This window comes from Chryseobacterium panacisoli (assembly GCF_008274625.1).
Classification (GTDB): domain Bacteria; phylum Bacteroidota; class Bacteroidia; order Flavobacteriales; family Weeksellaceae; genus Chryseobacterium; species Chryseobacterium panacisoli.
Map to the genome: position 1 here is coordinate 115,343 of NZ_VTRU01000002.1, position 57,671 is coordinate 173,013.

Genomic DNA, 57,671 nt, shown 5'->3' on the forward strand with positions numbered 1-57,671 from the left:
AGCATCACAAGCTCATCTTCAATTATGTACTCGATTATCTTAAGAATACCACATTCAATCAACTTGAAGAGGAAAAAAAGAATGTACCTCCAGCAAAGATGACCAAACAGATCTTGTCTATGGCATATCAACAGGAGTTTTTCAATAAGCATTGGACTAATATTTTCTTTGCTAAATACTATCAGGTAGGACTGCAGAAAATGGTTTTCGATCCGGTGACCAGAACCGATAACCCGGCAAAGGATAATTTTAGCAGTTGGGGCTACGGCTTCGCTACCACAGTGAAAATTACAAAAGGATTAGGAATAAAAGGATCCTTTGAACGTTCTTATCGTTTGGTAGAACCACAGGAAATTTTCGGAGACGGGGTTGCTGTAACCAGTAATATGAATCTGAAGCCTGAAACCAGTAATAATGTAAACGTGGGTTTATACTATGGTCACCATTGGGGGCAGCATGCTTTCCGTATAGAAGGGGCAGGGTATATTCGGGATACAAAGGATTTTATTTATACCGTTCCCAATTTATATAACAGTACTTTCAAATACGAAAACCTGTCTAATATCTTTACCCGCGGACTGGAGGGAGAGATCAGTTACCAATACAAAAGACTCCTGAACGTGTTAATGAATGTGAGCTACAACAAAGCTTATGACAATACAAAATTTGCCAATAACAGTGAAGATGTCGTTTCGGCTACGTACAAAAAAGATGTTCCCAACCAGCCTTGGTTATTTGGAAATGTAAATGTAAGCGTTGGTAAAGACGACTGGTTTCAGAAAGACAGCAGAATAGAGCTTTACTACGGGCTACAGATGACAGAATGGTTCTACAAAAACTGGAAATCCTATGGAAATCCTCGAAACATTCCGATCATTCCAAGACAAACCCTTCACAACATAGGGATAAGCTATTCCATGAAGAACGGGAGGTATAATCTGGCGTTCGATGTAAGCAACGTTGGGGATGCACTGGCATATGACAACTTCAAACTTCAGAAGCAGGGACGTGCTTTCTATATAAAATTCAGATACCTACTTAAGTAAAAAGATCATGACACAATATTTCAAAAACAGTATATTTTTAATACTTGCATGTTTAACCATTTTTAGCTGTGAACGCGAACCTGGTTCCGGCGAATCTGAAAGTGGTGAAAAAGAGTATAAATATTTTTTACTTTCCGCTCTTGGAAGCTGGCCCAATACTGTACATTACATGACAGCTACCAATGACCTGACAAAAGGCGAAATGGATATTACCAAAGAAGGAGATGAAATTAACTCCAAAGGAACTTACTCCTATATTGTAAAAAATGGCTTTATCTACAACTATAAAACCGATCAGGGCATCTTCAAAAAATTTAAATATACGCACGATAGGCTGACGACTGTAAAAGAAGTGCCTTATACTTATATCAGTGATATTACCAGTTATGTCTGGATAGATGATCATACTTTGGTTATTGTTGGAGATACAGGAGATGGTCAGCATATACGCTATACTGTTTTCAATGCCACAGACCTTAGTATTATCCGTCAGGGTGAGATTGAAGGATTTCAGCCTTTCCCAAATGCTTATAATTTCTATTCGCTGGGTGCTATGACGTATATGGATGGACAGATCTATTTGCAATACAGCTTCCGCAATGGTAAATGGCTCACTCCTGAATATTACAATTTTGCTGTAATAGATTATAACACCTTCAAAGTAAAAAATTCCATAACGGATAACCGAAGTTCTGGGGTAGCCAATGGTTCTCCTTATTTTAAAACTACTTTTACAAAAGATAAAGAAGCTTTTTATTATACATGTTTTCCACGGGCAGGAGCTGGAACAAGTGATATTTTCCTTTTCAGGGCTCTCAAAGGGGCAACTTCGCCTGATGCAGGATATCAGATCAATCTTACCAATCTTGTCGGGGGCAAGCCTTTGGAAACAGTTATCGATTATATTGGTAATAATAAAATGGTAGTTCTGTATCGTGATCCGGCATTAGGAGACAGCTACAATGGCCGATATGCTATTATAGATATCGAAACCAAGCAGTTGGTAAGGGTTCTGGATGAATTGCCGGGAGATGAACCTTACGAACAAGGGATGTTTGTTCAGAATAACAAATTATACATTGCTGTAAATACAAATAAAGGAGGGAATTTTGTCTGGATTTATGATCAGCAAACTGATAAAATAACTAAAGGAATGAAGCTTCCCAATAGTATTTCCGGATTTGCCCGTTTCGATAAATTATATGACTAATTATAGTACATAAATTTCATAGAAATAGGGCATATTTATTTGATAAAAAACCGGGTCTCAAAAATTTTTGAGACCCGGTTTTTTGTTAAACTATTGTCGATCCTTTGTTTAAAAAAAACTTGATAAGGCTGAACTACAATGTCCGGAAATATTAAAGCTTATAATTGAATGACAACGTTACCACCCGGCTGTCCAGATTGTATTTTTGTCGGATGGTAGAGCTGAAGTTATTTCCTGTTACCCGGTAATTATTGGTCTTTAATAAATCCGTTACTGCAAGTTTTACGGTTGCTTTATCCTTTAATAATGTTTTAGAAACCCCTAGTGTCAGGTCAAAATAAGCATCACGGATAAACAAACCAATATTAGATTTCGAAAAATACTGTCCATTAGCCTCTGCTTTCAATCCTTTTGCAATGCTGAAGCTATTTTGTGCATTTAACGTAAATGCCAGTTGTGAACTGTTGACCGAGTAATTCTGATAATTGCCCTTATATTCACTGTTGAATATATTCAGCATAGAAGTAAGTGACCACCATTTAAAAAGCTTTGTAGTGGCTGTAATATTGGCACCATATACATAAGATTTATTTAGATTATCCTGAGTTTTTACGAGGATTCCTGTATCTGGCTGATAGTTGTATACTTCTGTCATTACATCATTTGTAACACTAAAATAGGCTGATGCAATAATGTATTTTCCCCAGGTATACCCCAATTCTGTTGCGTGGGTAAATTCCGGATTCAGATTTGGGTTTCCTTGCCAGTAGTTGAAAGGATCATCATAAAAGCGGAACGGATTCAAATCGAAATGACTTGGTCTGTTGATTCTTTTACTGTATGAGGCATAAAATCCATGTTGATCATTCATCTGGTATTTGATTGATGCACTTGGAAAAAGGTTTGTATAATCTCTTTTTCGTTGTTCCTGGGAAGTTTTTTGATTGATATCTGTATGGGTTATTTCTGTTCTTAACCCCAGTTGGAATGTCCATTTCGTCAGATTAAGCTTGTAGTTGGCGTACAATGCATGTATCTGCTCCTTGTATGCATATTCATTACTTGCTTTATTATCATTGATCCATTCATTATCCTGCTCTATAAAATACTCAGAAGGATTGTTATTAGACTTTATAGTAGATTTTAATCCTGTTTCCAGATTATGCATTTCGCTAAAAGGCAGGGTAAAGTCTACCTTCGCATTGAAAACCTTCAGGCGGGAAGCAATGTTGCCTCTTCTGTTGTTGAATTTCTCTGGTCCCAGATTCACCAATGCATCTGAAATCTGATTCTGGCGGGAAGAAAAACGTGAAGTTTCGTATTCCAGATCCACATCTACCTTATAATCCTTGTCATTGAAGATATGCATACCTTTTAAATTATAGGTATAATCGTACCAGTTTTCCTTGCTTTTATTATCTGAAAGTACATGAGCAAACAGGTTATCTATCGGCTGGAATATTCTGTTTTCCCCTTTCGAAAAATCTTCATATCGTCCTATCTTAGCATCAAATAAAGCACCAATAGTTGTTTTGTCATTAAAAGCATAATCAGCACCAAACTTAAAATTATTAGAAGTTAAAGGCTCATTGGTCATTGAATTTTGATCTGTTCTCCGGGCTATTTGTTGAGGTTGCTTTTCATCGAAGAAAATCTGGCTAAAGTTTCGTCTTTCTTCTTCGCCACGAAAAGTATAGCTGTAGTCTCCATGTAGAGAGAGTTTATGATGAGTATAGTTCAGGCTCAATCCTGTATTTATTCTGTTTTTACGGCCTCTTCCTCCATTCAGATAATAGTTACCACTCAGTCCTTCAGATGAGCTTTTTTTCAGTACAATATTAATGATGCCGGCATTTCCTGCAGCATCATATTTTGAGGAGGGATTGGCAATTATTTCAATATTTTTTACCAGTGTTGAATTAGTAGAACGCAGCAGGTTGGCAAGTTCCTTTGCAGAGAGCGAGCTCAGCTTACCGTTAATCATTACACTTACTCCTTTTTTGCCCCGTAATGAGAGTTCACCTTCTTGCGAAACTACTACACCAGGAGTTTTGCCAAGCAATTCCAAAACAGAAGTACCATCAGATAACACACTATTCTCTACATTAAAAATCATTTTATCAGCTTTTTGCTGGAAAACGGCTTTATTCCCTTTTATTACAATGCCACTGATCTCTGAGATTTTATCTGTCTGTAAAGAATCGTTCAGGCTTTCAGTTTGTCCGTAGGCATTCAGACTCGCCATTAAAGGGAGCCATATATAGTGTTTCTTCATGATAATAGATTTAGGTTGTTGGTTTTTTTTTATTTTTTCTGCCCCACCAGATCATGAATCCGGTTATGGGCAATGAGGCACAGAATAAACTCATGATAAAGGCCAGAATTTTTCCGGGCATTCCAAAAAAAGCTCCCACGTGTAGATCATACGTAGCATCTGTAGCTCTTTCAGCCATAGGTTTGTCTTCGTGGGGATGGTTAAATAAAAGCTTCCCGGAATGCTCATCGAAAATCATCATTGAAGACTCAGCATAAGTGAATTCCTTATCCTTGATCCATATGCTTAGATTATCGTGTTTGTGATCTGCTTCAGCATGGTCTTCCAGATCAAGTCCAAAAGAATAAGCTTTTGGATAATGAGTTTTTACCTGTTCTATGATACGGTCTATGGTTGTTGCAGTCTCCACAGATTCCGGAGCGGTTGTTTTATATTGACTGTAATCTGGGGTAGCAGTGGAAAAGCCATTCAGTAAAGCATATACCCACACCTGGGTAATCCGAAACGAATACATAATACCGGTAATGGCTACAACAATCGCTAGAAAAGAGGCATAAAACCCAAGGATATTGTGTACGTCGTAATTTTTACGTCGCCAGCCTTTTACCTTCTCCCAACGGAACCATAGACGCTGTTGGCGCATTTTTTTATTCTTCGGCCACCATAGGATAATTCCGGTAATCAACATGATGACAAAGATGATGGTTGATATTCCCACGATAGTGCCGCCAATTTTATTACTTAACAGTAATGAGCGGTGCAGGGTCATACAGATAAAGAAAGGATTATTTTTTACATCATATATTGCGAGTACCTTTCCTGTGTATTGATTGACATAAACGTTTTTAAAAACAATAAAGGTATTAAAGTGATTCCAACCTTCTTCATTAACTTTAATCAATCCGAACTGATAAGAGCGGGCGGGATCTATAGGAATAGTTACTTCATCTGTTTTTACGATTTCATTTTTCAGCTGGGCATTCACAATATCTTTTAACTCGCGTATAGGAATTGGCTTCTTATGCTGAATATCTTTTTCTCCATGAAAGGTCGTTTCCTTGCGCAATGCAGCGGTAATATCTTCATTGAAAACAAAAAATGCACCTGATAAAGAAACTACCAATACAATGATACCTGAAAACAATCCGAGCCATAAATGAGCTTTCAGAATATATTTTTTGAAGGTTCCTTTAGATTTTTTGTTACCGGTCTGCTGCATTTATGTCTATTTAGTCTTGTTAAAAATAAATAAGTCACAAATATACCTTTATTTATATTAATTCTAAACAGTAATAAGGCTTTATTTCTCCTTTAAAACCTGATTTTTATTAGGATGTCAACTATTTGAAGTAAAGAATAGACTCCCAAAAAACTGATCATTCAGTCTATATTTTACTTAAAAGTGATGCTATCTGAAGCGCATGAAAACCTTAATAGCTTTGAAGCACCTCTCTCAATGCTCTTTTATTAATATGTTTTTAGATATGCTTATTTATATAGAAAATCATTAATGTAACTTGCAGATTTTCAAAATACTATATTCATTATTTTTACTTCAAAAACACACCATGCTGATCAAAATTTATGGAAGTGCCATTCATGGAGTGGCCGCACAGACCATTACTATTGAAGTAAATGTTGATACCGGGGGAGTAGGATACCATCTGGTGGGGCTTCCTGATAATGCGATTAAAGAAAGCAGCTATAGAATCTCTGCAGCACTTAAAAATGTAGGATATAAAATTCCCGGAAAGAAAATTACTATCAATATGGCTCCGGCAGATCTCAGAAAAGAAGGTTCCGCCTATGATTTGAGTATTGCGATTGGTATTTTAGCGGCTTCAGACCAGATTTTGGCGCAGCAAATTGAAAATTATATTATCATGGGTGAGCTTTCTCTCGACGGAAGTCTGCAACCCATCAAAGGCGTTTTGCCTATTGCTATTCAGGCAAGAGAAGAAGGCTTCCAAGGAATTATTCTCCCCAAACAAAATGCCAGAGAAGCAGCTATTGTCAGCGATCTTGAAGTATATGGAGTAGAGAATATCAGAGAAGTTATTGATTTCTTTAACGAAGGAAAACCGCTTGAAAAAATGATATTGGACACCAGAAAAGAGTTTCATGAGAGAATCAACGATTTTCCTTTTGATTTCTCCGAAGTTAAAGGTCAGGAAACCGCCAAAAGAGCGATGGAAGTGGCCGCAGCAGGCGGTCATAATATCATTTTGATCGGTCCGCCAGGAAGCGGAAAGACCATGCTTGCTAAAAGGGTTCCCAGTATTTTACCTCCATTGACCCTGAAAGAAGCTTTAGAAACAACAAAAATTCATTCCGTAGCCGGAAAAATAGGAACCGAAGCTTCATTGATGACCGTTCGTCCCTTCAGATCCCCTCATCATACGATTTCTGATGTTGCTCTGGTAGGAGGTGGAAGTTATCCGCAGCCCGGAGAGATTTCCCTGGCTCATAATGGAGTATTATTTCTGGATGAAATGCCCGAATTTAAGAGAACAGTGCTGGAAGTTATGAGACAGCCTTTGGAAGATCGTGAAGTAACTATTTCAAGAGCCCGATTTACGGTAAACTATCCGGCAAGTTTTATGTTGGTAGCCTCTATGAATCCCAGCCCAAGCGGCTTCTTTCCCGATGATCCTAATAATACCTCATCTGCTTATGAAATGCAGCGGTATATGAATAAACTTTCAGGACCGCTTTTAGACAGAATTGATATTCATATTGAAGTACAAAAAGTGGAGTTTGAACAGCTTTCCGAAAAAAGAAAAGGAGAAAAAAGCAAGGACATCAGAAATCGTGTACTGAAAGCCAGAGATATTCAGAATAAAAGATACCAAAGTCTTAATATCAGCAGTAATGCTCAGATAGGACCCAAAGAAATTGAAGCCTTTTGTGAGTTGGATGAAACTTCTTTCAGTCTCATCAAGCTAGCCATGGAAAAACTAAATCTTTCGGCAAGAGCATATGACAGAATTCTGAAAGTAGCCAGAACAATTGCTGACCTTGAAGAATCTGAAAATATTCTGTCTCACCATATTTCCGAAGCCATACAGTACAGAAGCCTGGACAGGGAATTTTGGAATGGTTGATTTTTACTATTTGATTGATTTTAAAAAGAATACAAATGGTATTTTCATAAGTTTAATTCAATTCTTTGGAATAAACATAGTAATTATGTAACACATAGGTTAATTTATTATGTTAAGTTTGATTATCAAATTATTAATAATATTACATTATGAAAATAAAATTTTCAAACACTGAATAGAAATTTGCATCTCATTTCTGAAGAATATATAATCTATTTTTCTTCTTTTCGGTTACAATAAATAAAGTTAAATGCTGTTGCAGTTCTGCTCTCTGAGTGGATCGTCAAAGGCTTTATGTTGTTCAGATTTTAAACCATTATGTAGACACATTAGTAAATAAGCTGTGGTTATACCCTGTACCTGGTTGTTTCCTTATTTCATAGAATCTGAAATCAACTAAAAACGGGGTCAAAAGCCAATAATTATAAATTTTTAAACCAAATCAAATTATTATTATGTCAAACACAATTCCCTCATTAGAACCCTTATCAATAGGTACGGCTGTATTACTGTCATCTGAAGACAGAGAAAAATTGTTAAACGGATTCAATAAAACCGGCTGGGACTATCATCATGAAGAAACATTAGGGTCTCTTTTCCGAAAACAGGTCCTTCTTCATCCCGATAAAACGGCTGTTGTTTACCAGGATCAGAAAATCACCTATAGTGATTTAGACAGAAGAAGTAACCAGATTGCCCATTTGTTACTGAACCGGGGAATCAAAGAAGGAAAATATGTTCCTGTCTGGCTAGACCGCTCTTTAGAATGGATTGTTGCTGTTCTTGGTGTGATCAAAACAGGAGCAGCATATGTTCCTATAGATCCGGCTTATCCTGCTAAAAGAGTAGAATTTATTCTTTCGGATACTGCTGCCGATATGATCATTACCAATCAAAATCTTGGAAACCTTTTATCCGAAGCTGAAAAGACAAAAATATTTGATCTGAGCAGCATGGAGAATCTTGATCATTTGCCTTCTGAGTATCCGGAAAGTACAATTCACCAGGACAGTTTAGCATATACGATTTATACTTCAGGCTCTACCGGAAAACCCAAAGGGGTAATGGTGAGCCATCAGGCTATTCAGCACCTGGTAACCTGGCATAATCATCATTTTCATGTGGATCACAGTTCAAAACTGACTCTCGTAGCAGGATTGGCATTTGATATATCCGTATGGGAAACCTGGTCGGCACTTACTTCCGGCGCGACTCTTTTTATTGCAGATAATGAAGATAGAACGGATGCCCATGCATTGGTGGATTACTATTGGAGAAATCAGATTACACACGGTTTTGTGCCTGCCGTTCTGGCTCCCCCGGTAGTTAATAGTACCCGGAATTATAATGATCTGAAATTGAAATATCTCTTTACCGGAGGTGAAAAACTAAAGCCTGTGCTTACTACTGAATTAAGCTACGAACTGATAGATTACTATGGGCCTACGGAATGTACCGTATTTGCAACATTTAAAAAAGTAAAAGATATCCATGGACAATATGTCTCTTCAATAGGGAAGCCCATTGCCAATGCAAAAGCCTATATTTTAGGTGAGAATATGGAATTGATGCCGATAGGAGCAGTAGGAGAATTATACATCGGAGGAAATATTTTAGCAGAAGGATATCTTAATAATAAAGAACTTACAGATTCTAAATTTATTGATAATCCATTCCGGGAAACAGAAAAACTGTATCGTACAGGAGATCTGGCCAAATGGAAACCGGACGGTGATATTGAATTTCTTGGGAGAATAGATAATCAGGTGAAAATTCGTGGATTCCGGGTTGAATTAGAAGAAATAGAACGTACGTTGGTTCAGCAGAAAGAGATCAAAGAAGCTGTGGTCATTAGCAGGGATACAGCAGGAAGTAGTAAATACCTGATTGCTTTTATTGTTTCAGAACCTGATGCTGAGAAAGATATTTCATCAGTGAGAAACGCATTGAAAGAAGAACTTCCGGGTTATATGATTCCCGCCCAGATTATTTTTATAGATAAAATTCCGTTGACAGCAAATGGTAAAACAGATACCCAGGTTTTAAAAGACTTGGCAGATAAAGAGGCAAAAGAACTTATTTCATTTGAACCGCCAACCAATGAGACAGAAAGGATTGTTGTTGATATCTGGTCTTCAGCACTGGAACGGCCTGTTATTAATATTACAGATAATTTCTTTGATATCGGTGGAAACTCTCTGTTAGTAGCAACAGTTGCCGTGGCGCTGCAAAGAATGCTGGACGTAAAAGTATATCTGCGGGATATTTATCAGTTTCCGGTATTGCAGGAGCTCTCGGAAGTTCTTATAGCCAGATCCAAAGCAGCAAGAGAAGCTGTTCCAATGGAAGATGTAGAACCTTATATTGAATTGCAGAAAGACGTTTATCTGGCTCCCGGAACTGTTTTTGCAGGTGGATTTGATCCTAAGCAGGTGGAAAATCCAACCACGATTTTTTTAACAGGAGTTACGGGATTTGTGGGAATTCACCTTCTTCAGGAGCTTCTGGATACGACCAATGCTGATATTTACTGTCTTGTAAGAGCTCAGGATCAATTTCATGCGATGGAAAAAATTGATAGATGTTTTAAACAATATCATATTCCTCAAAAAGAAGAACAGAAATCTAGAATTATTCCGGTAATCGGAGATCTGGCATTGCCGGCATTGGGACTGTCAGAAGAAATATTCACAAAAATAGCAAAACAAACCGATCTGATTTACCATTCCGGAAGTTCTGTAAACTTCATTGAACCTTATTCTTATATGAAAGCTCCGAATGTAGAAGGATTAAGGGAAATCATCAAATTGGCCGGAGCAGAAAGAACGAAATGTCTTGCTTTGTTATCCACCATTTCGGTATACAGCTGGGGGCATGTGTTTACAGGAAAAACAGTGATGCTGGAGTCTGATGATATTGAACAGAATTTAATGTCTGTAAGCAAAGACATTGGGTATGTAAGAAGCAAATGGGTAATGGAGGCTGTCGCAGATCTGGCTGCAAAAGAAGGCCTGCCATTGATTACTTATCGTCTTGGATATGCAATGTGTCACAGTGAAACAGGGGCAAGTGCCTCCTATCAATGGTGGTCAGGATTGGTGAAGAATTGTATAGAATTCAAATCTTATCCTGCATTGACTGAGCTTAGAGAAGGTCTTATCACAGTAGATTATATGACAAAATCTATGGCTTATATCACAAAAAATAAAGAGGCAATAGGTAAAAAATTCAACCTGATTGCCCGCCCGGAAACCAATCTTACCTTGGAAGGCTTCTTTGGGCTTATGAAAAAATATTATCCTTTCACTCTGAAAGATCTTCCTTATAAAGAATGGCGAAAACAATGGGAAGATGACAGTAAAAATAGGCTGTATCCACTGACAAGCCTTTTCAGGGACAATATGCATGAAGGGCTATCTACCGTAGAGCTTTATCAAAATACTTACATATGGGATTGTTCCAATGTGATTCAGTTTCTGGAAGGCTCGGATATCCAGGAACCGGTATTTGATAAAAAAGTACTGGATTCCTATTTAAAATATCTGGGAATCCCGGTTGAGTAGCATTTAATCATTGAAAAAAGGTCAGACTATAAATGTCTGACCTTTTCTTTATTTGAAGATTAGTTAACGGTTACTTTAATTACATTCTGAACAGCAGGAACAGGATACTGGATTCCAACTTTGGAAATGATCTTATTTTCACTTTGGGGTGTTCCGCCAAATAAGGCCTGATGATTTCCAGCTCCAGGATATTGATCAATGCCGGTTCCGGAATCATATAATGAGGTTTTTGAGCTAATATCTCCCTTAGTATTCGCATCAATACTTTGTTCATTGGCATAGAACCAGTCATTGGAGAAACCAAACATCGTTGCATAGGCAATTTTATCACCCGGTTCAGCATTGAAGCTTGTTGATACTTTGTTTCCCGGTGCTACAGGAGCATTTCCGGCAACATATACACCTTTTACATTAGGTAAAGATTTCAAACTATTTTGGAGCTTGGCTACATTTCCAAATTGGGCAATGTCTTTCAGTCCCATTCCGCTGTCAGTTTTGCCTAATTCATACATTGGATTTTTATCCCCACGGTAAACGACAATCAATGCTGGAGAAAGCCCAGTCATAATTCCTGTATTAGCATTTAGTTTAGTCGTCATTTTACTGATATTTCCCATTTGAGCAATATCAGTAATATCAGGATTTGATAAAGCATTAGGAGTGAAAAACGGAGCACTGTTCAGCAGTTGAGAACCATTGTAATTGGAAACCGCCCATACTCCGGGAGAAAAAGGCGTCTCATTGGCAGTTCCGCCAGATGTATTGGTAATGGTGAGGGTAAATTCTGAGGTTACATCATTGTAAGCCAGATTGAGCTTCATAAGCTGTGAAGCGTTTACATTAGGAACCTGCATAATGGGTTTACTTTCAGCCTGTCCTGTCGTATTATCTTTTGTTCCGTTGTCCCATAATAGTACGCTTGAAGAAACATCGCCGGTAATAGCATTTCCATTGGAGTCAAACAGCTTGATGCCCGGCTGCTGGGAAGCAAAAAACCAGTCTTTTGAAGCGCCGTACATTGTTGCAAACATCAGGGCCTGTGTTTTTCCTGCATTGAATGTAAAAGAAACAGATTGTCCGGGCATGATGGTGGGAGGAGTTACCGTTCCCTGAAAACTTCCGCTTTGTACAAAATCTTTAGGGGTTACTACATTTTCAAAGGTAATTGTTCTTTGAAAAGCCATGTCTGTCATCATGTCGTCATTTGAATCACTGCATGAAGAAAGGGTAAATGCTGCTAGAGTAGCCGCCACTAAAACTGATGTTCTGAAAATAAATTTGTTCATAAAAGTAAATTTTTTATAGTTATAAATAGTATCTGTAACTATAGTCGGCTACTTTTTGAGATCCTGACAAAAAATATTTTCTTAATTCAGTTTTTTTTAATGTATAGCTTTTTAGAGTGAACAATAAGATCAGTTATATTCCCTTTTTCCCATCCAGAATCATCTGAATCATTTTGATCTTTCTGTTTTCTCTTGTTTCGGGCTTTTTGGCTTCTTCAATCCAACGGATGTATTCCTTTTTGTGAGTGTAGCTCATTTTGTCAAATAAAATCTTTGCTCCAGGGTTTTCATTAAAAACAGAAACGATATCGTCTGCAACCTCAACCACTCTTTCTTCTTTGTCTTCAGTAAGTGAAACAGAAACTTCATCTCCGAAAGTTTTACCAAGCTTTTTCCTGACTTCCTGTGTAAGGCCTAAAATATGACAGTCAGATTTCATTTTAGCCAGACTTCCGCGGTATTCAACGTTGTCATCAAAGAGGGCTTTAATTTTTACCTGTCCTTTTTTACTAAATAATTCCTCTGTAGAAAAAGGAAATTCTACAAACGCGGCATTCATCTCTCCGTTCTGCTGAATAATAGCTGTGAATTTGATTTTTTTAGGCGGCATGATAATATGTTTTTAATAGTCAAAAATAAAAAAACCGTGAAAGTAAATTTCACGGTTTCAAAAATATATCAGATAAGATTATTTTTTATTGATTTTCTTAGGTGTTGCTGTAGTACCTGAGTTTTTAGTTTTTGTATCAGCTGGAGTGTTTTCTCCTCTTACAAGCTTCAACTCGTCAACTAATCTTCTTGCACCAGCAAACTTGTCAATTGTCCAAAGAACGAAACGAACGTCTACGTTGATGGTTTTCTGCCATTCCGGCTCAAATACGATATCACCGCTTAATGCTTCACTGTTACCATCGAAAGCAATACCGATAAGGTTTCCGTCTCCATCAATTACCGGAGAACCAGAGTTTCCTCCTGTAATATCATTGTTAGAAAGGAAGTTTACAGGCATATAACCTGCTGCATCAGCATACTGTCCGAAATCTTTCAGGTTGTAAAGGTCAATCACTCTCTGAGGAAGATCAAACTCTTCATCACCTTTCTTGTATTTTCCAACAAGACCAGTCATGTCAGTATAATAGTTATCGGTAATACCGAAATAATTTCTGTCATTTCTGATAGGTAATTTATCTACAGTACCATACGTTAATCTCATGGTAGAGTTAGCATCTGGGTAGAATTTTTTCTCTGGCATAGCTTTCATTAATCCAGCTAAGAACAGACGGTTCTTGTTAGCAAAATTATCATCTACTTTCACAAATCTTTCATTGCTCATTTTTTGGTCAGCAACAATTCCGTTAGCAACTTTCCAAAGCGGATCAGCATCAAGTTTCAATGCATCCGGGTTCAATAGGAAGTTGGTTGCAGAAGCCTTGTTCGCAAAGATTGAAGAATAAGCTAAATTAGAAACTGTTTTAGCGTCCAATCCTAAAATAGTAGCAGAAGCAACTTCAGGATTTTTAACTCTTGCCTGGTAAAGGCCTGCCATAGATGCAAGCATTTCACCTTCTAAAGATGGATTGAAGTTTTCATAAGCTGTTTTGATAGCCGCTTCAGTTTTAGCCTTCATTGCCAGTCTTCCCTGCATATCCTGAGCTGCATAAGTCTTCAATACAGAACCTACCTGTAGAGCAAGAGAAATATATTTCGCATTTCTTGAGAACTGAGAAGCGTAGTTTCTTTCAACATTTCTTTCAGAAACCTGCTTGTAATATATTCCAATATCTTCTAAAAGACCATCATACTCTTGATTTCCAGGCATCATAGACCATTTTCTGAAGATATCCTCAGTTTTTTGTTTGTCAGTGATTGTTCCGTTTTTCTCTACCGCATCAATAGTTCCTTGTCTGTTTTTCCAGTAGTTTGCTACTGAAGCATATTGAGAAGCATAGTTAAGCTGAGTTGCTTTATCCTTATCCATGTACTTTTTCATTACATCCATGGCAAGTTTAGAAGCCTCAACCCAAGCCGGATAATCTTTCATTACCATTTGCTGAATTCCGTAAGAAGTCAGATAACGGTTTGTTCTTCCAGGGTAACCTAAGATCATTGAGAAATCACCAGGCTTAATTCCCTTAAGAGAAACAGGAAGGAAATGTTTAGGCTTCAAAGGAGTGTTGCTTGGAGAATATTCAGCAGGGTTTCCTGCAGCATCAGCATATACTCTGAAAACAGTGAAGTCAGCAGTATGTCTTGGCCATTCCCAGTTATCTGTATCTCCTCCGAATTTTCCTAATGAGGAAGGTGGAGCACCTACCAATCGGATGTCTTTATAATCCTGATATACGAAATAGTAGAATTCATTTCCGTTGAAGAAGTCTCTTACTACTACAGTATATTTTCCGTTTTCAGAGTTTTCTGTCTGGATTGCTTTTGTTTCAGCATCAATAACAGCTTTTCTCTCTGCTCCGGTCATATTGTTGTTTAGTTTAGAAGTGATTCTCTGCGTAGCATCATCCATTCTCACTAAAAATCTTACATAAAGATCCTTTGCATTGAATTCGTCTTTCTGTTTCATAGCCCAGAAACCGTTCTTCAAATAATCTTTTTCTGGTGTAGAAGCCGCAGCAACAGCACCGTAACCACAGTGGTGGTTTGTAAATATAAGTCCTTTATCCGAAACAATCTCACCTGTACAGAAACCACCGAAACTTACGATAGCATCTTTTAAGCTTGAGTTGTTTACAGAATAAATTTCTTCAGGCGTAAGGTGTAGACCCTCTTTTTGCATATCAACACCGTTAAGTCTTTTGATGAGCATTAGCAGCCACATCCCCTCATCCGCCCTCATCTGAGCAAAGCCCAGTAAGAAAGTGAATAGTAGAAATAGTCTTTTCATTTTATAAAATAATTTTTGTGTCGCTAATTTACTAATTTTTACGAGATTCTGTCCCGGATTGGTATGAAAATGGGATGATAATCTGCATGAAAAAGATACTCTCATCAATTTTTGCCGTTTTATTTTTAGGACTTGTTTTAAATTGTTCCTCAGTGCCGGATAAAAATCCCTCTCTTCAAAGGCAGTGGATGCTGATTTCTTTTGATGGTTTTTCAAAAGAACAGCTGGTTGCCCATAAAGCTGAAATGAATCTGACGGCCAGTATGGTTGACAATAAAATTCAAGGGAATGCTTATATGGGATGTAATCAAATGTCTTTTGTTTCTGAATTTAAAAAAGGAGGAAAAGTAAAAATTTCAACCGGAGTAAGTACCATGAAAGCCTGCCAGGATATGAATCTTGAAACATCTTTTCAGAAAAAAATTGAGACGATGACTAAGTATTCTATTGAAGGACATTTTCTTACCTTATCCGATGATCGTGGAAATACAATGAAATTTGTAGCTGCAGATTGGGATTAATGATCTATCCATATAATATAAAAGTCCGCCTTGCAGCGGACTTCTTTGTTTGAAAAATCTAGTTGGTTATCAGCTTTTTTGCGGTTATTAGCTTTTGAGAGTCATTAGTTTTTGGGAATTGTTTTTCTTATTTCCTCCAGGGTTGCTGTGTTAGGCAGCCCGGTAACTGTCATTTTTGTGTTCCTAGAATTTATATTGTGATATGCCTGTCTGTTAGGGATTGTTTTTTTTAGGTCTTCAAGACTTGCTGTATTAGGGAGAAGCTTTCCTGAATTGTCTGCAGTTGCTTTGGGTTTTGAATCCTGTTTTTTTACTTCAAGTCCATGATCAGAAACAAGACCTGAGTTTACAGTTTTCTTTTCATTGTTTTCCTTAGCTTCCTGCATTAGTTTTGCCTGTTGTTCCTGTGCCTGTTTTACAACCAGTGCCTGATCTTCCTCTACCGGAGCAGCCTTTTTATTTTCCTGAGCGTAGATAATACTGCTTAAGAATAATAACGGGATAATATATGCTATTTTCATGACGGTTTATTTTATGTTGACTAATACTTGAATTTTTCCAATTTCTTTTTGGTCATAATCCTGAAGTGCTTTTCCGATGACCTGTCCTATTTTTACCTTTTTGACATCCGCTTTCATGGCAACGCCTGCTTTAGATGAAGTTACCAATAGGTCGCCTCTTTTTATTTTTCCATTCTCAAGGCATACTTTGGTAGGAATTACCCCAATCACCCCCATAGGAGCTTTATTGGAAATATCAGTGTCAATATGTTCTTCCGTAAGAAGTACTCCTGGTTTGGTAGCATATACTCCTGCCACAAGACTGGAATAAGATGTTGAAGATTTTTCAACAGTTCTGTCTGCTTTTGTTGATATAACAAGAATATCACCAGGCTCATATTCGGAAATGTTTCCATTGACATCAAATGCTTCAGCAACGTCAGCACCGCTGCTTTGAGTTCCTCCGTTAAAGAATCCGCGTCCGGCAGAATTGATTCTGGCTACATTTACCGTGCCCGGATTTCCGGATTTAAATACTGCAATAGAGCCGTTGCTGTGGGTTTCTACTGTAAGGGGAGGGTTGGTGTTAGCAGTATTGTAATTTACAAATCTTGCCGCACGCCCTTGTCCGAAATTAGGAACCCAGGCATAGATAGCGCTTCCCGTTCCATCTGCAGTAGTTTCTACACCGTCTCCTGTATTGGAGGCATTAGCGGTGATACCGTTACCATTTCCATCCGCAATAGCAATCAGTGCAGGGCCGTTTCCGGAAGGATTACTGGCATGAAATAAACCTGCATATCCTCCTGTACCAGAAGAAATTCCATAGATTCCTGCTGTGCCGAAGTTTGCAAACTGTGAATTTACTTCTCCTCTTACTGCAGCCGAAGTTCCGGTAGTTCTATCTACTTTAAAATTCCCTGCAATACCATTACCAACTGTGGTTACTGTTATAACATCACTGGTATTATCCTCATTGAAGATGTTAAACCTTCCGGCTCGTCCGGTAGAAAAAGTAGGTACCCATGCGTAGAGTGCGTTTCCGGCTCCATCAATATTGGTTTCAATACCATTTCCGTCTTTTCCTGCATTGGCTGTGATAGCATTTCCGTTACCATCGGTCAGGGCAATCAATGAAGCTCCGTTTCCTGCAGGGTTTGAGGCATAGAATAAACCAGCACGCCCCCCAGTTCCTGAAGAAACTCCAAAAATGGCTGCCGCACCAAAATTTCCGAAAATAGTGTTTACTTCTCCTCTTACTGCTGCACCAACGCTATTGGTATTGTCAACCAGAAAAGAAGCTGCATTTCCCTGGGTATTGTCCGGAATATTTCCATTTCCGTTCGTTTCTACCTCAAAAGTATTTCCTGTAGTATTCGTTTGGTTAAAATTTTCAAATCTTCCGGCACGTCCGGTACTGTTATTTAAACCTACCTGTCCGTAAACACCAATACCGGTTCCGGATGTATTGGTAGCTACAAAACCTCTCACTCCATATCCGCCTCCGTCATTACGGCCTACTACAGCCCCGGCAATATCACTGGTAGTTCTGCCCACTACAGCTTCGCCACCTCCGTTGTTATCCCCTACAACACCAGCAGATGTCTGGGCAGAAGTTATTCCGTGTGCTCCAAATCCTGCTCCGGTGGAGCTTCTTACTCCGGCTCCGTTTCCTGAGGTTGTGACATTTATAACGGTACCGTTCCCTACGCTGGATGCATTAAGAGCAACATTATTATTTGCATTGTTGAAGATTGAGATACTAGCAGGGATTCCGTTATTACTGGTAGCAGTAAGACCGGTTCCTGTATTACTGTTGGCATAAACTCCGGTTCCGTTTGCGCTGGCATTACCATATATACCTAATCCATTTGGAGTAACACCGTATACTCCCCATCCGCTTCCGGCCTGGCTTCCATATACACCTACTCCCAGTCCTCCGGTTCCGTTATTAATACCACGAACTGCTGAAGAAAATCCTCCGGGGGCAGCATTGGTAACAACTCCTCTTACTGCTGCAATATTTGACGTAGTTGTGTTGTTATTACCCTCTAAAGATGTTCCATCACCATCATTGGTTAATGAAAATAAGGTCGAGGCATTATTTACTGTATTCGTATAGGGAATTGCGAAGCTTCCACCTCCACCACCTGCAGATTTGGCATACATAGCATAAGGAACACTTAGCAGCTGGCTGGTTCCTACTATCGTATAGCTGGTTCCTCCGGCAGGGTCAGTTTCTGTTTTTAAATAATAGCTTCCTGCAGGCCAGTCGATGGTGGCAAATGTTCCTGTAAGTACAGTTCCTGTTCCTATTTCAAGGCTGATAAGCCCATTGGCATTGGTATTTCCGGTGAGTCTTTCTGAATAGACTGCAGCGCCGGCAGGAGATCCCTGTAATATGCTTACTCTCACGGCTATAGCTTGGTTGACTAAGAGTTGTCCCGAGCCATTTCTCATGACAGCCTGGTAGCTCATTTTTTCCGGAGCCTGAGAAAGTCCCATAAAGAAACCAGTCAGGATCCAAAACAGTAATAATATTTTTTTCATGGCATTTTATTTTTTGATGATTTTAAATGTTTTAATATTTTCTCCATTTTGAGTAATCCTGATGATGTACATGGCAGCAGGAAGTGAGGAGAAATTAAGTTCAGATTTTGATTGTGAGATCTTATCTTTTTTTACCAGCTTACCTTGGGCATCGAATAACTGATACTCTGATCCTTTAAAATTATTTGAGGTAAAATCTAAATACAAATAATCTCTGAAAGGATTAGGGTAGAGCAAAATACCTGTGAGTTCAGAAGAGGTTTCAAGGGAAGTAAGAGTGATAATTTCGTAAGGCTGTTGAACGCCTTCGAGAACTTGTCCTGTTCCTTTTTCGAGATAGGTCGTTTGACCTACACTGTAAGAAACAAAACCATTAGCTGCTGAAGCATCCAGTCCGGTTGCCAAAACTGCAGATTGTGCATGCAGTATGGAGACGGAAAAGGCAGACAGAATAATACAATAAATAGATATTCTTTCCATGGATAACAGTTTTTGGTGATTAATAGATGTGTTTTTCTGGGGGAATTTGGGAAGACTAAATTACCACCTATCTCAATCGAATGGTAGGAAAATAGACCAACGGCAGAAATAATCGACCAACGGCGTTTTGTGAATTATTGTTGAAGTTTGCTTAGCTTTTTTAAGGATTGAAAAAAGAAAGATTATCCTTATAAGTACGTCCGATAGGAAGTTTGATATGATGTGCCAGTTCTATTTCGTGACAGTTTTTTCCGCGGATAAGGTGGCGGGGAACCGCATAGCTTCTGTGTATTCTGACAAAAGAATCAAAAAAGTTTTTTTGCAGGAGATTTCCCAGAGAATTTAAAATACAGTGATTTTTTTCAAGAGTGATAATCCTGGTGTAATCTTTCAAAGCCTCCAGATACAGAATATCTTTCATTTTAATCTGAAAAATATGTCCTCCTTCTTTTATTTTGATGCAGTTTTCTCCTACCATAGCGTCATAGCATTCACATTTTTCTTTCACTTCAAAAAAATCAAAAAGCTTCTCCATCGAATAATGAAAGCGTTCTGTGGTGAGGGGTTTGATGATAAAATCTAACGTACTGATTTCAAAAGCTCCGGCAGCAAGCTCCGGATGGGAACTTACAAAAATGCAGGCAGGTATCTTATGGGCCAGCTTCCGGAACTCAAGTCCGCTCATACCCTGCAAATTAGTCTCAATAATCAAAAGATCAGCAGGAACATCAAGATAGGGAACTGCCTTTTCAGCAGAATCAAAAGAGGCAACAATTTCAATGTTTTGATATTGTTTGATATAATGCTGAAGAACCAGTCTGTCCAGTTCATCATCATCAATAATCATACATCTAATATGGGTAATCATGATATTCCGGAGATTAGTTTTGATTTAAATATTTAAAAATCAGAAAATTATTACATAAAGTTATTGATTTTTTATAAAACCTTCATCAGCAAACTTAAATTTATATTAAAATATGTTATTAAATAAAAATTGATTTTGTTTTTTTTCTGAAAAATATTAACTTGTAAAAATCATAAACATAGATAGAACTTAATGTTAGAAAAGAAAGAACATAACTATGAGAAAGCGGTCTTAGTGGGTGTTATTACCCAAAATCAAGACGAAGAAAAACTGACAGAGTATTTAGATGAACTTGAGTTTTTAGCTTTCACAGCCGGAGCAACCGTACAAAAGCGTTTTACCCAAAAACTGACTCAGCCTGATTCCAAAACCTTCATCGGAAGCGGAAAAGCAATTGAGATAAAAGAATATGTAAAAGAAAACGAGATCGGAACTGTAATTTTCGATGACGAACTTTCTCCTTCACAGCTTAAAAATCTGGAAAGAGAGATGGAGGTTAAAATTTTGGACCGTACCAATCTTATTCTTGATATTTTTGCCCAAAGAGCCCAGACTTCTTATGCAAGAACTCAGGTGGAACTGGCACAATATCAATATCTTTTACCACGATTGACCAGAATGTGGACTCACCTTGAACGTCAAAAAGGGGGAATTGGAATGAGAGGTCCCGGAGAAACGGAAATTGAAACTGACCGTCGTATTATCCGTGACAGGATTACATTGCTGAAAGAAAAACTGAAGACCATTGACAAGCAGATGGCGACTCAGCGTAATAACCGTGGGAAAGTAGTTCGTGCAGCTTTGGTGGGATATACCAATGTTGGAAAATCTACTTTGATGAATTCCATTTCAAAATCTGAAGTTTTTGCAGAAAATAAATTATTTGCCACTCTGGATACCACAGTAAGAAAAGTGGTGATCGGAAACTTACCGTTTCTGCTTACGGATACAGTAGGATTCATCAGAAAATTGCCTACTCAGCTGGTAGAATCATTTAAATCTACTTTGGATGAGGTTCGTGAAGCTGACCTTTTAATTCATGTAGTGGATATTTCGCATGAGAGTTTTGAAGATCACATAGAATCTGTAAATCATATTTTGATGGAAATCAATGCCCATCAGAAGCCAATGATCATGATCTTCAATAAAATTGACGATTTCAGCTATGAGAAAAAGGATGAGGACGATCTTACCCCTTCAACCCGTAAAAATATATCTCTGGAAGAGTGGAAGAAAACATGGATGGGGAAATCAAAATACCCAACCGTATTCATTTCTGCTTTAACGAAGGAAAACTTCCCGGAAATGAAGAAAATGATTTACGATGAGGTGATGAAGATTCATATTTCCAGATTTCCATACAACGATTTCCTTTTCGAATATTTCGATAACGACGAGGAAGAAGAAAGCAACAATTAATGAAATATCACTTTTTCCTTTTATTCATCATGTTTTCGGTTTTTGGTTTCAGCCAGAAATCAAAGCTTGATTTAAAAGCTGTTGAGAAAAGTCTCAAAAATTCTGATTCTCCCTACAATTATGAGAAGCTTATTTTTAAATATAAAGGATATCCGAAGTCTTTGGACAGCATAGAGTCTCAATATCTTTACTATGGAAGAAATTTCAGAAAAGATAAAGTAAGCACGTCAGACGATAGCTTTAAAAGCCTTGCTGAAGCCTTTAAGCAGAACAATTTTGCAGACTGTATCAAGCAGGGGAAGGCCTTGTATGATAAAGATCCTACGAACCTGGATATTTTGCTGATCCTTCTCAGAGCATATGATTCTGTGAAGGATGGCAACAATTTTATGCATCATCTGAATCAGTTTCGTTCGCTTACGGAAGGGATAAAAATCTCAGGAGACGGAAAATCTGAAAAAACAGCCTATATCGTCAATTCTGTAGGAGATGAATATATTCTGCTGAACATTCTGAATATAGGAAAGGATTATACGAGAAGCTCAAAACCTGCCAAGGATGGCATGTTTGATGTTTGGCAAAAAGAGGGGCAGCAGCTCTATATTAAAATACTCTATTTGGAACTTACCAATTAATCATAAAATAAAAAACACTTAGTGGAATTATATTATTCATTTTCAGCATTAATCGTATTAGCATCAATATTCGCCTATCTCAATTACAGATTTTTAAAACTTCCAAGTACCATCGGAATTATGGTGATCGCCATTGTGGTGTCTATTTTCCTGGTAATGTTCGGAGAAACAGTACTTCCGAGAACCTTCGGTCATCTTCACAATCTGATGAATGGTATCGACTTTACGGAGGTTTTGATGGGAGCTATGCTTAATTTTCTACTCTTTGCGGGAGGAATTCATATTAATATTAATGACCTGAAGGAGCAGTTCAGACCTGTAGTGATATTTTCCACGGTGGGAGTTGTGATTTCTACTTTTGTGGTAGGATTTGGAATGTTTTATTTACTGCCTTATGTTGGCGTTAAGCTTCCCTTCATCTATTGCCTTGTCTTTGGAGCATTGATTTCACCTACCGATCCGGTGGCGGTTCTGAGTGTTCTGAAACAGGCTAACGTATCCAAATCACTGGAAACAAAAGTAGCCGGAGAATCTCTCTTCAATGACGGTATGGCAGTTGTGGTCTTTACAGTGATCTTACAGCTGGCAGTCGGGAAAGAAGTGGATCTGAGCGTAGAAACCATTGGATTGCTTTTGCTTAAAGAAGCCGGAGGTGGTCTTTTACTCGGAGTTCTGTTAGGATGGGTTACTTCAAGACTGATGCGTGAAGTGGATGATTATATTATCTCTGTATTGGTAACGCTTTCTGTAGTGATGGGAGGTTATCTTATTGCAAGACAGATGCATATCTCAGGGCCGCTGACTATGGTTGCTGCAGGATTGTTTATGGGGAACTTCAACAGAAGTTTCAAAATGAAATCAGTCACTCAGGATTATCTGATCAAATTCTGGGAGCTTATTGATGAAATTCTGAATGCTGTATTATTTCTGTTCATCGGATTTGAACTCTTGATGATTAAAGACCTTAGACACTTCATGATTCCAGGCTTAGCTGCTATTGTGGTTGTACTGTTTGCAAGATTTATTTCTATCTGGGGGCCTACAAAATTTACCTCTCTGAGAAAAAGTTTCAGCCCGCAGACCGTAAAAGTTCTGGTTTGGGGAGGAATCAGAGGTGGAGTTTCTATAGCGTTGGCAATGTCTATCCCTAAAAGTGAATACAGTGAGATTATTTTAAGTATTACCTATTGTGTTGTAGTCTTCTCCATTATTGTTCAGGGACTTACCATTGCCAAGGTGGCCAATCCCAATAAGATTGCAAAAGAAGAGGAAGAACAGGAGAATATTACCTTAGAAGAGAAAGCTTAAAAACGCTTAATTGTACTTATGAGCATCGTTAAAGAAATACAGGAAGCCCTAGCCGTTCTGTCCATTCCTGAAAAGGCAGAATTTTTTCCGAGATTTTTCAAAACCGGAAAAGGAGAATATGGCGAAGGTGATTTGTTTTTGGGCGTAAAAGTTCCGGACCAGCGCTCTGTTGCGAAAGAATATTACTCGAAAATAAGCTTAAAAGAGCTCAGTACATTACTGTCTTCAAAATATCATGAACATAGGCTGACAGCACTTTTTATGCTGATTTCAAAGTTTGAAAAAACAAAAGATAAAGCTGTAAAAGAAGAAGTGGTTGCTTTTTACCTGAATCACCTGCCCTATGTGAATAACTGGGATTTGGTAGACTCCACATGCTATAAGATTTTGGGAAGATATTCTTTTGAAAATCAGAAAGAAAATCTTCTTAGAGAACTTTCAGAGTCTGAAGAAATGTGGCACAAAAGAGTAGCCGTTGTCGGGACGATGCATTATATAAAAAAAGGCTCATTTTATCTTACAAAGGAATTCGTAACCAAAAACCTCAAACACCCTCACGATCTGATGCATAAAGCAAACGGATGGCTGTTACGCGAAATGGGAAATAAGAATGAAGGAGAACTGATCAGCTATCTGAATGTGTATTACAAAGAAATGCCGAGAACCTGTCTTCGGTATGCTATTGAAAAGCTGGACGAAGATCTTCGCCAGGATTATCTGAAAGGACGTATTTAAATGAGAATAAAATTAATAGCACTGTAGTTTCCTGTCCTGAAAAAGTACCGGAAAACAGCTATTTATGCTCAAAAAATCAAAGATTGTAAGGATGTAAGTCCAAAATTGAGTAATTTTGTGGTCTTAAACCCAATCATGAAAAATTTTCTCAGATTATTTCTTCTATGTATTCCTTTGCTACTCCTGACAAGCTGTTTCGATATCCTTGATAAGGTGAATGTAAAGGCGGATGGTACAGGAGAGTATACCATTATTTTGAATGCCAGCAAAAGCAAAACAAGACTGGCATCTATCTCAAAAATGGAAACCATTAACGGGAAAAAAGTTCCGAAAAAGGCCGATATTGAAAATAAAATCAATGAAGCTGCAAAAATTTTTAAAGGAACTCCCGGAATCAGCAATGTGAAAACCTCCATGGATTTTGATAATTATATCATCAAACTGAGCTGTAATTTCAAAAAGATTGAAAACATCAATGCCGGACTGGAAAAACTGAAAGCTCAGAACATACTGGGTAAAATGGTTCCGACGCAGGTTTACAGCCAGAATCTCGAAAAAAAGATATTCGCAAGAAATAAGGTCAATACGTTCAAAGAAGATTACAACAAGATGAGCAAGGCGGATAAGGAAGTTTTTAACAATGCCAAATATACTTCCGTCATGCAATTTGAAAGTACGGTGAAATCACAAACGAACAGTGTTTATGTGCTTTCTCCCAATAAAAAAGCACTCAAGCTGGAAGCTGATATTCTGGACCTGATTCTTCAGAAAAAACAAATACAAAACACAATTCTTTTTCAATAAATTTCTAAACTATAGTCATGAAATCTATCTTATTAAAAACACAAAAAATTCTTTTTGTACTCTTGGGTTTTACACTGGTTTTTGCCCAAAATAGTATGAAAATCCCTAGTGATGCCGTATTTTATATGGAAGTCAACGGGAAACAGCTAAATAATAAAATCAACTGGAATAAGTTGAATCCTTTGCTGCACGAATTGAGCAAAAAGAACAAAGAAAACCTTTCGTGGACAGATTATTCCAAGACCGGAATCAAATATGACGCTGTTCAATACCATTATGCAAGCTTTAATGACTCCATTAAGGCATACAATACTCATTTTATCATTGATAATAAGGAGAAGTTTCAGGAATTCATTAATTCTGTCAAGAAAAAAGGACAGGAAATTTCTAATAAAAAGAACTATTCTTATGTAGATATCAATGACGATATTTTTGTTGCATGGAACGGGAGCCGAGCGGTTCTTAGGATGATAAGCTATACCAAACCTTATAAGGATCTTTGGACAACAGAAGCTGTTGCAGATAGTACAGCTGTTGCCGTTGACTCCGTTTACGCGGAAACAGGAGATACTGCTTATACTGATGAGCCGGAAAAACCTTTTGATTATAAAGAAGAAATTAAAAATCTTAAAGACGATATTAAATATCTGAAGGAAAGTATCAAAGATAATAATAACGAGATTGCAAGGATCCAGAAAGATATCAAATACCTGCAGAAACACCATAAATATCCTGAAGAGAAGGAGAGCGCTGAAAATGAAGAAGAAATGCCTGCTGATGCTTATGCTTACGATGAGGAAGAGGATATCGCTTACAAAAAAGAGCAGGATTCTATCCGCAGAGAAAACTTTAAGATCGTTCAAAAAAATGCTGAAGACCATTTTGACCAATACTTCAGTTCAAATCTGGAAATTGGAGTGCCCAAGGAAATGCTGGCATTCAGAGATGCCCATTCTGATGTTTTTGTCTATGCAGACTACGGAAGAATTGTGAATGAAGGAATTTATGGCAAGATGACGAAGTTCTACAGCTATGGGGAGCTCTTTAAAAATATGTACAATTCCAACTATTCTTACAATCTGTATTTTGATAAAGATAAGGTAAGGCTTGTTAATAATTATCAGCACAAAAATGCTGACATTCAGAAAAATATCTCTGCTGTTTATAAAGGAAAGAAGAATAAAAAACTGCTGGAGCTTATCAATGAAAAAAGTGTTGGTTACTATGCAATGAATGTGAATGGAGCCAAATGCTTTGATATGATGTACAGCCTGCTTCAGCATTCCGGAGAAACCGAGTACAAGAAAGAAATGGAGCTGATCATGGAAACCGTGAAAATTGTTCTGGATGAAGAGGCCATTGCCAAAATAGCACCAGGAAACGGAATCTTTGTTTTGAATGAATTAAAATCTAAAAAAGTAGAATACACAGATTATGAATATGATGCCGATTTCAACGAAAAAGAAGTAAAGAAAACTAAAGATATTGCTGTTCCTAACTTCACTTTTGCCTTTGCTACGGAGAATGAAGGTTACTGGAACCGTATTTTTGATTTGCTTTCGACCAATAAGAAATTTTCTAAAAGATTCTCTAAAAAAGGAAATCTTTATACTTTTAAAGAAGAAAAGGATGGAGGATATATAGATCAGTTGTTCTTCACTGTAAAAGATGGCGTTGTTTATCTGATGAGCTCTGCGGACAATATTTTACCTGTAAATCAGTCTGATATTTCCAGAAAATGGGCGAAAGATTCTGCTAAGTATCCATTATCAGGAAGATTGGATATCCAAAAACTTTTGATAGGTTTAGATAAGGAATTCAAAAGCCCTAAGGAAAGAAAGGCATTGGATGCCATCAGAAAAAATGTAGGTGAAATGTATTATAAGACAGAGGTAAAAGGAGAAAGCATTCAGACAGAAATGAATTATAATATTAAAGATTCTTCGGAAAACAGCTTAATGTATTTCTTTGATGTATTCGATCAGGTTTTTAAAACAAAAGAAACCGAAGAGAAACCACAAATCTTATAGATGAATAAAAAGAAGATTATTGTCCCGTTAGTTTTATTGCTCGTTATTGCAGTCTATTTTGTGGGTTTTCATAAAAATAAGAACCTCAGATATATTCCTGAAAATGCAGATGCAGTGGTTTTAATTGATATAAAAAAAGTAACGGGACAATACCTCTTCGGCCTGGTAACACATCCCTCACATTGGTCCGGAAGTAAGGCTAAGGGCAAAAGTTCAGGCTCACTGAAAGATTCAGGAATCAGAATTCCGGATTTTCTACAGATCTTCCATATTAAAGACACGAAGTTCTCCGAATGGTATAGTGTTTTAGAAATTAAAGATTCTCAAAAACTCATTGCTTTTTTAAAGAAGCAAAACTTTGTAGATAAAGGAAACAATCGTTTTCAGAAGGATCAGTTTTTCATCATAATCAATGGTGGGCATTGTATTGCAGGGACTTCAGATCTGGCTTTTGAAACGATTCAGAAAAATCTTCTCAAGGCTTCTTCAAATTCTGTTCTGGATGCAGATCAGTTTATTCATAACACTACAGGAAGTATTTCTTTTATTTCAGGAGAGAAAATTCAAAACTTTTCTATTGAATTACATGATGATGAAATTGAAATCAAAAACAATTCAAATCCTGGAATTCTTGATGCTCTAGCCTCCAAACTTCAGAAGGGAAACCACTTCATGGAGATTGAATTAGATAAGGAAAGCATCAAAAACCTCAGCCATTTTTTCAATAAAAGTATTGCAGATTCCTCACAGGCTATTTACTTTAAAGCAACGGCAGATCTTGAACAGGTTAATGATACCATCATCAGCTATGAATATGATGACAATTTCAATGAAATTGAAAAAAAGACCTTTCAGAAAATTACCCAGCCCAATTATACCCTCGATATTAAAAGTGATGATCCTGATAAAACCTGGGCGTATTTACAGTCTGAAAAGTGGATCAACAGCCGAAATCAATTCACCGCAATTCCTTTCCAGCCCAATCAGGTCAGCCAGAATATTGACGGTATTATCATACAATCATCCGGAAAACCAATAGCATTATCACCTCGGTTACAAGAAAACTACATTTTCATCAGAAACAGCAGTCTGCTGTATTCTTCTTTAAAAACCCTGAGTGCCAGCGAAAAAAGAATCATTTCCGATATAGATTATGTGTTGTATGGGAATAAGTCGCAGGATTATTGGGTGAAAATAAAAGCAAAAAACGGAGAATTACCCTTAATTTTACGGTGGTAACTATAGAAACCGAATAAAATTATCTATAATGGCTCCATCAGACATCGCAGTACTCAAAACTTTTACTCATTATTTTCTGCATCTCGTTTTTCCGGTATTTATTGCACTCATCTTCTATCGCAAAAACTGGAAGAAAGCTTATTTTATTCTCCTGGCTACCATGCTGGTAGATCTGGATCATCTTTTTGCCAACCCGATTTTTGATCCGTCAAGAGAGAGTATAGGTTTTCACTTTTTACATTCTTATTATGCCATTGCGGTGTATTTTTTGCTGCTGTTTTTTAAAGGAAATATCAGAATTATAGGAATTGGGCTTCTGCTTCATATGCTGACAGATTATCAGGACTTTAACTTCTGGCCTCATTAAAATATTATTAATATTTTCTTTCGATATTGAAAATTTCATAGATTTTTTGTATTTTGTAGTCACTTATGAGACCTAAAGAATTCTTACATTATACCTATATTTTTCCTCTCCTTGCGGTAGGGTACTACTTTTTCGGGCTGATGGGTTCAGGGGTTCTTTATGATATTCTTGCAGGTGTTTTACTGATCGGAAGTGTATTGTCAGCAGTACACCATGCCGAAGTAGTGGCTCATAAAGTAGGGGAGCCTTTCGGAACCATTATTCTGGCGCTTTGTATCACCATTATTGAAGTTGCGTTGATCATCTCGCTGATGGTGGCCGGCGGAGATCAGGCGATCACGCTGGCCAGAGATACGGTTTTTGCCGCTGTAATGCTTATTCTTAACGGAATTCTGGGAATATGTATTCTTGTAGGCGGTGTTAAATATCATGAGCAGTTCTTTGCAAGAACCTCAGCAACTACTTATCTGGTGAGTATTGTTTCAATCCTGGTACTTACCCTGGTCCTTCCCAATTTCACTTCAAGTGTCAACGGGCCTTTCTATAATGAAGCACAGCTTATTTTTATATCCATTGCCTGTCTTGTCATTTACGGTATTTTCCTGATGGTACAGACCGTTCGTCACAGAAGTTATTTTATAGTTCCGGATGAACATCCGGAAGAACATTATATTCCTTCTCTCACAAAAACGCTTATCAGTTTTGGTTTCCTGGTGGTTTGCCTTGTTATTGTTGTACTTATGGCAAAAGGATTATCGGATACAATAGAAGGGATGGTACAGAGCCTTGGGGCACCCAAATCCCTTGTTGGAGTCATTATTGCAGCCGTGGTTCTGCTTCCGGAAGGGGTTGCCGCAATCAGAGCAGCAAGAGCCAATCAAATACAATCCAGCTTGAATCTTGCGCTGGGTTCTGCATTGGCAAGTATCGGATTGACTATTCCGGCGGTTTCCGTAGTATGTATCATGTATGATATTCCATTGGTTCTAGGTCTGGACAAAAAAGATATTATCCTGCTTTCTTTATCCGTATTTATTGTAATGCTTTCATTAAGCCGCGGTAAGACAAATGTCCTGTACGGAACCGTCTTATTAGTGAATCTGGCAGCATATATCTTTACGGTAATTGTGCCTTAGATAAGAAGGAAAACCTGGGGTAAATAAATCCCTCGGAATCTCGCACCCCGAATTACACCGCTCACTAAAGTCTTCTCGCCAATTCCATCTTGAAAGCCATTAGTTTTGCAATATTTTCGGATTTGTAGATCGCCATATCTGCGTTTTCTCCTACAAAATTTTCTTCAATAGTAGTACGCCAAAGCTCTAGCCATCTGTCAAAATGTTTCTGTTCCATAGCCTGTATCTCATTAATAGGGAAATGAACCCCCATTGGATTTCCCTTATAAGACATCTGCCCGAAAAGAATAGATTCCCAGAAAGAATACATTTTGGGAAGATGCTTATCCCAGTTAACCTTAGCAATATCATTGAAGAAGAAACCAATGGTTTCATCCTTTACTACTTTGGCATAAAATGAATTAACCAGATGTTCGATATCCTCTCTTGATTCAAGCTTTTTCATCTGCCAAATTTACTGTAAAATCAAATTGGATAAGTAATGATTTGATTGATAAAATTCATGAAAACAATATTTTATCTTTGTATCCGGAAACAAGGAGAAGTTCAATGTTCGGTAATTAAACTATTCAAAAACAAATGCTATAAAAATGACAGGAGGATTCAGAAAAAAGATCCGTCAGAAAAATACGGAGAACAGTGGCTTCGGAACTAATGCATCCGGAAGATTTATCAATAAAGACGGTCTTCCGAATGTTCAGAGAAGAGGGGTGAATGTCTTTAACAGGTTAAGCTGGTATCATACCATGCTGAATCTTTCTTCATTTCGCTTTATTTCCTATTTGGTCATCGCTTATATTCTTATCAATCTTCTTTTTGCAATGATCTATTACCTGATAGGTGTTGAGCATCTTACAGGAATTGACAAAAGTGATCCGTTGAACGAATTTATCGATGTGTTTTTCTTCAGTTCCCAGACCTTCACAACAGTCGGATATGGAAGAATTGCTCCGGTGGGATTTTTGGCCAGCCTTGTTGCTACTTTTGAGGCTTTTCTGGGATTGCTTACCTTTGCCATTGCAACGGGGCTTTTTTACGGAAGATTTTCAAGGCCGAGAGCTTATCTAAGATTTTCTGATATAGCAGTGATTGCTCCTTTTCAGGAATCTTCGGCCCTAATGTTCAGGCTTGCTCCTTATAAAAATAATGCATTGACGGATGCGGACGTCATTGTATCTGTAGCCATTGAAGTGATAGAAAACGGGATTCCCAAAAGCAATTTTTACAGGCTTAATATCCAGATGAGTAAGATCAATACATTAGCCTTAAACTGGACTGTTGTACACAAAATTGATGAAAACTCTCCGTTCTATGGCTTTTCTGAAGAAGATTTTAAAAATACGGATATTGAACTTATTGTACAGGTAAGGGCATTTGATGAAGTGTTTTCAAACACTGTGGTTCAGAGGTCTTCATACACTACAGGAGAAATTGTGTATGGAGCTAAATTTGTTCCGATGTATTATCCAAGCAAAGAAAATCTTACGACGGTTCTGGATCTGGATAAAATAAATGAGTATAAGAAAGAAGATCTCCCGGACTCAACCGGAAATAAAGAATAAATGAATTTAGATTTTTATAAAAAACAAGCGGTACAAAAGCAGAAGGAACACAAAAAGTTTCTGGACGGATTAAAGAAAAAACCGCCCAAAAATCTCGACTATATTGTACAGGAAACCCATGAGGAAGTTTTTGATGAAATAGACTGTTTACAATGTGCCAATTGCTGCAAAACAACCGGTCCTTTGTATACCGAAAAGGATATTGAGCGTATTGCCAAGCACCTCAGAATGAAATCTGCAGATTTTGAAGCCAAATTTTTAAGAGTAGATGAAGACAATGATAAAGTACTGCAGAATCTTCCCTGCTTTTTCCTGAACAGTGATAATACCTGTTCTATTTATGAAGTAAGACCGAAAGCCTGCCGTGAATATCCTCATACGGACCGGAAGAAGATTTACCAGATTAATAACCTGATGCTGAAGAATACAGTGATCTGCCCGGCCGCTTTTGAATTCGTAGAAAAAATGATGAAGAATATAGCGAAATAATTTCTAAGGATGGAAGAAGGATGATGGGAGCAGAAAGCTATTACGCCAAAGAATTGATGTTTCAACTGCAATAAACTTCAAGCTTCAGGCTTCGGTCCTCTATCCAAATTATTATAATTATTTTTGCAAATTCCTCTTAAATAATTATAAAGTACGTTAAATAAGCTTATTACACATAATTTTATAAATGATGCTTCGTTTAAGTTAAACAATCATTTAAATATTACATTATGAAAAAGTTATTTTTAACGGCAGCGTTTACATTAGTCGGAGTAATCGCAGTATCAGCACAATCTACACCACAAAAGCCGGCCGATACTTCTACTAATAACACAACGACAACTCAAACCCAACAACCGAATACACAGACTACAAGTCCTTCGGATCCAAAGACTCAACAGGAAAAAACACCTGCTACCACAATGGAAACAGCTCCTGCAACTGACCCAACTGTAAGCACAACACCTACAGATGCAACTAAACCTGCAGATGCGCCTAAAGAAGAGAAGAAAGACAAAAAGAAGAAAAAGTAAAAGTACTTTAGCAAACACTAGTCGGAATCCTGAAATCTTGTATTTCAGGATTTTTTTTGATCAATTTCCTTTACTTTGAACCGGACAATCGTATTGACTAAATCGATAGGAAGATCTTCAGAAATCGGAAACTGTACAGCTCCTTTGGAAAACTTATATTTTCTTTCCTCAAAATCCGTTTCAAAATGACTGATCCCTTCAGGTCCGGGATAAAAGCCAATGTGTTTTTTATACGCGGCAAAATAAACCAAAGGCTTTTCTTTATATCTGAAAGCAGGCATCTGGTAGCCGATATATTCTTCCAGACCGGGAACCTGTGAGTGAATGGCTTGTCTCAGCTCAAGCAGTTTTTCCTGTATTTCTATGGGGAACAGAAGAACATATTCATCAATATTTTTAAAAGTGTTTTTCATGATATAAAAATAAAAAAAGCGCTGCATATAGCAGCGCTTTCTCCTTTCACTTTTTACTTTTTTCCCATTATCCCGGGAACAGGCTATATCAAAAAAGGTCGGGAATTTTTCCCAACCTTTGTTTCTTTTGTTACACAACTCCTTGAGCCAACATTGCTTCTGCTACCTTTACGAAGCCGGCAATATTTGCACCTTTTACGTAGTTTACATAACCGTCTTCGTCTTTTCCGTAGTCTCTACAAGCTTTGTGGATACCAATCATGATTTCCTTTAATCTTGCATCAACCTCTTCAGAAGTCCAGTTAAGACGGATAGAGTTCTGAGTCATTTCTAATCCTGATGTAGCAACACCTCCAGCATTGGAAGCTTTACCAGGAGAGAATAATACTTTATTATCTAAGAAATAGTTGATGGCGTCTAGTGTAGAAGGCATATTAGCCGCTTCAGTTACACAAACACATCCATTTTCAACTAGTTTTCTTGCATCATCTAAATCTAATTCGTTTTGAGTTGCAGAAGGGAAAGCAACATCACACTTCACATCCCAAGGACGTTTTCCAGCATGGAATTCAGCAGAAGGATATTTTTTAGCATAATCCTCAGCTCTGTTGTTTCCTGAAGATCTAAGCTCTAATAAATAATCGATCTTTTCTCCGCTGATACCGTCTTTGTCATAAATGTATCCGTCTGGTCCAGAGATTGTTACCACTTTAGCGCCTAGTTCAGTTGCTTTTTTGATCACTCCCCAGGCTACGTTTCCGAAACCTGATACCGTTACTGTCTTACCTTGGAAGTCCTGTCCGATAGTCTTCAACATCTGCTCAGCGAAGTATACTACACCATATCCTGTAGCTTCAGGACGGATCAGCGATCCTCCGTAAGCAAGACCTTTTCCTGTAAGAACTCCGGTAAACTCGTTTCTGATTTTCTTGTATTGTCCGAATAAATATCCGATTTCTCTTGCTCCAACACCGATATCCCCTGCAGGTACGTCTGTTTCAGGACCGATATGTTTGCACAATTCTGTCATGAAAGCCTGGCAGAAACGCATTACTTCCATATCAGATTTTCCTTGTGGATCGAAATCTGAACCTCCTTTACCACCTCCCATTGGAAGAGTTGTTAATGAGTTTTTGAATACTTGCTCGAAAGCTAAGAATTTAAGAACTGATAAGTTTACAGTAGGGTGGAAACGGATTCCTCCTTTGTATGGTCCAATAGCAGAGTTCATCTGAATTCTGAAACCTCTGTTAACCTGAATTTCTCCTTTGTCATCAACCCATGGAACTCTGAAAATAATAATTCTTTCAGCTTCAGCCATTCTTTCAAGCAGCTTCATTCCGGTATATTCTTTTTTAGTAGCAATGAATGGAATTACGGTTACGGCAACTTCTTTTACAGCCTGTAAGAATTCCGGTTCGTTAGGATTTTTTGCTTCAATTTTTGCAATAAACTCTTGGATTTTCTGGTCAATATTATATTGTTCCATATATTAAGGTTGAATATTATTGTCAACAAATTTAATTTTTTTTTCAAGATTCACAACACTGTATTTCAACATTGTTAAAAATTAAATAATAATGTTTCGTAATATTATTAAATTGATAATTAGTGTTTAAATTTTATTAAAAATGAAATGTTATGTGTGAAATAATGCAATATTAAGAAATCATTAAATCTTAAATTGCGATGAATTGCCTCCCGGAAAACGATTTTACTTTCCCTAAAAGTTCCAATTCCAAAATTATTGGTAAGATTTTGTGAGTGGGGATCTTAATTTTCTGCGACAGATCATCCAGAGAAATCTTAGGTTGGTCTTTAATAGATTGATATATTAAAGACTGATTATCAGATAATTGTATCGTAGTCTCGCTATAAGGAAATAACTCTTCTATTTTTTCTTTAGGACTATCAAATCCGAGTATGCTAATGAGATCTTTTATGGTAGAAATGGCTGTTGCTTTGTTATGGAAAATCAACTGATTACATCCCTGGCTGCAGAGGTCTGTAATTTTTCCCGGAAGGGCAAAAACGTCACGATTATAATCATTAGCAAAAGTGGCGGTGCTTACAGAGCCTCCTCCAAAACCGGTTTCCACCACAATGGTTGCGGGAGACATTCCTGCTACAATTCTATTTCTTTGGATGAAGTTTTCACGATCTGGTTTTTGAGAAGAACTGAACTCTGTAATTAATGTACCTCCTTCTTCCAAAATTTTCTCTGAAAGCTTTTTGTTTTTTGATGGATATAAATATTGGAAACCATGCGCAAGAACAGCAACTGTAGGTTTCTGATGACGAATAGACTGCTCATGAACTTCTTTGTCAACTCCAAGAGCAAGTCCGCTCACTGATGTATATTTTGAAGATTGAGTTGCTTCAAAGAAGTCTTCAATAAATTTTTGGCCATAGCCAGTCATATTTCGGGTTCCTACAATACTTACTTTAGACAGTGTATCATCTATCTTTCCTTTCTGATATAGAATAGCTGGTGCATCATTACATTCACTAAGTAGTAAAGGAGTTTCATTAAGATGCTTCAGTCTGATTTGAATATTATTCTTTTCACAAAAAATTAATTCTTCTTCTGCGAATTTCAAATGATCATTATTCCCAATGTCTGAAACTGTTTTTTGTCCTATGCCTTCCAGTTTTTTATATTCTTTCTTTGCTCTTTTCCATGCTTCCTGAGCACTTCCAAAAGTACGGATAAGTTTATGAAAATGAATGTCTCCAATCTGGCTGCATTCGCGAAGGGCGATTGCATAAAAGTATTCTTCGGAAATCATGTGTGTTTTTTTCAAATGTAGTGAATTAAGAATTATTTCTTCCTTAATTCATCCAAATGATCCCAAATATCATCTCTTTTTTTATAGGGGAGCTCCATAAAATCTTCCGGATGATTTTCTTTATATTCCTGCCACAATTTATCATCCTTTTCGCTATAATAATTGGGAAATTCCCAAATAAACATTTTCTTCTTTTCCCCCACATTTTTAAAAGCAAATGCAATTATACTTCCTACTACAGCTCCGGAAAGATGAGCCTGCCATGAAATTTTACTCGGTTCCTGCATGGTATAAAACAGCTCTTCAGGCAGCATTCCCCAGACTAAACTTCCATAATACAGCACAACAAGCATTGAAATCGTAAGAAGTTTTGTATTCCATTTAAATACCCCGCTGAAAAAAAGGAAGAATGCAAGAACGTAGACTACGCCACTGGCTCCTATTGTACAAGTGTACATGTATTCGCCAGAGAAAATGTCAATAGGAGGAAGGAGCCATACTAAAAGCCCTGTTGCCAGCCAGCCGATAATAAAAACTTTATTTGCAACTATTGGGTAAAACTGATAGAGCAAAAACATAAGTGCAGCTATCGGAATTGAATTTCCTATAATATGATCAATATTGCCATGCAAAAGAGGAGAGGTAACGATACCGAGCAATCCTTCAGGCAAAAGCGGAATGATCGCTCCAAAGCAGCTTTGAAAAAAGCCCTGCATTTGTAAAAAATATCCAAACCACATTGCAGAAAGCATCAGCAAAGGGTAGATAATCGCTTTTTTGGAAATTGCATTTTTAAACATGAGGATTTTATGTCAAATCAAAAGCCAATGATAAATTTCGGAAAATTTGTCGATGAATCAGTTTCTACTTACTTGATTTTAAGACAAAAGGTATCAAATTTGTTTTTAAGCTTATTATTTTGGCATTGATTTTACAGAGGTATCTTATTATTAGGTAATTCAACTTTATGAATTAGAATTCTTTAAAGCTGAATTTACCTTTAAAAAAAATTATATTAATACTTTTGCATTGAAAATTATTTGAGTAATGAAGAAGTTTTTATTGATTCTTTCCTGTTTTATAGGAATATATGCAAGTGCACAAGAAGAATTGAAAAAAGATTCCGTAGTGGTAGACACAGTGAAATACTGGTCAGTAATTGGGAAAAACACGTTAATGATCAATCAGGCTGCTTTTTCAAACTGGGTAGGAGGGGGAGCCAACAACGTAGGGTGGCTTGCCGGTGTCAATTACAATCTGACCTATGAAAAAGACAAAGATCTCTGGGAGAATATTATCATACTGGGCTATGGGCAGAATGACACAAAAGGATTAGGAATAAGAAAAACACAGGATGTGATCAACATTTCAACCAATTATGGAAGGAAGTTTTCAAAAAGCTGGTATTTTTCTTCAGGAGCAGGATTACAATCTCAGTTTGCTGCAGGATATGAGGATGGAAATAATCCCGAAGCAAAGAAAATATCAAATTTTATGGCACCAGGCTATCTGAATGTGGGTATGGGTATCACCTACAGGCCCAATGATGATTTGACTGTTACTTTACGTCCTATCAACGCCAGATGGACCTTTGTACTGGATAAAGACCTTCAGACCGCAGGAAGTTATGGTTTAAAAAATGATGGTGATACCTCCTTGTTACAGTTCGGTTTCCTTGGAACGGCAATTTATAAGCTGAAAATAATGGAAGATATTTACTTAACCAATACGGCTTCGGTTTTCTCGAATTACCTTGACCGCCCGGACAGATTGGTCCTTGCTTATGGAGCCCTGTTAAACCTTAAAGTAAACAAATATATTTCTTCCAATGTAACGCTTGATTTGCTCTATGATCACAATCAGATCGAAAAAACACAGCTGAAACAGACCCTTGGAATCGGGTTCGCGTATACCATTGATAATGGTGTGAAGCGTTCTGACCGTAAGGACAGTCAGTGGTGGATTAAAAAATAATAATAATTACATCAGTTTTAATAGAAAAACACTTCAGAAATGAGGTGTTTTTTGTTTTTTAAATAATGTAGTTTTAAGTTGATTTAAGTTTGGAGTGTGATCCTTGGGTGTTTAAATGGTTTGTTTTCATTGTATTATAGGCAAAAAATCAACTATGTTAAATTCATTTTAAAGTGAATTTTATTTAGGCGTAGATTATTATTTATACATTTGTAATAAATCATTATTATGAAAAAACTTTTATTGATCAGTTCCATTTCTTTTGGAGCGATAGCTTTGGCACAAGAAACTAAAACAGAGGCTCCGGCAACAGACACTGTTAAAGCCTGGTCTATTCAAGGACAAAATACATTAATGCTTAACCAGGCTGCCTTTTCAAACTGGGTAGGAGGGGGAGCCAACAACGTAGGATGGCTTGCCGGTGTCAATTACAACCTGACTTATGAGAAAGGGAAAGATCTTTGGGAAAATATCATTATTTTGGGCTACGGACAGAATAATACTCAAGGTACAGGCGTGCGAAAAACTCAGGATGTTATCAACCTTTCTACAAACTATGGTAGAAAGTTTGCTGAAAGCTGGTATTTCTCAGGAGGAGCAGGCCTTCAGACTCAGTTTGCGCCGGGATATGAAGATGGAAATAACCCTGATGCTAAAAAGATTTCCAATTTCATGGCTCCGGGATATCTGAATGTGGGTGCAGGGGTTACCTATCGCCCTAATGATAATTTGACCGTAACATTACGTCCTGCTAACGCGAGATGGACTTTTGTTTTAGATAAGGATCTCCAAACTGCCGGAACATATGGCCTTAAAAATGATGGTGATTCATCACTTTTCCAGTTCGGTTTCCTTGGAACAGCCATCTATAAGATTAAGATCATGGAGAATATTAATCTGACCAATACAGCATCTGTATTTTCAAATTATCTGGATCATCCGGATAGATTGGTATTGGCTTATGGAGCGGTATTAAATATGAAGATCAATAAATATATTTCATCCAATATTACCCTGGATCTGCTGTATGACCATAATCAGATCTGGAAAACACAGTTGAAGCAGACATTGGGCGTAGGTTTGGCTTATAATTTTGATAATGGTAAGAAACGTTCAGATAATAAGGATAACCAAGGCTGGTTAAAGAAATAAGCGGGATAGACACCCGTAAAAAATAAAAAAGCACTTCAAAAAGAAGTGCTTTTTCGTATCAATATATATAAGTCTTAGAATTCTATATCTACTCCTAGTTTCTCTGCCAATAGCTTTGAAATTTTCTCTTTTAGAGGCTCTATATCAATATTTTGCATGGCATCATTTGCGAAAGCATATAAAAGTAATGCCTGAGCTTCTTTTTTAGAGATTCCTCTTGCTCTCAGGTAGAATAGGGCATCTTCATTCAGCTGACCTACTGTACATCCGTGAGAACATTTTACATCATCTGCAAAGATCTCCAACTGCGGTTTTGTATCGATGCTTGCCCCTTCACTTAGCAACACGTTGTTGTTTTGCTGATAAGCATTTGTTTTCTGAGCAATTTTATCTACAAAAACTTTCCCGTTGAAAACTCCGTGGGCATTCCCATCGAAGATTCCTTTATAGTTCTGATAACTTTCACAGTTCGGGAAGTTGTGGTGAACTGCCGTGTGGTGGTCTACCAACTGATCTTTCCCAATGATCGTGATTCCGTTCATGAATGAATTGATATTAGATCCATTATGAATAAAATCAAGGTTGTTTCTTACCAGTTTACCTCCGAAAGAGAAAGTATTTACAGTGGTTAAGCTGTCTTTTTCTTGTCTTGCGAATGTATTGTCGATAAGATATGTTGTGTTGTTGTCATTCTGAAGCTTATGCCAGTCAGCTTTTGCATTGGGATATGTAAAGATTTCCGTTACAGAGTTGGTCAATACATAAGTGCTGTCAAAATTATGGTGGCTTTCAATCACTTCTACTTTGGCTCCTTCTTCTACAATTAAAAGGTTTCTTGTGTTGTAGAACGTATTTTCTTCCTGATTCTGAGAAATATAAAAAATGTGGATTGGTTTTTCAATCACTACATTCTTAGGAACTTTCAAAAAGAAACCGTATTTGCAGTAAGCAAGGTTTAAGTTTGTAAAAGCTTGTTCTTTAGAAGCAATGGTATTGAAGTATTTTTCAAAAACCTCTTTATGCTTCTCATCATTCAATGCATAGTTGAATGAAAGGAATTCTACATTTTCAATAGAAACTTTTGAAAGTTCTTTATGAAGTTTACCGTTTACAAAAACAATCCAATCAAAATTTTCTTCACCAAGGTGCAGTTCATCAAACTGTTCTTTGGTGATATTGTGGCTCTCTTTCGGGAAGAAGTTGTAGCTTTTTTCCGTGATTTCCTTTAGATTGGTATATTTATATTCTTCGTCTTTTTTTGTCGGAAAACCAACACTTTGAAACCTTTGAAGAGCTGCTTTTCTACTGTCATCCAGAAACCTGTGACGAAGACTCTCCAAAAATTCATTATGGTTCTCTATGATCTGTTCTTTTAATGCCATTACTGGTATATCTGTGGTTTGCACCATTTTTTCTTTTTTTTTGAACTAAAATATTGCTATTCCGAGGAACAAGGAATCCAATTTTTAATGTTAGAGATTCTTTATTTTACTACGTTTCACGAATGACTGCGAAAATTATAATCTCTGAAATAATATATTTTCTTCTTAATTAAGAAGCCAGTCGTAACCTTTTGCTTCAAGTTCTAATGCTAAGGATTTGTCACCAGTCTTGATGATTTTTCCATCTGCTAAAACATGAACGAAATCCGGTTGAATATAATTAAGCAATCTCTGATAGTGCGTAATCAAAAGAACTGCATTCCCTTCATTTTTAAAGTGGTTTACCCCGTCTGCAACGATTCTTAAAGCATCGATATCCAATCCGGAATCGGTCTCATCAAGAATAGCCAGTTTAGGATTAAGCATCATCATCTGGAAGATCTCATTTCTTTTCTTTTCACCTCCTGAGAATCCCTCGTTTAATGATCTTGAAAGGAAATCTTTCTTGATGCCCAGCTTTTCAGATTTTTCACGGATTAATGCAAGCATTTCTTTTGCCGGCATTTCTTCCAGTCCGTTTGCTTTTCTTGTTTCGTTCAAAGCAGCTTTGATAAAGTTCGTTACAGAAACTCCCGGAATTTCCACTGGATACTGGAAAGAAAGGAAAATTCCTTTGTGAGCTCTGTCTTCAGGAGCATCTTCAACGATATCTTCTCCCTGGAAAAGAATCTCTCCACCAGTCACTTCGTAATCTTCTTTACCAGCGATTACAGAAGAAAGGGTAGATTTCCCAGCTCCGTTCGGCCCCATGATAGCGTGAACTTCGCCTGGCTTTATTTCAAGATTAATACCTTTTAATATTTCTGCGCCATCTTCAATTTTGGCGTGAAGGTTTTTAATTTCTAACATTTTATTTGCTTAAACAAATTATTTTTGAATTCTATATACTAAACTTTCAGGTTGACCAGGGACATCATTCAGTGTCCCGATTTGTATCATACCTGCCTTTTCCAATACTTTAACAGAAACTATATTACTGGGACGGACAATGGCGAATATTTCTTCTTTATTGTCTTCGTTTAACCCAAAATCTATAGCTTTCTTTGTGAATTCTGTGGCGTATCCTTTCCCCCATGCCTCGGAAGCAAAACGATAGCCTAAATTCAATTTTTCTTCTTCTCCGTAGAGTTTATAGCTCAATCCTCCAAAACCTATTATATTTTCTGGATCATCCTTTTCAACAATCACCCAGCCTCCAAAACTGTACTTTTCCCAATGATCAAGCATTCTTGTAAATGTGCTTTCTGCTTTTTCAAAACTCATTGGTCCGCTTGGATTATGAATATTGGTTTGAGGATCATGATTAATTTCAAAGAATCTTTCAAAATCTTCTTTTGTAGGTTTTCTTAAAATTAATCTTTCTGTAGCTATCATATTTTCTTATCCTACTGAACCTTCTAATGAAATTTCAAGTAATTTCTGTGCTTCAATAGCAAATTCCATTGGAAGCTTGTTCAAAACTTCTTTACTGAAACCATTCACGATCAAAGCAATTGCTCTTTCCGTATCAATACCTCTTTGGTTACAGTAGAAAATCTGATCCTCCCCGATTTTTGAAGTCGTTGCCTCGTGCTCTAGCTGTGCAGTAGGATCTTTGATTTCAATATAAGGGAAAGTGTGGGCACCACATTCATTACCCATCAATAGAGAGTCACATTGAGAGAAGTTTCTTGCTCCTTTTGCTGAAGGCATTACTTTCACCTGTCCTCTGTATGAGTTTTGAGATTTTCCTGCAGAAATACCTTTGGAAATAATTGTTGATCTGGTATTCTTTCCAATGTGGATCATTTTTGTTCCTGTATCTGCATACTGATGGTTGTTGGTTACCGCAATAGAGTAGAACTCTCCGATAGAATTGTCTCCTTTCAGAATACAAGAAGGATATTTCCATGTTACAGCCGAACCTGTTTCTACCTGAGTCCATGAGATTTTTGCATTTCTTTCGCAAAGTCCTCTCTTCGTTACAAAGTTGAATACCCCTCCTTTACCTTCTTCATTACCAGGATACCAGTTCTGAACTGTAGAATATTTGATCTCAGCTCCGTCTAAAGCAATCAGTTCCACTACTGCAGCGTGAAGCTGGTTTTCATCTCTTGATGGTGCTGTACATCCTTCAAGATAGGAAACATAACTTCCCTCATCAGCTACAAGAAGCGTTCTTTCAAACTGTCCTGTTCCTGCCTGGTTGATACGGAAATAGGTGGAAAGCTCCATTGGGCATTTTACCCCTTTGGGAATGTAGCAGAAACTTCCGTCAGAAAATACTGCGGAATTTAATGCTGCATAGAAATTATCTCCTCTCGGAACTACTTTTCCAAGATATTTTCTTACCAAATCAGGGTGGTTTTTAATGGCCTCAGAAATTGAACAGAAAATAATTCCTTTCTCTGCCAATGTATCCTGAAAAGTAGTTTTCACAGAAATTGAATCCATTACGATATCTACGGCAACACCTGAAAGTCTTTTTTGCTCTTCGATATTGATCCCTAATTTTGCAAAAGTTGCTAATAATTCAGGATCTACCTCGTCAAGACTTGCCAGTTCCGGCTTTACTTTAGGAGCAGCATAGTAACGGATTGCTTGAAAATCCGGTTTCTCATACTTGATATTCGCCCAGTTAGGCTCTACCATTTTCAACCAGATTTTGAAAGATTCCAGTCGCCATTCAGTCATCCATTCCGGCTCTTCTTTTTTAGCAGAGATCGCACGGATGATATCCTCATTTAAACCGATCGGGAAATCTTCATAATCAATCTTCGTTTCCCAACCGAATTCATATTTTTTATTTTCTAGATCGACCCTTAAATCGTCTTCTGTATATTTACTCATTATTATTTTTTAGATTTCAGATGGTAGATTTCAGCATTCAGAATGGCTCTGATATCTGTTATCTAGTATCTAATGTCTTTTCTCTAAAGACTAAATGATTCTCCGCATCCACATGTTCTGGATGCATTCGGGTTGTTAAAAACAAACCCCTTTCCGTTCAATCCTCCTGAATACTCAAGAGTTGTTCCTGCCAAATAAAGGATGGATTTTTTATCTATAATAATTTTGATGTTATTATCTTCAAAAATCTGATCTGTGTCTGTTTTTTGGTTATCAAACTTTAAAACATACTCTAAACCAGAGCATCCGCCGCTTTTCACCCCTACTCTTATATAATCTTCAGCAGGGTTAAAACCATCTTCCGTCATTAACTGGATGGCTTTCTCCTTTGCATAGTCTGATACTTTTATCATTGTATTTATTTAGAATGATTTAATAATGCAAAAATACGAACTAATTTCCGCAATCTCAAATCGAAGATATCTATTTTAATGATTCTTATATTAATAGCGATTTTGAAAAGCACGATTTAATGTTAAAATTACATAAATTTCTTGCCTTGATGTGAAGATTCCACTTCTGACTTTAACCTTGAGTCGTATTTTCTATCTATAAAGAAAATTGGTAATGGGACAAAAAATAATAATTTTTTTTGTATTGTTTTTCACTGCAGTGTCTTACGGACAGACTGCCAGATATGTTTATGAAACGCTGGTAAACCCAGATTCTGTCAATCTGGTAAGTATGAAAAGTGAAAGAACCTTTCTGGATGTAAAAGGAAACCGTTCTTTGTTTATCAGTGAAAATAAATTGATAAGAGACTCTCTTTTTGCTGCTGTAAGGACAGAAGTGAAAGAAAATAAAAAAGAAGAAAAAGATTTTTCAAAACAGGAAGGAAGAAAACATTTTGAGCCTACTTTTTTTGAATATTTTATTATGAAGGCCATTCCGGAACAAAAAGTGTATTATTATGAAAAGGAGGCAGGTAAACAAATTTATTATCAGGAAGACAGACCTGTAAAATGGGAAGTGGCTAATGGTGTTGAGAAGCAAAATGGATATTCCGCCCAAAAAGCAGTTACAGAATTTGGAGGAAGAGTATGGACAGCATGGTTCACAAAAGATATTCCTTTGTCAGACGGTCCTTATAAATTTTCAGGATTACCGGGACTGATTGTGAAGTTGGAAGATGACAAAGGAGACTATAAATTTGATCTTGTGAAAAAGATTATCGTTAAAAATGCTTTTGAAGAACAGATCAGTTCAGATGCTAAACTAAGCACAAGAGCAAACTTTCATGGTGATAAAGCGGCTCTGGAGCTTGAGTTTGGTAAAAACCGAAAAGCTATGGCAGGAAATAACGGAGGAGGAAATATGAATATGGGAGGAGGAAGACATAGCGGAGGAGGCATGGGTAGCGGCATGAATGGAGGAGGAATGAGAGGTGGAGGCCACGGCGGCGGAATGCATAGAGGTGGAATGGGTGGTGAAAATCAGAGTTCTCCTATGTTGCAGAATTCTGCTGTAGCAACTTCTTCCTTTACGAATGCTCCTCAAAATCCAATTGAATTAAAATAAAAATATAAATGAAAAAATTAGGTATTATTGCATTGGCACTCTTCATACAGAATGTTTCTGCACAGACAAACAGGTTTGTGTATCAGGTGACTATGAAGCCTGATGCGGAAAATAAAACAGAAATCAAGACGGAAAATGCCTATCTGGATATTTCTCCGGAAAAGTCTGTGTTTTATTCGGAAAACAGGATTAAAAGAGATTCCATCATGCAAAAAGCATTTCAGGGCGGAGGCGGAAGAGGAAGTATCAACAGAGATCAGATGGAAAATTTGAGAACGAATATCAGTTATTCCGTAGAGAAAGATAAAACAAATCAAAAGACGTATTTTAAAGACAGAATCGGGCGTGATATTTATTCTTATGAAGAAGACAGACCTCTGAATTGGAAAATTGAATCAGAAACAAGAAAAATAGGCGAATATAAAGTTCAGAAGGCCGAAACTGATTTTGGAGGCAGAAAATGGACAGCATGGTTTACAACAGATCTTCCTTACCAGGATGGACCTTACAAGTTTGGAGGACTTCCGGGGTTGATTGTAAAAGTAGAAGATGATAAAGGAGATTATTCTTTTGATTTAATGAAAAATTATAAAATCGCTGAATTTCCTACTTTGAATCAGTTTGGAAATACATTAAAGGTAAAAAGAGCTGATTATTTAAAACAGCAGCAAAAATTTAAGACTGATCCAATGTCATTCATGAGTCAAGGTGGCGGACAGGGCAGATTTTCTACTACAGTAAGAGTAGGCGGTGGCGGAGGAAGAGGCTCTGGTGGTGGAAACCAAAATCCTGCCGATATGAGAAAGAGAATGGAAGAAAGGGTAAAAGAAGAAGCCAAGAAAAATTCTAATCCAATCGAATTGCAATAAATAAAAAATGCGGCCTTATTTTGAGACCGCATTTTATTTTTTTAATCAGAATAGTTCTGATAAATTATTTTAATAACTGGTTGAATGTATCACCCTGTCTGATATCTCCGGTGTTGTAGCCTTTCATAAACCATTCCTTACGTTGTGCAGATGATCCGTGAGTGAAACTTTCCTGATTGACATAGCCCTGACCTCTTTTCTGAATGTTATCATCTCCAACGGCTTCTGCAGCATCTATGGCAGATTCAATGTCTCCGGGCTCCAGTATATGTTTGCTCTCATTGGTTCTTTTTGCCCAGACTCCGGCATAGAAATCAGCCTGTAATTCTGTAGCAACAGATACTCTGTTCATTTGTTCTTCAGAATACCTTCCGCTTCTTCTTAACGCATCCACTTTTTGAGTAGTTCCTAAAAGAGTCTGCACATGGTGGCCTACTTCATGCGCAAGAACGTAGGCTACTGTAAATTCTGTTACTTTAGCCCCGAATTTTTGCTGAAGCTCTCCGAAGAAACTCATATCCATATAAACTTTCTGATCAGCAGGGCAATAGAAAGGTCCCATAGCAGATTGAGCTGTACCGCATGCAGAAGATGTTGTATTTTCGAAAAGAACAATTCCGGGATCGGTATAGGTCATTCCGTTTTCTGTGAAAATCTGATTCCAGGTCTGACTATTCCATGCATCCATCATTTTGACCATTTCTCCGATTTGTTTTTCACCGGCTGTAAGCTCTCTTTGTTCTCCGGAATTTCCGGAAGACTGCATACTGCCGGAATTCAAAATACCGGATGGGTCACCTCCCAAAAAGAATACAATAGCTGCTATAATTAAAGTTCCAAGTCCTCCGCCTACAATCATACCACCACTTCCACCTCCGGAACCACGGCGGTCATCAACGTTTCCGCCTCTGTCGTCTGTCCATTTCATAGTAATAAATTTATTCGTTAATTTAAATATTTTGCTTCAAACTTTACGCTAAAAATATTTAGATATTTATCTGTTAAGTTTTTTTGTTTTGAGCCAGTAGGATGTAGACTGATATGCTGATACCGCATCATCTACCAGTTTCTGGTCTGGATTTTTTAATAATTTTTCGTCATAATACAGCTTAAAAGCCGGAGCCAGATCGCTTTTTTCCAGTTCCAAAGAATATTGTTTTACCTTTTTTACCGGGGAAATAATGGTGAGGCGCCCGTCTTTTATAAAACCAAGATCCTGATAGGTTGCAACATAAGCCTTAGGCTGGAATTCCGTTTTGAATACATCCTGTCCTAAAAATTTAGACTGATAGCTGAAATTTAATAATCCCAAAAGAGTAGGCATCACATCTATCTGAGACATTAATCCATCAAATTTTTGAGGCTGAACAAACCCTTCAGAGAAAATCATCGCTGGAATTCTGTATTTATCCATCGGAAGCTCTGTTTTTCCGGCGCTCGATGCACAGTGGTCTGCAATGATAACAAAAACAGTGTTTTTATACCAATCCTGTTTCTTAGCCATGTCAAAAAACAGTTTAAGGGAATAGTCTGTATATTTTACACCGCCTTCACGGGATTTCGCAGTTCCCGGAATATCTATTCTTCCGTCAGGATATGTAAAGGGTCTGTGATTGGAAACGGTCATCCAGTGATTGAAAAACGGTTTCCCTGATTTTGATTCAGCATTCATCACCTGAATTGCTTTTTTAGCCATATCTTCATCAGCCACTCCCCAGACATTGGCAAAAGTGATTTCTTCAGGCTTAAAATTATTTCGGTCTACAATTCCGTAGCCATTTCCACCAAAGAAGTCCTGCATATTATCAAAATAGCTGTATCCGCCATATAAAAACTTAACATCATACCCTTTGGATTTGAATACATGGCCGGTTGTAAATTTGTTTTTATTGTCATCTCTTTTGATGATACTTTCTCCGGCAGTGGGTGGAATACACAATGTTAAAGCTTCCAGCCCGCGTACCGTTCTGTTTCCTGTAGCATACAGATTGGTAAACATCAGTGACTTGTCTGCAAGGCTGTCAAGGAAAGGGGTGATTTTTTGTGTATTTCCATAATGCTCCATGAAATCTGCGGAAAGACTTTCAATAGAAATCAATACAACATTTTTCTTCATTTCAGGCTGTTCAGCAACAATATTTCTTGATAATGTCGGCTGTGCATACTGGCTTAAAAACATCTTTTCGGCCTGCTGTTGATTGATCTGAGAATAAAACTGGAAGTAATCCAGTTCATTATGAGTAAAAGCCCAGTAGAACTTAGGCAGTCCATTGGCCTCAATTTCGTCGGCAAAAACATTGTCTGACCTGATTTGCATCAGAGAAGGAATGGCCAGTGCACTAAGGGCACAAAGTACCATAAAACTACCAAGAAGAACCATTTTTTGTTTAAAATCCGGAAGCTCCAGCAGCTCATCTTTTGTTTTCTTATAAATGAACCATGTGATGGTAAGTGTAACGATCATTATCCCTGAAAACAACGGAACAACAGGGTAGCTTTCCATGATATTTCCAATAACTTCGTTGGTATAAATCAGATAGTCTACTGCAATAAAGTTATAACGAACTCCGAATTCATTATAAAAGAAGTATTCACTTACTCCATTAAAAATAATCAGAAGAACGTATAAAAATAATGTAATGAAATATAAGATGTTACGAATCTTTATTCTTTGAGTAGGAAGCAAAAGCATCAATCCGAAGAAAAGGGTTTTTATTCCAACAAAAACAAGCGCTATCTCCATGATGGAGCCTCCATATTGCTTGAAAATATTGTTAGGAATAAGCCATATGTAAAGGAAGAATAAAACCAGCGCTCCCAGAATAATGTAACCGTAAGGTTTTTTATATTTTGAATTGGAAAGGAAGAGAAAATAAAGTGCGAGAATAGAACTGGCAAGAACAAATACAAAAATATCATTCACCAGGCCTATTAACAGGACTTTGATGACCTCAAAAAATCCAAAGCTGGCTGTGGTAATAGGATGAAAAAAGAATACTGTTCTTATTATCAATGAAATAATAAGGTAGAAAATTCCTAAATATAGGAACGGTTTTATTTTGCTTAAAAACATGTATTTACTGTTTTTATTAGTTTTCACAAAGATAGTTTTTGTACAGAACTTTTGATAGAAAAAAACAAAAACATCCTTATTATTAGTAAGATTTATGATTTACAAGAGCAAAAAAAGGACTATTAAAAAATAGTCCCAATATATTGTTAAGGTAATCTGCTGTTAAGAGTGTCCGAAACCGATATTTCCTTTTTTATCAGATAATTTCTTTTTGAAATCAATCATTCTCAAAGCAGTAACAGCCGCTTCTACACCTTTATTCCCAAGGTCTCCACCGCTTCTTGCGATAGATTGCTCTTTCGTATCATCTGTCAATACACAGAAAATAGTAGGAGTATCTGTCATAATGTTACAGTCTTTGATTCCCTGTGCTACTGCAGAACACACATAGTCAAAATGAGGTGTTTCTCCACGGATCACGCATCCTATAGAAATTACTGCATCATATTTTCTTTCTTTGCAAAGCTGCATGCTTGCATAGTTGAGTTCAAAAGCTCCCGGAACAGGGAAAAGTTTAATGTTTTCAGGTTTTACCCCTTCTTTTTCAAGAATTTCCAAAGCTGCATCACGAAGATTGTACGTTACAAAATCATTCCACTCAGAAAAAACAATGCCGATAGAAAAATCTTCGGCATTAGTTATATGAAGTGGCTTGTAATCGGAAAGATTAACTGTTGCCATTTTTTAATTTAAGTATTTAGTCATTTCAATATAAGAATCAGACATTCCGTTGTCATAGTCCTGATATTTCTCGTCAATTGCAGAGAAGTATTTTTTAGCTTCTGCATTTTTCTTTAATCCTAAAGCAAGGATACCTGCTTTTCTTGTAAAGTAGTATGTTGTATAAGGATCATCAGAAGCAGTTGCTGCTTTGTCTAATAAGGCTAAAGCTTCATCGTTTTTGTTAAGTCCTGATTTTGCATCTGCCATAGCTCCGAATTTCATGGCTACTAAGGTTTTGTTATCAGATGAAAATTGATCTAAAAGATCATAAGCTTCCTGGAATTTTCCTTCTTTGAACTTTAATAAGCCTGCATTATAAGATGAAAGTTTACCGATTTTAGTTGAAGAATACTCGTTATATGTACCTACAAAACCAGGGTTAGCGGCAGATTTTCCACCCAAAGCATCCTTATCTTTACCTTCAGTAAGACTTTTCTGAGCAGAAAGGAAACTTTTCACAGCTTCAGCGTTCTTTGGAGCCACTACAAATTGCTTGTAAGCGAAGAATCCTAAAACTGCTAAAATTAATGCTCCAAATACAAAACCTAGAGGCTTTGAATATTTTTCAACAAATCTTTCAGTGTTTAAAGCTTCTCTGTCAAGGTCTTTAAAGAACTCAACCGTTTCTTTACCTTCTTGCTCGTTCTGAGCACTCTTTCCCAATTTTGCCATAAGTTTTTAAAAATTGAAATGCAAATTTAATTGTTTCTGAGAGATTTACAAAATACTTTATTGGTATTATTATGTAAATGTTGTGAATTTGTTGTTATTTCCCTTAAAAACAGTTCGGCTCCGCCCGGCATGACAAAATATTTATAATGATTGACACACTGAGCGGAGCCGGAATTTATTGTATAAGCTGAATTTTAATACCCTAAAATATGGTATACCTCTGCACCAAATTTTTTAAGCTTTTCATCACCATTCAAATCTTTTAAGCCAATAAGGAAGCTGAATTGGGAAACAGTTGCTCCCTGTTTTTCTACCAATTTAGCAGCTGCTTCAGTAGTTCCTCCGGTTGCTAAAAGATCATCATGAATCAAAATTCTTTGTCCGGGCTTTATTTGTCCTTCACGGGTTTCAATAATGGCACTTCCGTATTCCAGGTCATATTTTTCTGAAATAACGGGAGGAGGTAGTTTCCCTGCTTTTCTGATCAGAATGAACGGAACTTCCAATGCTACGGCAATAGCGATTCCAAACAAATAACCACGACTTTCAATTCCGCAGACTGCATCTACCTTTCCTTTACTGAAGCCTGCAAGATCTGCAATCACGTCTTCGTATAGTTTCGGATTTAAAAAGATAGGTGAAATATCCTTGAACTGTATTCCCGGAATCGGAAAATCAGGGATATTTTCAATTGTTTCTTCTAATTTTTTGATCAGTTCTGCTGAAGCCATTTATTAATTGATTTTATAGCTGGAAATTTTCCAGTCTCCGTTTACATTTTTAAGCCCGAAAGTTACTTTTAGAGAAGTAGTCTTCCCGCTTTTATCCGTTACATCATAGGTAGCATTTACGCTTGCACTGTTAGCTGTGGTTCCGCTTGTCGTAATATTCTTTACGCTTACATTTTTCACAGCTCCAAAACCTGAATTAGGGTTAGAGAAAGACTCATAGCTTCCCCAGCTTGGATTGCTGGCTGTTTCGTAAGCTGCTTTTAAGTTTTGAGAACTTACGCTGTTCAAAAATTTGCTTACTGTATTTTTAGGATCTGCAGCTGGCTGTTTTGGAGCAGCTGGTGCTGATGGAGTAGCTGTTGCAGGATCTGTAGTTGTTCCAGTGGTTGCAGATGGATTATTAGGATCTATTACAGCATTCGGTTGTTCCGGTACGGCTGTTGTATCGGTTTTAGGAATTGCAGGAACTTTCAGGGCTGCTGCATTCACATCAAGACCGATTTTTGACATTTTGAAAGTTTTCGCAGTTGTTTTAACAGAAACCGTGATGTCGATTTTGTTATCTACCACTTTTGCTGCCGGAATAGAGGAGAACTTCAGGTTGAATCCTTTAAAGTTATTATCCTGCATCAGGTTTTTAGCGGTAGCAAGTCTTACTCCGTTACTGAATACTTCAAGGGTTGCTTCCAGACCTGCTCCTGTGAAAGATACGGGGTTTCCTGCAGCATCCACAAGTCTTGGTACAATTTGAATGGCAGTAGGAGCTCCGGAACCGTCATCGCCTGTAGGTCTTGTAATAAGGCTTAGTGATCCTGCTTTTACGTCATTAGGATCGCTTTCTTTAGCTTTATCATCTCCGAAGATATTCATTTCTCCGAGTGATGGCGGGGCAGTACTGGCCCATTCTATTCCGTTTTTCTGCGCAACTTCGTCAGCCAAAGACATAATTTCAGGAACTTTTTTTCCATTGATCAGTTTTCCAAGGGCTTTTAGCTCGTTTATATCACCATCAGCTTCCACGCCAAATGTTTTAAGGATATAAAGAGCCTCATTAAACTTAATCTGTTTAATGGTAGGTAAACTGGAAGTCATATCATTGATACTTGACTGCAGTGTTTTAGTATTCGTAGCATCTACATGATCTTTCTTACATGCTGTAAAAAGCAACAGACTGAAAACAAGTAGAAAAGAAAACTTTTTCATTTTTATTTGGTTTGTTGCAAATTTAATAAAACCTTTATTAATACTGGATTTTATTTTTTACTTTATGTTTTTTGCTTAATTATTAGTCTTTTCCGGGAATAGGTGCTGTTCTTTTAATTTTAGAATTCAATCGGGATATTTGCAGCATGGAAAGTAGTGCTGAACATAGTTTCAATTATTTTTTATTGGTTTGTTCTTTTAGATCACCTTTGAAAAAACTGCTGAAAATAGTCTGCATATTGGGAAATGATGAATCCTGCCAGTAGGATGTTTTGTAATTGCTGTTGTCTTTATCAAACTTTACTTTTTCTATATCGTTATCGTTGCTGAAATTAAGTTCTGTTGGATAAAAATTAGTATAAAGTGTTATCTGATTGTAATTGGGCTCACTTTTATGTTTCAGTTTTACAAAAACCAGTTCATTATATTCCAGGAAATCTTTCAGAGTCTTTTCTGATCCTTTTTCAAAAGACATGTTTAAAATTGTTTTTATATCGTAAAATCTATATCCAAAGAATGAAAATTCTTTATCCTGAAGGGCAGCACCAGTTACCTCTATTTGATCTTTACGTTCACCCTTCAACTCTTTAATAGTATTTCTTTTTGTTTTATATTCTTCCGGGTTTCCAACATTTTTAAGTTTTGGAAGCTCCAGAGAATTGCTATAATCCCATTTTGAAGTTTCTTTTTTTTCATTTTTAGATTCTGCCAGTCTGAAAACTCTGTACTGTTCTACATTGGTACTTTTCAGTTTTTTAGATTTATTATCAAAAATGTAGGTTACGATTCCGTCTGCATAGCTATTCAGTTTATTGTTTACCGTTACATAAGCATTAAAATTTCCCCTGATGAAAATGTATTTGGCGGGTTTGCTGTTTTTGATAACAACTGTTTCAATTTCTTTTACCTGGTCATTGATTTTAATGACTGGCTGGTCAAAATCGGAATAGGATAGTGTGGCAACCGGAAAATTATTGTAAATCAGCTGAAATTTTTCCTGGGTAGGTGACAGCGACTGTTTGTCAATCCTGCCATCAATATCAGAGTAGGCAAGTATGCTTCCGTCTTTACCAAATACGGAAACTCTGGGAAGTGGGGTATTATTTTTTTCAGAGACAAAAGTAATGATCTGTGCATTTGTGAATACAGAGATCAGACAGAACAGAAGGTAAACAAAGTGAATTTTTTTCATTGCAGTATTTTGTTTTTGGTGTTAATAATAAAACAGACTTTTATATAGAGACGGGAAAAACAGAAAATGGTTGCCCGAAAATTATTTACGTCATTGCATAAAAAAAGACTGATTGTTTAACAATCAGTCTTTTATAATTTTATTTTGTTACAAGTCCTTAGAAAGGATACTCATAAATTTCAGATTCGTGTAAGAATGGGTTTCCTGTAGGAATCAACTTCAGTTTAGATAAAGCTGAAAGTACAGTAAACATAAATAGTCCAGCTACGAATAGAACTGCTCCCAGGATTAATAAGAATACTTCAGGAGTGTTCCAGTATGGTCCTACCGTTCCCGGCATTACCATGTTGAAGTAATCTAAAAGGTGTCCTAAGATAACTACTACAGCCATTGTGGTAACTACTTTATAGTTTCTCTTGATGCTGCTGCTCACTAATACCAATAGTGGTAATAAGAAGTTAACAATCAGCATTGGTAAAAACGTAGTACCGTAGTGCTGGAATCTACCGAAGAAGTAGTTAACCTCTTCCGGAACGTTTGCATACCAGTAAAGCATGAACTGAGCGAACCATGTATATGTCCAAAGCATACTTGTAGCGAAAAGGAAAACTCCTAAATCGTGTAAGTGGTTGTCATTGAACTGTGGTAAGAAACCATTTTTCTTAAGATAAACACTTAATAAGATGATTACAGCAATACCACTTGAAAGGCAGCTAACCATTGAATACCAGATGTACATTGTAGAGTACCAGTGAGGGTCAATAGACATCAACCAGTCCCAAGCCCAAGCTGCAGAAGCAAATCCGAAGAATACGATATAACCTACTGCCCATCTGTAAAGGAATTGATACTCAACTTTAGATTTAGTCTCATCTACTTTTTTAGACTGAGCTTTCAGTTTCCAAGCAAAGAAAGAAGCACCAATCACATAGATTAAAGTTCTTATTGCATAGAAAGGAATATTTAAGAATCTTTTCTTTTCAAATAGGATCACGTCAAAATGAGCGGACTCTGGATTTGTCAATTCAGGGTCCATCCAGTGGAATAAATGACCATTATGAGTGATATTTAAGATCATTAAGATAACCAGAATTGCACCACCGTAAGGAATATAAGAAGCAATAGCCTCCATTACTCTTGTGATGATAATAGGCCATCCTGCGTGAGCTGCGTGCTGAATACAGTAGAAGAACAGTACAGCGCAACTTACTCCAAAGAAAAAGACTGCTACAAAGTGCAGCGATGCTAATGGCTGGTTGTGAACCTGAAGCTCAGCATGCTCTAAATGAGCTGCGTGATCCTGTGGTCCAACCATTTCACTTGAGTGTGTAGGAGCATCATGACCAGAAGCATGAACAGCTTCCATCATGTGTTCTATTTTCTCAGTAGAAATTCCTTTGTTCATAAAGAAACCAATACCGAAAAGAACTAAACCTACAACAAGAAGTATTATAGAAGTTGATTTTAATTTTGGTGAAAAACTATACATTTCTTTTCTTATTTTTTAGTTTCGGTAGTCGTTTCAGTTGTTGCTGGTGCCGCCGCTGTAGCTGCTGCCGGTGCTGCTGCTCCTTTTTTGAAAGCACTCATCACATACAATGCCACTCTCCATCTGTCTCCTGCGTTCAGTTGTCCCGCATAAGATCCCATTGCATTTCTACCGTTTGTTAATACATAATGAACAGATCCTACAGTAATTTCTCTGTCTGCATAGTTGGGTACTCCAGAGAATGCCCCACTTTGTACGATAGGTCCTTGTCCGTCGCCTCCTGTTCCGTGACATGCCGCACAAGTGTGATCAAACAAGATTTTTCCTCTTTCAATATCCTTAGCTGCATTAGCCGGGTTTAGAGGAGATACTGTAAGTTTTTTAGAAGCGTCATACCCTGCGTTGTACTCGTCAACATTTTTAGGTAGTAAGCTTTCTTCAAAAACGCCATCTTTATTTTGAGCAACTGATCCTTCTACTGGAGAAAGACCTGTTGCACCACTATTTTTAACAAAAGCAGGAATTTCATTTTCATGATCTGAATAAGCATCCTGTGCTTTCATCAATGGATCATAAGCTACCGGAAAATACATGTCCGGGAAATATACCAGCGGAGTATTCTCCTTTGGTCCGCAAGAGTTAAGTAAAACCGTTGTTAAACCTAAAACTGCTGTAATTTTTAATACATTCTTTTTCATTTTAAGCGTCTTTAACAGTTATTTCTTCAACTCCAGTTTCAATAAGCAACTGTTTTACAGATTCTACATCTTCAGTTACAAATTCCATCATGAATTTATCATCAGTAGTTCTCGGGTCTGGGTTCTGAGCAGGAGCTCCCGGATACATTTTGTTTCTAACCAAGAAAGTTAAAGACATCATGTGAGCAGCACAGAATACCATTAATTCAAACATTGGAACTACGAATGCCGGCATGTTGTGTGCCCAGTCAAAAGCTGGTTTACCACCGATATTCTGCGGCCAGTCATGATTCATCACATACCAAGTTACAGTAGCACCGATAGTAACACCGTAAAGAGCATATAAGAAAGCGGCATCAGAAATTCTGGTTTTCTTTAACCCTAAAGCCTTGTCTAGTCCGTGAACCGGAAACGGAGTATATACTTCGTTTATCGCGATTCCTTTATCGTTGAATGCCTTAACGCCGTTCATTAAATCGTCGTCGTCAGCATAAAGTCCGTATACAATTTTAGTGGTGCTCATCTCCTTCTTTTGCTTTATAAGTTTCACCTGAGATTTTCAAAATCGATTTTAATTCAGCCTGTGCAATTACAGGGAATGTTCTTGCGTATAATAAGAATAATACAGAGAAGAATCCGATAGTTCCTAAATATACACCCACATCAATGATCGTTGGCTTAAACATTGTCCATGATCCTGGTAAGTAGTCTCTTGAAAGGTTGATAACGATGATATCAAAACGCTCAAACCACATACCGATGTTGATAATCAATGCAACAATGAATGTCCAGATAATGTTCGTTCTCGCTCTTTTGAACCAGAAAGAAGCAGGAATAACAAGGTTACAGATGATCAATGACCAGAATGCCCACCAGTAAGGTCCTACAGCAGCACCTGGAGAAAGATATGTAAAATCTTCAAATCTAGATCCTGAGTACCATCCGATGAAATATTCAGTAGCATAAGCTACAGTTACCATACCACCTGTAAGAACGATTACGATGTTCATAATTTCGATATGATACATTGTAATATACTCTTCTAAGTGACAAACTTTTCTTGCAATTAACAATAGTGTCTGTACCATTGCAAATCCTGAGAAGATCGCACCAGCTACGAAATAAGGAGGGTAGATTGTTGAGTGCCATCCTTTAATAACTGAAGTTGCGAAGTCAAAAGATACGGTAGTGTGTACTGAGAATACAAGTGGAGTTGCCAAACCTGCAAGAACCAAAGAAAGTTCTTCGAATCTTTGCCAGTGTTTTGCTTTACCACCCCAACCGAATGCAAGGAATGTATAAATTTTCTTCGTCCAAGGAGTTTTAGCTCTATCTCTGATCATTGCAAAGTCAGGGATAAGTCCCATGAACCAGAATACAGTTGATACTGAGAAATACGTTGAGATTGCAAATACGTCCCAAAGTAGAGGAGAGTTAAAGTTCCCCCAAAGAGAACCGAATTGGTTTGGTAAAGGGAATACCCAGTATCCAACCCAAACTCTACCCATGTGGATTACAGGGAAGATTGCTGCCTGTACAACCGCAAAGATCGTCATCGCCTCTGCAGATCTGTTTACAGACATTCTCCATCTCTGTCTAAATAATAATAATACTGCGGAGATTAGGGTCCCGGCGTGACCGATACCTACCCACCATACGAAGTTGGTAATATCCCAACCCCAGTTAATAGTTCTGTTAAGCCCCCATGCTCCAATACCTGTCCCGATAGTGTAAGCGATACAGCCGAATCCATAGAGGAATAGAACTAGTGCAGCATATAATGAGATCCACCATAATTTACCTGCTCTTTCTTCGATAGGTCGTGCGATATCTTCTGTAATATCGTGATAAGTTTTGTGACCAATAATTAGAGGTTCCCTTATCGGAGCTTCGTAATGTCCTGACATTTTTTACCTATTTATTATTTAAACTTTATTTTTCTACTCTGTTTCTTACTTTAGTATGATAGAACACGTTTGGTTTTGTTCCGATCTCCTCAAGTAAATAATATCTTCTGTTAGATGCATATTGCTCTCTAATTGCAGAATCTTTATCATTCATGTCTCCAAATGTCATTGCTCCGGTAGAACAAGCTTTAGAACAAGCAGTCTGGAATTCTCCATCCTTCACTTTTCTTCCCTCTTTCTTAGCCTCAAGAATAGTATTCTGAGTCATTTGGATACACATTGAACATTTCTCCATTACCCCTCTAGTTCTTACAACTACATCCGGGTTAAGTACCATTCTTCCTAAATCGTTGTTCATGTTGAAATCGAACTTGTCATTTA

The 57,671-nt window shown here is 37.3% G+C and carries 52 protein-coding genes (2 of these 52 running past the window's edge); 21 read left to right on the forward strand and 31 right to left on the reverse strand.

What is annotated here, in order from left to right; genetic code table 11:
* Window positions 1-1,046, forward strand: partial view of a TonB-dependent receptor gene (locus FW781_RS11075; protein ID WP_149387499.1) — the 3' portion only. 1,315 nt of this gene lie to the left of the window's left edge; only the last 1,046 of its 2,361 coding nucleotides appear in the window; its start codon lies off the left edge, out of view; it ends in the stop codon at window positions 1,044-1,046.
* 7 nt (window positions 1,047-1,053) lie between these two features.
* On the forward strand, window positions 1,054-2,256 hold the full coding sequence (locus FW781_RS11080; protein WP_149387500.1) for a YncE family protein: 1,203 nt from the start codon (window positions 1,054-1,056) through the stop codon (window positions 2,254-2,256).
* 151 nt (window positions 2,257-2,407) lie between these two features.
* Here the strand turns inward: FW781_RS11080 and FW781_RS11085 are convergent, their stop codons facing one another.
* Window positions 2,408-4,531, reverse strand: a complete 2,124-nt coding sequence (locus tag FW781_RS11085) for an outer membrane beta-barrel family protein (RefSeq protein WP_149387501.1) — start codon at window positions 4,529-4,531, stop codon at window positions 2,408-2,410.
* 10 nt (window positions 4,532-4,541) lie between these two features.
* Complete coding sequence (locus FW781_RS11090) at window positions 4,542-5,750, reverse strand: PepSY-associated TM helix domain-containing protein (RefSeq protein WP_149387502.1); 1,209 nt, start codon at window positions 5,748-5,750, stop codon at window positions 4,542-4,544.
* Window positions 5,751-6,099: 349 nt separating this feature from the next.
* Here FW781_RS11090 and FW781_RS11095 point away from each other — a divergent pair, with 349 nt between their 5' ends.
* Both FW781_RS11095 and FW781_RS11100 read left to right on the forward strand, forming a co-directional pair.
* Window positions 6,100-7,635 carry a YifB family Mg chelatase-like AAA ATPase gene (locus FW781_RS11095; protein WP_149387503.1) on the forward strand — a complete coding sequence of 512 codons (1,536 nt, stop codon included), beginning with the start codon at window positions 6,100-6,102 and terminating at the stop codon, window positions 7,633-7,635.
* 455 nt (window positions 7,636-8,090) lie between these two features.
* Window positions 8,091-11,198: a non-ribosomal peptide synthetase family protein gene (locus FW781_RS11100; RefSeq protein ID WP_149387504.1), complete on the forward strand. Its 3,108-nt coding sequence runs from the start codon at window positions 8,091-8,093 to the stop codon at window positions 11,196-11,198.
* A 59-nt stretch (window positions 11,199-11,257) separates the two neighbouring features.
* Here the strand turns inward: FW781_RS11100 and FW781_RS11105 are convergent, their stop codons facing one another.
* The 3 genes from FW781_RS11105 to FW781_RS11115 form a co-directional block, all read right to left on the reverse strand.
* A complete protein-coding gene (locus FW781_RS11105) occupies window positions 11,258-12,484 on the reverse strand; it encodes a spondin domain-containing protein (protein WP_149387505.1) in 1,227 nt (408 codons plus the stop codon).
* Between the two features lie 133 nt (window positions 12,485-12,617).
* On the reverse strand, window positions 12,618-13,094 hold the full coding sequence (locus tag FW781_RS11110) for a YdeI/OmpD-associated family protein (protein WP_149387506.1): 477 nt from the start codon (window positions 13,092-13,094) through the stop codon (window positions 12,618-12,620).
* Window positions 13,095-13,172: 78 nt separating this feature from the next.
* Window positions 13,173-15,380, reverse strand: coding sequence for a S46 family peptidase (locus tag FW781_RS11115; RefSeq protein WP_149387507.1), 2,208 nt, complete (start codon window positions 15,378-15,380; stop codon window positions 13,173-13,175).
* A gap of 86 nt (window positions 15,381-15,466) precedes the next feature.
* On the opposite strand from FW781_RS11115, the gene FW781_RS11120 reads away from it, so the two are divergent.
* Window positions 15,467-15,901 carry an META domain-containing protein gene (locus FW781_RS11120; protein ID WP_228720185.1) on the forward strand — a complete coding sequence of 145 codons (435 nt, stop codon included), beginning with the start codon at window positions 15,467-15,469 and terminating at the stop codon, window positions 15,899-15,901.
* A 104-nt stretch (window positions 15,902-16,005) separates the two neighbouring features.
* Here the strand turns inward: FW781_RS11120 and FW781_RS11125 are convergent, their stop codons facing one another.
* From FW781_RS11125 to FW781_RS11140, 4 genes are all read right to left on the reverse strand, one after another.
* On the reverse strand, window positions 16,006-16,422 hold the full coding sequence (locus FW781_RS11125) for a hypothetical protein (RefSeq protein ID WP_149387508.1): 417 nt from the start codon (window positions 16,420-16,422) through the stop codon (window positions 16,006-16,008).
* Window positions 16,423-16,428: 6 nt separating this feature from the next.
* Window positions 16,429-18,951, reverse strand: a complete 2,523-nt coding sequence (locus tag FW781_RS11130; protein WP_149387509.1) for a beta strand repeat-containing protein — start codon at window positions 18,949-18,951, stop codon at window positions 16,429-16,431.
* A 6-nt stretch (window positions 18,952-18,957) separates the two neighbouring features.
* Window positions 18,958-19,431, reverse strand: coding sequence for a T9SS type A sorting domain-containing protein (locus tag FW781_RS11135; protein WP_149387510.1), 474 nt, complete (start codon window positions 19,429-19,431; stop codon window positions 18,958-18,960).
* 160 nt (window positions 19,432-19,591) lie between these two features.
* Window positions 19,592-20,299 (reverse strand): LytR/AlgR family response regulator transcription factor, encoded by a 708-nt coding sequence (locus FW781_RS11140; RefSeq protein WP_228720186.1) that lies wholly within the window; start codon window positions 20,297-20,299, stop codon window positions 19,592-19,594.
* 192 nt (window positions 20,300-20,491) lie between these two features.
* Between FW781_RS11140 and hflX the strand changes: the two genes are divergently transcribed.
* The 9 genes from hflX to FW781_RS11185 all read left to right on the forward strand — a co-directional run bounded on the left by hflX (window position 20,492) and on the right by FW781_RS11185 (window position 29,972).
* Window positions 20,492-21,718: a GTPase HflX gene (gene hflX / locus FW781_RS11145; RefSeq protein ID WP_149387511.1), complete on the forward strand. Its 1,227-nt coding sequence runs from the start codon at window positions 20,492-20,494 to the stop codon at window positions 21,716-21,718.
* Window positions 21,718-22,353: a DUF4919 domain-containing protein gene (locus FW781_RS11150; protein ID WP_149387512.1), complete on the forward strand. Its 636-nt coding sequence runs from the start codon at window positions 21,718-21,720 to the stop codon at window positions 22,351-22,353. Before hflX ends, FW781_RS11150 begins: the two co-directional genes overlap by 1 nt.
* A 21-nt stretch (window positions 22,354-22,374) precedes the next feature.
* Complete coding sequence (locus tag FW781_RS11155; RefSeq protein ID WP_149387513.1) at window positions 22,375-23,661, forward strand: cation:proton antiporter; 1,287 nt, start codon at window positions 22,375-22,377, stop codon at window positions 23,659-23,661.
* 18 nt (window positions 23,662-23,679) lie between these two features.
* Window positions 23,680-24,396 carry a DNA alkylation repair protein gene (locus tag FW781_RS11160; RefSeq protein WP_149387514.1) on the forward strand — a complete coding sequence of 239 codons (717 nt, stop codon included), beginning with the start codon at window positions 23,680-23,682 and terminating at the stop codon, window positions 24,394-24,396.
* Window positions 24,397-24,531: 135 nt separating this feature from the next.
* Window positions 24,532-25,200, forward strand: coding sequence for a hypothetical protein (locus FW781_RS11165; RefSeq protein WP_149387515.1), 669 nt, complete (start codon window positions 24,532-24,534; stop codon window positions 25,198-25,200).
* A 17-nt stretch (window positions 25,201-25,217) separates the two neighbouring features.
* A complete protein-coding gene (locus FW781_RS11170) occupies window positions 25,218-27,230 on the forward strand; it encodes a hypothetical protein (protein ID WP_149387516.1) in 2,013 nt (670 codons plus the stop codon).
* Window positions 27,231-28,469, forward strand: a complete 1,239-nt coding sequence (locus FW781_RS11175) for a hypothetical protein (RefSeq protein WP_149387517.1) — start codon at window positions 27,231-27,233, stop codon at window positions 28,467-28,469.
* A 28-nt stretch (window positions 28,470-28,497) separates the two neighbouring features.
* Window positions 28,498-28,836, forward strand: coding sequence for a DUF6122 family protein (locus FW781_RS11180; protein ID WP_149387518.1), 339 nt, complete (start codon window positions 28,498-28,500; stop codon window positions 28,834-28,836).
* Between the two features lie 65 nt (window positions 28,837-28,901).
* On the forward strand, window positions 28,902-29,972 hold the full coding sequence (locus tag FW781_RS11185) for a calcium:proton antiporter (RefSeq protein ID WP_149387519.1): 1,071 nt from the start codon (window positions 28,902-28,904) through the stop codon (window positions 29,970-29,972).
* 64 nt (window positions 29,973-30,036) lie between these two features.
* Here the strand turns inward: FW781_RS11185 and FW781_RS11190 are convergent, their stop codons facing one another.
* The gene (locus FW781_RS11190; RefSeq protein ID WP_149387520.1) at window positions 30,037-30,417 is read right to left on the reverse strand and encodes a group III truncated hemoglobin; all 381 of its coding nucleotides are present in this window, start codon (window positions 30,415-30,417) and stop codon (window positions 30,037-30,039) included.
* Window positions 30,418-30,562: 145 nt separating this feature from the next.
* On the opposite strand from FW781_RS11190, the gene FW781_RS11195 reads away from it, so the two are divergent.
* From FW781_RS11195 to FW781_RS11205, 3 genes are all read left to right on the forward strand, one after another.
* Window positions 30,563-31,534: an ion channel gene (locus tag FW781_RS11195; RefSeq protein WP_149387521.1), complete on the forward strand. Its 972-nt coding sequence runs from the start codon at window positions 30,563-30,565 to the stop codon at window positions 31,532-31,534.
* Window positions 31,535-32,023 (forward strand): YkgJ family cysteine cluster protein, encoded by a 489-nt coding sequence (locus FW781_RS11200; RefSeq protein WP_149387522.1) that lies wholly within the window; start codon window positions 31,535-31,537, stop codon window positions 32,021-32,023.
* Window positions 32,024-32,253: 230 nt separating this feature from the next.
* Window positions 32,254-32,556, forward strand: coding sequence for a hypothetical protein (locus tag FW781_RS11205; protein ID WP_047380180.1), 303 nt, complete (start codon window positions 32,254-32,256; stop codon window positions 32,554-32,556).
* 44 nt (window positions 32,557-32,600) lie between these two features.
* On the opposite strand, the gene FW781_RS11210 is transcribed toward FW781_RS11205, so the two are convergent.
* The 4 genes from FW781_RS11210 to FW781_RS11225 all read right to left on the reverse strand — a co-directional run bounded on the left by FW781_RS11210 (window position 32,601) and on the right by FW781_RS11225 (window position 36,558).
* Window positions 32,601-32,969: an iron chaperone gene (locus FW781_RS11210; RefSeq protein ID WP_149387523.1), complete on the reverse strand. Its 369-nt coding sequence runs from the start codon at window positions 32,967-32,969 to the stop codon at window positions 32,601-32,603.
* 130 nt (window positions 32,970-33,099) lie between these two features.
* Window positions 33,100-34,458, reverse strand: coding sequence for an NADP-specific glutamate dehydrogenase (gene gdhA, locus FW781_RS11215; protein ID WP_047376148.1), 1,359 nt, complete (start codon window positions 34,456-34,458; stop codon window positions 33,100-33,102).
* A gap of 190 nt (window positions 34,459-34,648) precedes the next feature.
* The gene (gene dprA, locus FW781_RS11220; protein WP_149387524.1) at window positions 34,649-35,758 is read right to left on the reverse strand and encodes a DNA-processing protein DprA; all 1,110 of its coding nucleotides are present in this window, start codon (window positions 35,756-35,758) and stop codon (window positions 34,649-34,651) included.
* Window positions 35,759-35,790: 32 nt separating this feature from the next.
* Complete coding sequence (locus FW781_RS11225) at window positions 35,791-36,558, reverse strand: rhomboid family intramembrane serine protease (protein WP_149387525.1); 768 nt, start codon at window positions 36,556-36,558, stop codon at window positions 35,791-35,793.
* A gap of 247 nt (window positions 36,559-36,805) precedes the next feature.
* Between FW781_RS11225 and FW781_RS11230 the strand changes: the two genes are divergently transcribed.
* Both FW781_RS11230 and FW781_RS11235 read left to right on the forward strand, forming a co-directional pair.
* A complete protein-coding gene (locus tag FW781_RS11230) occupies window positions 36,806-37,732 on the forward strand; it encodes a DUF3078 domain-containing protein (RefSeq protein ID WP_149387526.1) in 927 nt (308 codons plus the stop codon).
* A gap of 228 nt (window positions 37,733-37,960) precedes the next feature.
* Window positions 37,961-38,884, forward strand: a complete 924-nt coding sequence (locus tag FW781_RS11235) for a DUF3078 domain-containing protein (RefSeq protein ID WP_149387527.1) — start codon at window positions 37,961-37,963, stop codon at window positions 38,882-38,884.
* A gap of 74 nt (window positions 38,885-38,958) precedes the next feature.
* Here the strand turns inward: FW781_RS11235 and sufD are convergent, their stop codons facing one another.
* The 5 genes from sufD to FW781_RS11260 form a co-directional block, all read right to left on the reverse strand.
* A complete protein-coding gene (gene sufD, locus FW781_RS11240; protein WP_149387818.1) occupies window positions 38,959-40,266 on the reverse strand; it encodes a Fe-S cluster assembly protein SufD in 1,308 nt (435 codons plus the stop codon).
* 165 nt (window positions 40,267-40,431) lie between these two features.
* The gene (gene sufC / locus FW781_RS11245) at window positions 40,432-41,175 is read right to left on the reverse strand and encodes a Fe-S cluster assembly ATPase SufC (protein WP_077413357.1); all 744 of its coding nucleotides are present in this window, start codon (window positions 41,173-41,175) and stop codon (window positions 40,432-40,434) included.
* A gap of 18 nt (window positions 41,176-41,193) precedes the next feature.
* The gene (locus FW781_RS11250; RefSeq protein ID WP_149387528.1) at window positions 41,194-41,700 is read right to left on the reverse strand and encodes a GNAT family N-acetyltransferase; all 507 of its coding nucleotides are present in this window, start codon (window positions 41,698-41,700) and stop codon (window positions 41,194-41,196) included.
* Between the two features lie 6 nt (window positions 41,701-41,706).
* Window positions 41,707-43,155, reverse strand: coding sequence for a Fe-S cluster assembly protein SufB (sufB, locus tag FW781_RS11255; protein ID WP_047380189.1), 1,449 nt, complete (start codon window positions 43,153-43,155; stop codon window positions 41,707-41,709).
* 83 nt (window positions 43,156-43,238) lie between these two features.
* Window positions 43,239-43,568 (reverse strand): HesB/IscA family protein, encoded by a 330-nt coding sequence (locus tag FW781_RS11260; protein WP_027372006.1) that lies wholly within the window; start codon window positions 43,566-43,568, stop codon window positions 43,239-43,241.
* 214 nt (window positions 43,569-43,782) lie between these two features.
* Here FW781_RS11260 and FW781_RS11265 point away from each other — a divergent pair, with 214 nt between their 5' ends.
* The gene (locus FW781_RS11265) at window positions 43,783-44,733 is read left to right on the forward strand and encodes a GLPGLI family protein (RefSeq protein ID WP_149387529.1); all 951 of its coding nucleotides are present in this window, start codon (window positions 43,783-43,785) and stop codon (window positions 44,731-44,733) included.
* A gap of 8 nt (window positions 44,734-44,741) precedes the next feature.
* Entirely contained in the window at window positions 44,742-45,602 is an 861-nt protein-coding gene (locus tag FW781_RS11270; RefSeq protein ID WP_149387530.1) for a GLPGLI family protein, read from the forward strand.
* Between the two features lie 64 nt (window positions 45,603-45,666).
* On the opposite strand, the gene ypfJ is transcribed toward FW781_RS11270, so the two are convergent.
* The 12 genes from ypfJ to FW781_RS11330 all read right to left on the reverse strand — a co-directional run.
* Window positions 45,667-46,530 (reverse strand): KPN_02809 family neutral zinc metallopeptidase, encoded by an 864-nt coding sequence (gene ypfJ, locus FW781_RS11275; RefSeq protein WP_149387531.1) that lies wholly within the window; start codon window positions 46,528-46,530, stop codon window positions 45,667-45,669.
* A 66-nt stretch (window positions 46,531-46,596) separates the two neighbouring features.
* The gene (locus FW781_RS11280; RefSeq protein ID WP_149387819.1) at window positions 46,597-48,675 is read right to left on the reverse strand and encodes an LTA synthase family protein; all 2,079 of its coding nucleotides are present in this window, start codon (window positions 48,673-48,675) and stop codon (window positions 46,597-46,599) included.
* Between the two features lie 162 nt (window positions 48,676-48,837).
* Window positions 48,838-49,356, reverse strand: coding sequence for a 6,7-dimethyl-8-ribityllumazine synthase (ribH, locus tag FW781_RS11285; RefSeq protein WP_034734563.1), 519 nt, complete (start codon window positions 49,354-49,356; stop codon window positions 48,838-48,840).
* Window positions 49,357-49,359: 3 nt separating this feature from the next.
* Window positions 49,360-50,070 carry a YfgM family protein gene (locus tag FW781_RS11290; RefSeq protein ID WP_149387532.1) on the reverse strand — a complete coding sequence of 237 codons (711 nt, stop codon included), beginning with the start codon at window positions 50,068-50,070 and terminating at the stop codon, window positions 49,360-49,362.
* A 194-nt stretch (window positions 50,071-50,264) separates the two neighbouring features.
* Complete coding sequence (locus FW781_RS11295; protein ID WP_149387533.1) at window positions 50,265-50,801, reverse strand: adenine phosphoribosyltransferase; 537 nt, start codon at window positions 50,799-50,801, stop codon at window positions 50,265-50,267.
* A 3-nt stretch (window positions 50,802-50,804) separates the two neighbouring features.
* On the reverse strand, window positions 50,805-52,004 hold the full coding sequence (locus FW781_RS11300) for a hypothetical protein (protein ID WP_149387534.1): 1,200 nt from the start codon (window positions 52,002-52,004) through the stop codon (window positions 50,805-50,807).
* 175 nt (window positions 52,005-52,179) lie between these two features.
* The gene (locus FW781_RS11305; RefSeq protein ID WP_149387535.1) at window positions 52,180-53,196 is read right to left on the reverse strand and encodes a hypothetical protein; all 1,017 of its coding nucleotides are present in this window, start codon (window positions 53,194-53,196) and stop codon (window positions 52,180-52,182) included.
* Between the two features lie 157 nt (window positions 53,197-53,353).
* Complete coding sequence (locus tag FW781_RS11310; RefSeq protein ID WP_047422176.1) at window positions 53,354-54,685, reverse strand: hypothetical protein; 1,332 nt, start codon at window positions 54,683-54,685, stop codon at window positions 53,354-53,356.
* Between the two features lie 8 nt (window positions 54,686-54,693).
* A complete protein-coding gene (locus FW781_RS11315; RefSeq protein WP_149387536.1) occupies window positions 54,694-55,383 on the reverse strand; it encodes a c-type cytochrome in 690 nt (229 codons plus the stop codon).
* A gap of 1 nt (window position 55,384) precedes the next feature.
* Window positions 55,385-55,906, reverse strand: coding sequence for a DUF3341 domain-containing protein (locus FW781_RS11320; protein ID WP_047376185.1), 522 nt, complete (start codon window positions 55,904-55,906; stop codon window positions 55,385-55,387).
* Entirely contained in the window at window positions 55,893-57,290 is a 1,398-nt protein-coding gene (nrfD, locus tag FW781_RS11325) for an NrfD/PsrC family molybdoenzyme membrane anchor subunit (protein WP_149387537.1), read from the reverse strand. Before nrfD ends, FW781_RS11320 begins: the two co-directional genes overlap by 14 nt.
* Window positions 57,291-57,315: 25 nt before the next feature.
* A protein-coding gene (locus tag FW781_RS11330) for a TAT-variant-translocated molybdopterin oxidoreductase (RefSeq protein ID WP_149387538.1) crosses the window boundary here: on the reverse strand, window positions 57,316-57,671 show its 3' portion. The gene runs 2,704 nt beyond the window's last position; only the last 356 of its 3,060 coding nucleotides appear in the window; the start codon falls outside the window, past its right edge; its stop codon occupies window positions 57,316-57,318.

Excerpts from the sequence above, each read along its gene's own strand:
- ypfJ (WP_149387531.1), bottom strand. The coding sequence starts at position 46,530 with ATGAAATGGACAGACGACAGAGGCGGAAACGTTGATGACCGCCGTGGT.
- FW781_RS11305 (WP_149387535.1), bottom strand. The coding sequence starts at position 53,196 with ATGAAAAAAATTCACTTTGTTTACCTTCTGTTCTGTCTGATCTCTGTA.
- FW781_RS11165 (WP_149387515.1), top strand. The coding sequence starts at position 24,532 with ATGAAAAATTTTCTCAGATTATTTCTTCTATGTATTCCTTTGCTACTC.
- FW781_RS11265 (WP_149387529.1), top strand. The coding sequence starts at position 43,783 with ATGGGACAAAAAATAATAATTTTTTTTGTATTGTTTTTCACTGCAGTG.
- sufD (WP_149387818.1), bottom strand. The coding sequence starts at position 40,266 with ATGGCATTAAAAGAACAGATCATAGAGAACCATAATGAATTTTTGGAG.
- FW781_RS11280 (WP_149387819.1), bottom strand. The coding sequence starts at position 48,675 with ATGTTTTTAAGCAAAATAAAACCGTTCCTATATTTAGGAATTTTCTAC.
- FW781_RS11190 (WP_149387520.1), bottom strand. The coding sequence starts at position 30,417 with ATGAAAAAGCTTGAATCAAGAGAGGATATCGAACATCTGGTTAATTCA.
- gdhA (WP_047376148.1), bottom strand. The coding sequence starts at position 34,458 with ATGGAACAATATAATATTGACCAGAAAATCCAAGAGTTTATTGCAAAA.
- FW781_RS11095 (WP_149387503.1), top strand. The coding sequence starts at position 6,100 with ATGCTGATCAAAATTTATGGAAGTGCCATTCATGGAGTGGCCGCACAG.
- FW781_RS11140 (WP_228720186.1), bottom strand. The coding sequence starts at position 20,299 with ATGATTACCCATATTAGATGTATGATTATTGATGATGATGAACTGGAC.
- nrfD (WP_149387537.1), bottom strand. The coding sequence starts at position 57,290 with ATGTCAGGACATTACGAAGCTCCGATAAGGGAACCTCTAATTATTGGT.
- FW781_RS11135 (WP_149387510.1), bottom strand. The coding sequence starts at position 19,431 with ATGGAAAGAATATCTATTTATTGTATTATTCTGTCTGCCTTTTCCGTC.
- FW781_RS11205 (WP_047380180.1), top strand. The coding sequence starts at position 32,254 with ATGAAAAAGTTATTTTTAACGGCAGCGTTTACATTAGTCGGAGTAATC.
- FW781_RS11175 (WP_149387517.1), top strand. The coding sequence starts at position 27,231 with ATGAATAAAAAGAAGATTATTGTCCCGTTAGTTTTATTGCTCGTTATT.
- FW781_RS11170 (WP_149387516.1), top strand. The coding sequence starts at position 25,218 with ATGAAATCTATCTTATTAAAAACACAAAAAATTCTTTTTGTACTCTTG.
- FW781_RS11090 (WP_149387502.1), bottom strand. The coding sequence starts at position 5,750 with ATGCAGCAGACCGGTAACAAAAAATCTAAAGGAACCTTCAAAAAATAT.
- sufB (WP_047380189.1), bottom strand. The coding sequence starts at position 43,155 with ATGAGTAAATATACAGAAGACGATTTAAGGGTCGATCTAGAAAATAAA.
- FW781_RS11200 (WP_149387522.1), top strand. The coding sequence starts at position 31,535 with ATGAATTTAGATTTTTATAAAAAACAAGCGGTACAAAAGCAGAAGGAA.
- FW781_RS11185 (WP_149387519.1), top strand. The coding sequence starts at position 28,902 with ATGAGACCTAAAGAATTCTTACATTATACCTATATTTTTCCTCTCCTT.
- FW781_RS11315 (WP_149387536.1), bottom strand. The coding sequence starts at position 55,383 with ATGAAAAAGAATGTATTAAAAATTACAGCAGTTTTAGGTTTAACAACG.
- FW781_RS11100 (WP_149387504.1), top strand. The coding sequence starts at position 8,091 with ATGTCAAACACAATTCCCTCATTAGAACCCTTATCAATAGGTACGGCT.
- FW781_RS11225 (WP_149387525.1), bottom strand. The coding sequence starts at position 36,558 with ATGTTTAAAAATGCAATTTCCAAAAAAGCGATTATCTACCCTTTGCTG.
- FW781_RS11320 (WP_047376185.1), bottom strand. The coding sequence starts at position 55,906 with ATGAGCACCACTAAAATTGTATACGGACTTTATGCTGACGACGACGAT.
- FW781_RS11310 (WP_047422176.1), bottom strand. The coding sequence starts at position 54,685 with ATGTATAGTTTTTCACCAAAATTAAAATCAACTTCTATAATACTTCTT.
- FW781_RS11230 (WP_149387526.1), top strand. The coding sequence starts at position 36,806 with ATGAAGAAGTTTTTATTGATTCTTTCCTGTTTTATAGGAATATATGCA.
- FW781_RS11180 (WP_149387518.1), top strand. The coding sequence starts at position 28,498 with ATGGCTCCATCAGACATCGCAGTACTCAAAACTTTTACTCATTATTTT.
- FW781_RS11290 (WP_149387532.1), bottom strand. The coding sequence starts at position 50,070 with ATGGCAAAATTGGGAAAGAGTGCTCAGAACGAGCAAGAAGGTAAAGAA.
- FW781_RS11085 (WP_149387501.1), bottom strand. The coding sequence starts at position 4,531 with ATGAAGAAACACTATATATGGCTCCCTTTAATGGCGAGTCTGAATGCC.
- FW781_RS11300 (WP_149387534.1), bottom strand. The coding sequence starts at position 52,004 with ATGAAAAAGTTTTCTTTTCTACTTGTTTTCAGTCTGTTGCTTTTTACA.
- FW781_RS11120 (WP_228720185.1), top strand. The coding sequence starts at position 15,467 with ATGAAAAAGATACTCTCATCAATTTTTGCCGTTTTATTTTTAGGACTT.
- FW781_RS11195 (WP_149387521.1), top strand. The coding sequence starts at position 30,563 with ATGACAGGAGGATTCAGAAAAAAGATCCGTCAGAAAAATACGGAGAAC.
- hflX (WP_149387511.1), top strand. The coding sequence starts at position 20,492 with ATGTTAGAAAAGAAAGAACATAACTATGAGAAAGCGGTCTTAGTGGGT.
- FW781_RS11125 (WP_149387508.1), bottom strand. The coding sequence starts at position 16,422 with ATGAAAATAGCATATATTATCCCGTTATTATTCTTAAGCAGTATTATC.
- sufC (WP_077413357.1), bottom strand. The coding sequence starts at position 41,175 with ATGTTAGAAATTAAAAACCTTCACGCCAAAATTGAAGATGGCGCAGAA.
- FW781_RS11080 (WP_149387500.1), top strand. The coding sequence starts at position 1,054 with ATGACACAATATTTCAAAAACAGTATATTTTTAATACTTGCATGTTTA.
- FW781_RS11160 (WP_149387514.1), top strand. The coding sequence starts at position 23,680 with ATGAGCATCGTTAAAGAAATACAGGAAGCCCTAGCCGTTCTGTCCATT.
- FW781_RS11260 (WP_027372006.1), bottom strand. The coding sequence starts at position 43,568 with ATGATAAAAGTATCAGACTATGCAAAGGAGAAAGCCATCCAGTTAATG.
- FW781_RS11235 (WP_149387527.1), top strand. The coding sequence starts at position 37,961 with ATGAAAAAACTTTTATTGATCAGTTCCATTTCTTTTGGAGCGATAGCT.
- FW781_RS11105 (WP_149387505.1), bottom strand. The coding sequence starts at position 12,484 with ATGAACAAATTTATTTTCAGAACATCAGTTTTAGTGGCGGCTACTCTA.
- FW781_RS11110 (WP_149387506.1), bottom strand. The coding sequence starts at position 13,094 with ATGCCGCCTAAAAAAATCAAATTCACAGCTATTATTCAGCAGAACGGA.
- FW781_RS11295 (WP_149387533.1), bottom strand. The coding sequence starts at position 50,801 with ATGGCTTCAGCAGAACTGATCAAAAAATTAGAAGAAACAATTGAAAAT.
- dprA (WP_149387524.1), bottom strand. The coding sequence starts at position 35,758 with ATGATTTCCGAAGAATACTTTTATGCAATCGCCCTTCGCGAATGCAGC.
- FW781_RS11270 (WP_149387530.1), top strand. The coding sequence starts at position 44,742 with ATGAAAAAATTAGGTATTATTGCATTGGCACTCTTCATACAGAATGTT.
- FW781_RS11250 (WP_149387528.1), bottom strand. The coding sequence starts at position 41,700 with ATGATAGCTACAGAAAGATTAATTTTAAGAAAACCTACAAAAGAAGAT.
- FW781_RS11115 (WP_149387507.1), bottom strand. The coding sequence starts at position 15,380 with ATGAAAAGACTATTTCTACTATTCACTTTCTTACTGGGCTTTGCTCAG.
- FW781_RS11150 (WP_149387512.1), top strand. The coding sequence starts at position 21,718 with ATGAAATATCACTTTTTCCTTTTATTCATCATGTTTTCGGTTTTTGGT.
- FW781_RS11130 (WP_149387509.1), bottom strand. The coding sequence starts at position 18,951 with ATGAAAAAAATATTATTACTGTTTTGGATCCTGACTGGTTTCTTTATG.
- FW781_RS11210 (WP_149387523.1), bottom strand. The coding sequence starts at position 32,969 with ATGAAAAACACTTTTAAAAATATTGATGAATATGTTCTTCTGTTCCCC.
- ribH (WP_034734563.1), bottom strand. The coding sequence starts at position 49,356 with ATGGCAACAGTTAATCTTTCCGATTACAAGCCACTTCATATAACTAAT.